At 34.3% G+C, this 57,671-nt stretch carries 47 protein-coding genes (1 of these 47 running past the window's edge); 37 read left to right on the top strand and 10 right to left on the bottom strand.

Translation table 11 applies throughout. The features are described 5' to 3' along the window. The 5 genes from OD917_RS18045 to OD917_RS18025 form a co-directional block, all read left to right on the top strand. Window positions 1-754: the 3' end of a glycine--tRNA ligase gene (locus OD917_RS18045; RefSeq protein WP_111377589.1), read on the top strand. The gene continues 788 nt to the left of window position 1, outside the view; 754 of the gene's 1,542 nt are visible here — the last part of the coding sequence; its start codon lies beyond the left edge, outside the window; the stop codon is at window positions 752-754. Between the two features lie 270 nt (window positions 755-1,024). Further along, window positions 1,025-1,843, top strand: a complete 819-nt coding sequence (locus tag OD917_RS18040; protein WP_263524823.1) for a LytR/AlgR family response regulator transcription factor — start codon at window positions 1,025-1,027, stop codon at window positions 1,841-1,843. Between the two features lie 176 nt (window positions 1,844-2,019). Further along, the gene (locus OD917_RS18035; RefSeq protein ID WP_111287408.1) at window positions 2,020-2,277 is read left to right on the top strand and encodes a hypothetical protein; all 258 of its coding nucleotides are present in this window, start codon (window positions 2,020-2,022) and stop codon (window positions 2,275-2,277) included. 90 nt (window positions 2,278-2,367) lie between these two features. Beyond that, a complete protein-coding gene (locus OD917_RS18030) occupies window positions 2,368-4,425 on the top strand; it encodes an ATP-binding protein (protein WP_263524822.1) in 2,058 nt (685 codons plus the stop codon). Further along, a complete protein-coding gene (locus OD917_RS18025) occupies window positions 4,415-5,113 on the top strand; it encodes a response regulator (protein WP_263524821.1) in 699 nt (232 codons plus the stop codon). Before OD917_RS18030 ends, OD917_RS18025 begins: the two co-directional genes overlap by 11 nt. Before the next feature lie 112 nt (window positions 5,114-5,225). Here OD917_RS18025 and thiL read toward each other — a convergent pair whose 3' ends face one another. Beyond that, the gene (thiL, locus tag OD917_RS18020; protein ID WP_263524820.1) at window positions 5,226-6,272 is read right to left on the bottom strand and encodes a thiamine-phosphate kinase; all 1,047 of its coding nucleotides are present in this window, start codon (window positions 6,270-6,272) and stop codon (window positions 5,226-5,228) included. Window positions 6,273-6,564: 292 nt separating this feature from the next. Here thiL and OD917_RS18015 point away from each other — a divergent pair, with 292 nt between their 5' ends. Beyond that, window positions 6,565-7,044, top strand: coding sequence for a DinB family protein (locus tag OD917_RS18015; protein ID WP_263524819.1), 480 nt, complete (start codon window positions 6,565-6,567; stop codon window positions 7,042-7,044). Between the two features lie 48 nt (window positions 7,045-7,092). Next, a complete protein-coding gene (locus OD917_RS18010) occupies window positions 7,093-7,590 on the top strand; it encodes a DinB family protein (RefSeq protein ID WP_263524818.1) in 498 nt (165 codons plus the stop codon). 39 nt (window positions 7,591-7,629) lie between these two features. Here OD917_RS18010 and OD917_RS18005 read toward each other — a convergent pair whose 3' ends face one another. Beyond that, the gene (locus OD917_RS18005) at window positions 7,630-8,592 is read right to left on the bottom strand and encodes a helix-turn-helix transcriptional regulator (protein ID WP_263524817.1); all 963 of its coding nucleotides are present in this window, start codon (window positions 8,590-8,592) and stop codon (window positions 7,630-7,632) included. Window positions 8,593-8,761: 169 nt separating this feature from the next. On the opposite strand from OD917_RS18005, the gene OD917_RS18000 reads away from it, so the two are divergent. From OD917_RS18000 to OD917_RS17990, 3 genes are read left to right on the top strand one after another with little or no spacing between them, the layout of a single operon-like run. Further along, the gene (locus OD917_RS18000) at window positions 8,762-9,505 is read left to right on the top strand and encodes a prolipoprotein diacylglyceryl transferase (RefSeq protein ID WP_263524816.1); all 744 of its coding nucleotides are present in this window, start codon (window positions 8,762-8,764) and stop codon (window positions 9,503-9,505) included. Beyond that, on the top strand, window positions 9,495-10,886 hold the full coding sequence (locus OD917_RS17995) for a radical SAM protein (RefSeq protein ID WP_263524815.1): 1,392 nt from the start codon (window positions 9,495-9,497) through the stop codon (window positions 10,884-10,886). The genes OD917_RS18000 and OD917_RS17995 overlap by 11 nt, the downstream gene beginning before the upstream one ends. A 5-nt stretch (window positions 10,887-10,891) precedes the next feature. After that, window positions 10,892-11,089 (top strand): hypothetical protein, encoded by a 198-nt coding sequence (locus OD917_RS17990; protein ID WP_263524814.1) that lies wholly within the window; start codon window positions 10,892-10,894, stop codon window positions 11,087-11,089. Between the two features lie 57 nt (window positions 11,090-11,146). Here the strand turns inward: OD917_RS17990 and OD917_RS17985 are convergent, their stop codons facing one another. From OD917_RS17985 to OD917_RS17970, 4 genes are all read right to left on the bottom strand, one after another. Then, a complete protein-coding gene (locus OD917_RS17985) occupies window positions 11,147-11,764 on the bottom strand; it encodes a porin family protein (protein WP_263524813.1) in 618 nt (205 codons plus the stop codon). 226 nt (window positions 11,765-11,990) lie between these two features. Further along, a complete protein-coding gene (lepA, locus tag OD917_RS17980; RefSeq protein WP_263524812.1) occupies window positions 11,991-13,787 on the bottom strand; it encodes a translation elongation factor 4 in 1,797 nt (598 codons plus the stop codon). 162 nt (window positions 13,788-13,949) lie between these two features. Continuing rightward, window positions 13,950-14,651: an NUDIX hydrolase gene (locus tag OD917_RS17975; protein ID WP_263524811.1), complete on the bottom strand. Its 702-nt coding sequence runs from the start codon at window positions 14,649-14,651 to the stop codon at window positions 13,950-13,952. Window positions 14,652-14,706: 55 nt separating this feature from the next. Continuing rightward, entirely contained in the window at window positions 14,707-15,423 is a 717-nt protein-coding gene (locus tag OD917_RS17970; protein WP_263524810.1) for an NUDIX hydrolase, read from the bottom strand. A gap of 580 nt (window positions 15,424-16,003) precedes the next feature. On the opposite strand from OD917_RS17970, the gene OD917_RS17965 reads away from it, so the two are divergent. From OD917_RS17965 to OD917_RS17910, 12 genes are all read left to right on the top strand, one after another. Next, complete coding sequence (locus OD917_RS17965; RefSeq protein ID WP_263524809.1) at window positions 16,004-19,093, top strand: SusC/RagA family TonB-linked outer membrane protein; 3,090 nt, start codon at window positions 16,004-16,006, stop codon at window positions 19,091-19,093. A gap of 12 nt (window positions 19,094-19,105) precedes the next feature. Continuing rightward, window positions 19,106-20,686 (top strand): RagB/SusD family nutrient uptake outer membrane protein, encoded by a 1,581-nt coding sequence (locus tag OD917_RS17960; RefSeq protein ID WP_263524808.1) that lies wholly within the window; start codon window positions 19,106-19,108, stop codon window positions 20,684-20,686. Window positions 20,687-20,703: 17 nt separating this feature from the next. Beyond that, window positions 20,704-21,564 (top strand): hypothetical protein, encoded by an 861-nt coding sequence (locus OD917_RS17955; protein WP_263524807.1) that lies wholly within the window; start codon window positions 20,704-20,706, stop codon window positions 21,562-21,564. A gap of 138 nt (window positions 21,565-21,702) precedes the next feature. Beyond that, window positions 21,703-24,189: a glycoside hydrolase family 2 TIM barrel-domain containing protein gene (locus OD917_RS17950; RefSeq protein ID WP_263524806.1), complete on the top strand. Its 2,487-nt coding sequence runs from the start codon at window positions 21,703-21,705 to the stop codon at window positions 24,187-24,189. 131 nt (window positions 24,190-24,320) lie between these two features. Continuing rightward, the gene (locus tag OD917_RS17945) at window positions 24,321-26,720 is read left to right on the top strand and encodes an alpha-xylosidase (protein ID WP_263524805.1); all 2,400 of its coding nucleotides are present in this window, start codon (window positions 24,321-24,323) and stop codon (window positions 26,718-26,720) included. A gap of 317 nt (window positions 26,721-27,037) precedes the next feature. Further along, complete coding sequence (locus OD917_RS17940) at window positions 27,038-29,044, top strand: glycoside hydrolase family 97 protein (RefSeq protein ID WP_263524804.1); 2,007 nt, start codon at window positions 27,038-27,040, stop codon at window positions 29,042-29,044. A gap of 141 nt (window positions 29,045-29,185) precedes the next feature. Continuing rightward, window positions 29,186-31,342 (top strand): glycoside hydrolase family 3 C-terminal domain-containing protein, encoded by a 2,157-nt coding sequence (locus OD917_RS17935; protein WP_263524803.1) that lies wholly within the window; start codon window positions 29,186-29,188, stop codon window positions 31,340-31,342. Between the two features lie 23 nt (window positions 31,343-31,365). Next, window positions 31,366-32,952 (top strand): GH39 family glycosyl hydrolase, encoded by a 1,587-nt coding sequence (locus OD917_RS17930; protein ID WP_263524802.1) that lies wholly within the window; start codon window positions 31,366-31,368, stop codon window positions 32,950-32,952. Window positions 32,953-33,051: 99 nt separating this feature from the next. Next, a complete protein-coding gene (locus OD917_RS17925; protein ID WP_263524801.1) occupies window positions 33,052-35,289 on the top strand; it encodes a glycoside hydrolase family 3 C-terminal domain-containing protein in 2,238 nt (745 codons plus the stop codon). Window positions 35,290-35,386: 97 nt separating this feature from the next. Continuing rightward, window positions 35,387-36,877: a cellulase family glycosylhydrolase gene (locus tag OD917_RS17920; protein ID WP_263524800.1), complete on the top strand. Its 1,491-nt coding sequence runs from the start codon at window positions 35,387-35,389 to the stop codon at window positions 36,875-36,877. Between the two features lie 114 nt (window positions 36,878-36,991). Continuing rightward, window positions 36,992-38,938, top strand: coding sequence for a sialate O-acetylesterase (locus OD917_RS17915; protein ID WP_263524799.1), 1,947 nt, complete (start codon window positions 36,992-36,994; stop codon window positions 38,936-38,938). A gap of 164 nt (window positions 38,939-39,102) precedes the next feature. Next, a complete protein-coding gene (locus OD917_RS17910; RefSeq protein WP_263524798.1) occupies window positions 39,103-41,517 on the top strand; it encodes a glycoside hydrolase family 95 protein in 2,415 nt (804 codons plus the stop codon). Between the two features lie 310 nt (window positions 41,518-41,827). Here the strand turns inward: OD917_RS17910 and OD917_RS17905 are convergent, their stop codons facing one another. After that, window positions 41,828-42,376 (bottom strand): CvpA family protein, encoded by a 549-nt coding sequence (locus tag OD917_RS17905; RefSeq protein WP_263524797.1) that lies wholly within the window; start codon window positions 42,374-42,376, stop codon window positions 41,828-41,830. 244 nt (window positions 42,377-42,620) lie between these two features. Between OD917_RS17905 and OD917_RS17900 the strand changes: the two genes are divergently transcribed. From OD917_RS17900 to OD917_RS17890, 3 genes are all read left to right on the top strand, one after another. Further along, on the top strand, window positions 42,621-42,977 hold the full coding sequence (locus OD917_RS17900; protein WP_263524796.1) for a hypothetical protein: 357 nt from the start codon (window positions 42,621-42,623) through the stop codon (window positions 42,975-42,977). Window positions 42,978-43,098: 121 nt separating this feature from the next. Continuing rightward, window positions 43,099-44,118: a phenylalanine--tRNA ligase subunit alpha gene (locus OD917_RS17895; RefSeq protein WP_263524795.1), complete on the top strand. Its 1,020-nt coding sequence runs from the start codon at window positions 43,099-43,101 to the stop codon at window positions 44,116-44,118. Between the two features lie 79 nt (window positions 44,119-44,197). Further along, complete coding sequence (locus tag OD917_RS17890) at window positions 44,198-44,605, top strand: hypothetical protein (RefSeq protein ID WP_263524794.1); 408 nt, start codon at window positions 44,198-44,200, stop codon at window positions 44,603-44,605. Window positions 44,606-44,758: 153 nt separating this feature from the next. Here OD917_RS17890 and OD917_RS17885 read toward each other — a convergent pair whose 3' ends face one another. From OD917_RS17885 to OD917_RS17875, 3 genes are all read right to left on the bottom strand, one after another. Beyond that, window positions 44,759-45,754, bottom strand: a complete 996-nt coding sequence (locus OD917_RS17885) for an NAD(P)H-dependent glycerol-3-phosphate dehydrogenase (protein WP_111287351.1) — start codon at window positions 45,752-45,754, stop codon at window positions 44,759-44,761. A 337-nt stretch (window positions 45,755-46,091) separates the two neighbouring features. Then, window positions 46,092-47,249 carry an iron-containing alcohol dehydrogenase gene (locus OD917_RS17880; protein ID WP_263524793.1) on the bottom strand — a complete coding sequence of 386 codons (1,158 nt, stop codon included), beginning with the start codon at window positions 47,247-47,249 and terminating at the stop codon, window positions 46,092-46,094. A 161-nt stretch (window positions 47,250-47,410) separates the two neighbouring features. Next, a complete protein-coding gene (locus OD917_RS17875; RefSeq protein WP_263524792.1) occupies window positions 47,411-48,172 on the bottom strand; it encodes a type 1 glutamine amidotransferase domain-containing protein in 762 nt (253 codons plus the stop codon). Window positions 48,173-48,257: 85 nt separating this feature from the next. Between OD917_RS17875 and OD917_RS17870 the strand changes: the two genes are divergently transcribed. The 12 genes from OD917_RS17870 (at window position 48,258) to OD917_RS17815 (ending at window position 57,600) form a co-directional block, all read left to right on the top strand. Beyond that, complete coding sequence (locus OD917_RS17870; RefSeq protein WP_263524791.1) at window positions 48,258-49,163, top strand: LysR family transcriptional regulator; 906 nt, start codon at window positions 48,258-48,260, stop codon at window positions 49,161-49,163. A gap of 104 nt (window positions 49,164-49,267) precedes the next feature. After that, on the top strand, window positions 49,268-49,624 hold the full coding sequence (locus OD917_RS17865) for a PKD domain-containing protein (protein WP_119793342.1): 357 nt from the start codon (window positions 49,268-49,270) through the stop codon (window positions 49,622-49,624). A 110-nt stretch (window positions 49,625-49,734) separates the two neighbouring features. After that, on the top strand, window positions 49,735-50,427 hold the full coding sequence (locus tag OD917_RS17860; RefSeq protein WP_263524790.1) for an NUDIX hydrolase: 693 nt from the start codon (window positions 49,735-49,737) through the stop codon (window positions 50,425-50,427). Between the two features lie 74 nt (window positions 50,428-50,501). Continuing rightward, complete coding sequence (prs, locus tag OD917_RS17855) at window positions 50,502-51,335, top strand: ribose-phosphate diphosphokinase (RefSeq protein ID WP_263524789.1); 834 nt, start codon at window positions 50,502-50,504, stop codon at window positions 51,333-51,335. A gap of 124 nt (window positions 51,336-51,459) precedes the next feature. After that, window positions 51,460-51,990, top strand: a complete 531-nt coding sequence (locus OD917_RS17850; protein WP_263524788.1) for an NADAR family protein — start codon at window positions 51,460-51,462, stop codon at window positions 51,988-51,990. Window positions 51,991-52,084: 94 nt separating this feature from the next. Further along, window positions 52,085-52,555, top strand: a complete 471-nt coding sequence (locus OD917_RS17845) for a macro domain-containing protein (RefSeq protein WP_263524787.1) — start codon at window positions 52,085-52,087, stop codon at window positions 52,553-52,555. A 14-nt stretch (window positions 52,556-52,569) separates the two neighbouring features. Next, window positions 52,570-53,118, top strand: a complete 549-nt coding sequence (locus tag OD917_RS17840) for an RNA 2'-phosphotransferase (RefSeq protein WP_263524786.1) — start codon at window positions 52,570-52,572, stop codon at window positions 53,116-53,118. A 19-nt stretch (window positions 53,119-53,137) separates the two neighbouring features. After that, on the top strand, window positions 53,138-53,977 hold the full coding sequence (locus OD917_RS17835) for an ADP-ribosylglycohydrolase family protein (RefSeq protein ID WP_263524785.1): 840 nt from the start codon (window positions 53,138-53,140) through the stop codon (window positions 53,975-53,977). A 2-nt stretch (window positions 53,978-53,979) separates the two neighbouring features. Continuing rightward, complete coding sequence (locus OD917_RS17830) at window positions 53,980-54,717, top strand: metallophosphoesterase family protein (protein ID WP_263524784.1); 738 nt, start codon at window positions 53,980-53,982, stop codon at window positions 54,715-54,717. After that, window positions 54,714-55,166 (top strand): nucleoside 2-deoxyribosyltransferase domain-containing protein, encoded by a 453-nt coding sequence (locus OD917_RS17825; protein WP_263524783.1) that lies wholly within the window; start codon window positions 54,714-54,716, stop codon window positions 55,164-55,166. The genes OD917_RS17830 and OD917_RS17825 overlap by 4 nt, the downstream gene beginning before the upstream one ends. Before the next feature lie 17 nt (window positions 55,167-55,183). Continuing rightward, window positions 55,184-56,119, top strand: coding sequence for an ADP-ribosylglycohydrolase family protein (locus tag OD917_RS17820; protein WP_263524782.1), 936 nt, complete (start codon window positions 55,184-55,186; stop codon window positions 56,117-56,119). An 11-nt stretch (window positions 56,120-56,130) separates the two neighbouring features. After that, window positions 56,131-57,600: a nicotinate phosphoribosyltransferase gene (locus OD917_RS17815; RefSeq protein ID WP_263524781.1), complete on the top strand. Its 1,470-nt coding sequence runs from the start codon at window positions 56,131-56,133 to the stop codon at window positions 57,598-57,600. Window positions 57,601-57,671 lie beyond the last annotated feature (71 nt).

The raw sequence follows: 57,671 nt of genomic DNA, 5'->3' as shown, positions 1-57,671 counted from the left end.
TGAGTTCGAACAAATGGAAATGCAATTTTTTGTGCGTCCAGGAGAAGAAATGAAATCATACGAATACTGGAAAGAAACTCGTCTAAAATGGCATTTATCTTTAGGATTAGGAAAAGAAAATTACCGTTTTCACGATCACGAAAAATTAGCTCACTACGCAAACGCAGCTGCTGATATCGAATTTAATTTCCCATTCGGATTTAAAGAGTTGGAAGGAATTCACTCTCGTACAGATTTCGATTTGAAAGCGCACGAAGAATATTCTGGAAGAAAATTACAATACTTTGATCCTGAATTAAACGAAAACTATGTTCCTTATGTAGTAGAAACTTCTGTAGGTCTAGATCGTATGTTCTTAGCAGTTTTCGCAACTTCATTAAAAGAAGAAACATTAGAAGACGGTTCTACAAGAACAGTTTTAAAATTGCCAGCAGTTTTAGCACCAACTAAAGCAGCGGTATTGCCATTGGTTAAAAAAGATGGTTTACCAGAAGTTTCAAGAAAAATCATTGAGGATTTGAAATGGGATTTCAATGTGGCTTATGATGAAAAAGATGCTGTAGGACGTCGTTACAGAAGACAAGATGCTTTAGGAACGCCTTTCTGTATTACAGTAGATCATCAAACACTTGAAGACGAAACAGTAACAATTCGTCATAGAGATACAATGAAACAAGATCGTGTAAAAATTGCTGAATTAAGAGGTATTATCGAAAACGAAGTTTCGATGAAAAACTGGTTAATGAAAATGTAATCTTTGCTACTTAAGATAAGGATCCCAAATTCCGTAAAGGAGTTTGGGATTTTTGATTTTAGAAAACACGCATTTTGTCGATGTTTTTTGCATTTCATCATTTTGTATCAACATTTCATTGTAATGTGTTAACAATGAAGTGATTAAAAATTATAAATCCGTATTTTTAAAATCGGATTAATACCGAAACCAATTTTTTTCACCCATAAGTCAAATTAAAATTATTTTTTGATTATGATTGCAAAGTGAGAAAAGCAACAAAACCAAAAATTGAAAAAGTATTCCTATATTATAATTGATGATGACGCTGAGAGTATTTTGAAAACCAAAACAACCGCTTCAGGTTTTTCAGAATTAGCTTTTGCAGCATCGGCTTCAAATTTTCAAGATGGTTTAAATTTGGTTTTAGAACACAAACCTGCTTTAATTTTTCTAGAAATTGAACCTAAAGATGTGTTAAGTCATTTATCATTGGCTTTTATCAGCGAACTGCATCGGTTTTTTCAAGAAATTCCAAAAATCATTATTACTACCAAACATAAAGAAAAGGCTTTCGATGCAATTCAATATGGCGTTTTTGATTATGTTTTAAAACCCGTTGCGCATATTGATCTTCTAAAAACGATTTTGAAGCTTAAAAAGACTCATTTAGAATCTAAAACCGCTCCATTTACAGAAGAGCCAACTTCTATTGTAATCGATAATGTAAACAATGTTACGATTCCTCAAAATATCGAAAAACCACTAACGATCTGTATAAAATCGTATGGAGATTATCGATATCTCAACGCTGAAGATATTTGCTATTTTCAAGCCGATAATAACTCGACAGATATTTATTTGAATACTGGTGAAATGATTACGGCATTTAAAACGTTAAAGCATTTTGAAAGTGTTTTGACTTATCCGTTTATTCGTATTCATAATAGTTATGTAATTAATCGGAATTATATTTCAAGAATTCATAGCGGAAACTCAATCTGTTACATTAAAAATTCCAGCAAAAAGATTCCTTTCTCTAAAACTTATAAGGCAAATGTCGAGCAGATTATTGCCGATTTTTCTACAGGAAATTACTTAGAAATCTAAAAACTAGACGTTTACACAAATTTGCTATCCATTGACTATCAATTGGGTATGATTTACCACAAACTCAATTTTTCGTATAAATTCTTTTCGACCTTGGTGTTAGTTTTACACTCTGATTCGCTAGCAAACAGCAATCATTCTCCAAAAATTTAAACAAACACTTAAAACCTCAGGTCATGAAAAAAACAGCTTTGACAATCGGATTATTTTCTCTAGTAGCAGTAGCAACTTCTTTTGCATCAACAGAAGTTCCAACTTATTTAGCAGCTAACGATTCTATTAAAATTTTACCAGTAGATGGAAAGGGCGGTCAGAAAACTAGTCAAGACGGAAGGAAATTGGATGTTTACGGGACAAGCAATGCTGATTTTAACGAAACTAAATCTTTTAATTCTGATAGACAATCATTTGGAAAAAATATTAAACTTGATTAAATAGTTTAAATAAAAAATATAAGCTGTCAATTCTGGCAGCTTTTTTTATGTCTTTTAGTTTTGTACTTTTGATTAAATTCAAAAGGACTATTGAAAAATAAATGCTTAATACTTACTTCAATTTTTATTCTTCTTTTTGGATGTTCCAAAAAAAAGAGCGTTGATGATAGTGATGCTGTTCAAACAGATAGTCTATCTACATACCTTTCGTTGGCAAATGATATTAACCTTTCTTATAACGAAAAACAGGTATATAATAAAAAAGCATTAGATATTATTATCGGCCAAAAAGATGATTCTCTTAATAAAGTAAATCTTTTTAAAATAGCCAATAGATATTATAACATGAGTGATTGGGATTCTTATAGAAATACTTCATATCTAATTTTAGATAGATCGGAAAAGAGTAAGGATTCAGTTAATTTAGCAAAAGCATATACTTATTTAGGAGATTATTATCTATTAAAGTCTGTCTCAGATAGTGCATATATGAATTATTATGCAGCTGAGAAGATTTATCTTCGTATTAATGATGAATTGAATCTTGCAAAAACGTATTCTAATAAAGCAAATCTTCAATATCAGGAAGGTGCTCTTTTCGAAAGTGAAGTTACAATTTTTAAGGCTTTAAAAATTTTAAAAAAACTAAAAAATGTAAGTAACCAATTATACGATTGTTATAATACTTTAGGAATACTTTATAATGATAGGGAAGAGTACAATAAAGCTTTAGAGTTTCATAATAAAGCACTGGAAATATTAAAAGATAAATCCATTCCTGCAGAACTACAATTAGAAGCAACTTCTCTTAATAATATTGGTTTTGTCTACTTAGGAATGAAAAATTATAGAAAAGCTAAGTATTATTTTCATGAAGGATTAATACAGGACAATTTGTATCATGGTGACACAAAGTTGTATGCAATGCTTTTAGATAATTTGGCTTATGCAAAACTAGGAATGCAAGAATCTGATGGGCTTCCTGAACAATTTTACCAAGCTCTAAAAATTAGAGACAGTCTAGGTTTAACCTCTGGTGTCATTTTGAACAAAATACATTTGTCCAAATATTTTGCATTTAAACAAGATTCAGTTAATGCTTTGAAATTTTCAAAAGAAGCAGTAGAATTGTCACGTTCTAGTGAATCTCCTTCAAGTTTATTGGAATCTTTAAAACAAATTGCCCAGGTTGATCCGAAAAATGCTTCAATATACTCTAAAGAGTATATTCAAATCAATGAGAAGCTTCAGAAAACAGAGCGTAAAATGGGAGAAAAATTCTCTCGAATCGAATATGAAACCAACGAAATAAAAGACCAAAATTCAAATCTTCAGGAAAAAAATAAAACTTTGGTTTATGTCTTTAGTATTTGTACATTGCTCGGATTGTTTTTTTATGTTTATAAAACGCAGCAGGCAAAAAACCGTGAACTGCTTTTTAAACAGGAACAGCAGATTGCAAATGAAAATATTTATAATTTGATGATTTCGCAGCAAAATGAAATTGAGCTTGCGAGAATAAAAGAAAAGAAAAAAGTTGCACAGGAATTACATGATGGAGTTCTAGGACGTATGTTTGGAATTAGAATTAGTTTGGATAGTTTAGATAAGGTTAATGAAGCAGAAGCAGCCGCTAAGAGAAAAAAATACCTTAATGAACTGAAAAATATTGAGCAAGACATTCGCGAAATTTCTCACGATTTAAATAGAGAAAAATCCGAATTAATTAATAATTTTGTTGCTATTTTAGGTAAACTATTTGAAGATCAACGAAATACATATAGTTCTAAACTAATTACGACTTTTGATCCTGATATAAAATGGGAATTGATAAGTAATACTTTGAAAATCAATTTGTATCGAATTATTCAGGAAGGACTTCAAAATTGTAATAAATATGCTAAAGCAGATATTATAAAAGTAGAACTTAGAAATGAAAATGAAATTTTGGTTCTAACTATAGAAGATGATGGAATTGGTTTTAATACCAAGAAAACCAAAAACGGAATAGGTTTACATAATATAGAATATCGAGCAACAGAAGGTAAGGGTACAGTTACCATAAAATCTGCCAAGGGTGAAGGAACAATTCTCACCGTAAAAATCCCAATAGATCCAAACCATAACCTGCATAATAATGACATTTGATTTAACATCTTCAGTTCCACAATTAGTTAAGAAGAATATCTTGATAGTAGATGATCATCCATTTATTATTGAAGGATATAAAAATGCCATAACACGTTATAATCCAAAACAATATGAATTTTTAATTTCGCAAGGACATGATTGTCGGTCTGGTTATGATATAATAGAAAGTGCTAACACACCTATGTTTGATATTGCTTTTTTAGACATCAGCATGCCGCCTTATGAAGAAAGAGAAATTTTTTCTGGTGAAGATTTGGCAAAATTGCTTTTGAAAAAAATGCCTTCTTGCAAGATTATTCTTTTGACGATGTATACTGAATTGTTGAAAATAAAAACGATTATTAGAACAATTCAGCCAAATGGTTTGATTATAAAAAACGACCTTACTTTTGATGAATTGCTTTTGGCTTTTGATAAAGTAATGAAAAACGAAAAATACTATAGCCAATCGGTTGTGAAAATGCTGAATCAATCCACTCACAATGCAATTGAAATTGATCAGTACGATAAACAGATTTTAATTCATTTATCTAAAGGATCTGCCATAGATGAAATGTTGCAAAATATTCCGATTTCTTTAAATGCAATAGAAAAACGAAAAAAGCATTTAAAGGAATTGCTAAAGATTAAAAACGATTCGGATGAAGATTTGATCAAAGAAGCAAAAAGTAAAGGGCTGTTTTAAAATTTTAGATTTTAGAAAAACTTAGCAATAAAAAATCCTATCAGGTTCTTGAAATCTGATAGGATTTTTAATTTATGCTGTTGCGCACTGCGACTGTGACTGAAAACTCAAACTATTCGGTCAAAGCGTCCCATCCGCGCGCTTTTAAGGCAATTTTTGTGTTGGCACGAGTTACAAGATGGATTCCTTCATTTTCTTCCGCCATATGTCCAATAACAGAGAAATTCGGATTTCCTTTTATTTTGTCAAAATCATTAATATCAATGGTAAACAAAAGTTCATAATCTTCACCGCCGTTTATGGCAACTGTTGTGCTGTCGATATTAAATTCTTCGCAAGTAGAAATAAACTGTGGATCTAATGGAAGTTTATCTTCATATAAATTACAGCCCACTTTAGATTGCTTGCAAATATGAATAATCTCAGAAGATAATCCGTCTGAAATATCAATCATTGCTGTTGGTTTAATATCCAATGCATGAAGCAAAGTACGAACATCTTTTCGAGCTTCAGGTTTCAATTGTCGTTCCACCAAATAAGTATAAGGATCTAAATCTGGCTGATTGTTTGGGTTAACTTGGAAAACTTGTTTTTCGCGTTCCAAAACCTGTAATCCCATATAAGCAGCTCCAAGATCTCCGGTTACAACTAATAAATCAGTTTGTTTGGCTCCGTTTCTGTAAACTATTTCATTTTCGTCAGCTTCTCCAATTGCAGTGATGCTAATAATTAAACCTTTTTGAGATGAGGTTGTGTCTCCGCCAATAACATCAACTTTATATTCTTTTGCTGCAAGGGTAATTCCTGCAAACAATTCTTCTAAAGCTTCAAGTGGAAAACGATTAGAAACCGCAACCGAAACTGTAATTTGAGTTGGTTTTGCATTCATTGCACAAATGTCAGAAACATTTACTACAACGGCTTTGTATCCTAAATGTTTCAATGGCATGTAAGCCAAATCAAAATGAACTCCTTCAATTAATAAATCGGTTGAAACGACTACTTTTTTGTCTTTAAAATCAAGAACAGCAGCATCGTCACCAATACTTTTTAGAGTGGATTCTTGAGTAACATCAAAGTTTTTGGTTAAATGGTCAATTAAACCGAATTCGCCCAATTGCGCTATACTAGTTCTCTGCTGATTTTTATCTTCTATCATTTCTGTTAAGTTCCAAAGTTATAAAGGTGCAAAGGTACAAAGGATTTTTTTAAAGATGCTTTCTTGAAGATGCTAAGATTCTAAGATACTAAGGTTCTAAGATACTAAGGTTCTAAGTTTTTTATCACCTGTTTATTCTGTAGAGATGCACTGCAGTGCGTCTACGCACAGTATTTCCGCCTCGATTAAAAGAAAATTAAAAATAAATAAAAATTATTTTTTGCTGCTGACAAACTGTTGTCACCGGCCCATTTTACTTTTGAAGTATTAAAAATATTTAAACTTTAAAACCATGAAAACATTAGAAGCACAAGTTATTACTTCAGAAGATTTATTGAAACATTGGCAAGGGCATAGAGCGCTTACACGTCGTTTAATTGAGATTTTCCCAGAGAAAGATTTCTTCGAATTTTCAATTGGCGGAATGAGACCTTTCTCAAAATTAGTGGATGAGCTTTTGGCTATTGCGGTTCCAGGTTTAAAAGGAATCGTAACGAAAGAAACTGCACCTTTTTCAGAGGGAACAGAAAAATTGATTTTTAAAGCACAATATCTTGAAAAATGGGACGAAGCTACAGTAGAAATTGATAAATATTGGCAGCAATTATCAGTCGAAGATTTTAGCGAGACCTTTAACCTTTTTGGGCAATATGAATTTCCTGTAATTCAGAACATCTTATATTTTATTGATAATGAAGTGCATCACCGTGGACAAGCTTATGTGTATTTAAGAGCTTTAAATATCGAACCGCCATTTTTCTGGGAAAGATAATTCGTAAATTTTTACTATCTTAATATCACATTCTAAAAATCAACTGCTATGAGTTTAAAAAAGATAATGTCCAATTTTGCAGATTACAATTTATGGGTAAACCAACAGTTTGTAAACTGGCTTTCGCCAAAAGCTGATGAATTGCTTAACGCAGAAGTGCAATCGAGTTTTCCAACCATCATGAAAACGCTAGACCATATCTGGTCTACAGAAGAATATTGGTTTTCTGTAATTTCTGAAAATGATATGGTAGAAAAGAAGCCTGAAAGCGAATTGTCAAAAGATGAAATATTTGAAGGATTGCTGAATTCATCTACAAGATTGAAACACCTTATCAATTCATTGTCGGAAGAAGATTTGATGAAAGAAGTTAAAATTACAAATCCGTGGTTTGAATGCGAATTGCCAGTTTCAGATTATCTGCTGCAAGTTATTAATCACGGAACGTATCACCGAGGACAGATTGTAACGATGGGAAGAAATATCGGAATTACAGATGCTTCCAACACCGATTACAATTTTTATAATGTGGTAAAACAGAAATAAATGAAGAACTCCTGTAGATAATTCTATCAGGAGTTTTTTCTATAAAAGCCTTTGCTTGTTGATTTCCAATAATTTCAGGACGTTGGTTTTTAATATTTCTGGTTCCAGAATCTCTGCATAATCTCCAAACATCAAAAACCATCTCGGAAAAGCGTTATTAATATCTCTTGACATAAAAGTCATTTCGATTTTTTCATCATCTACATCTTTTTGCGAAATAAAGCCATGATATTTTCTTTCGGTTGCTAAATATCTCGCTATTTTTCGGTCAATTAAAAGACGAACTTTTGTTGTTGGATGCGTTTCTGTTTTGGTTAAATAAGTTTCCAGAGCGTCATGTTCGATTGTAAAATCAACATCTGTTTTTTTAATTCCCTGAATTCTGTCGGTTCTAAACTGACGATAATCTTTTCGAAGATGACAATAACCCAGAAAATACCAATTATTATTGTCGTGAAAAACCCCCACAGGCTCCAAATTACGCTCCGTAGTTTCGTCTTTTTCAAAAGTTTTATACGTCAGAAGAATTTGTTTTTTCTCTGCAATTCCTTCAAAAAGAACGGCCAAAGTATTTGGCGAATTATCATTAAACATCGGTTCTGCATCTTGCATGACAATTCTCGATTCGATGTTCGAAAGATAATCCTTGTCATTACTTCTTAAAACAGATTTCAACTTGTACATCGCCGACGCGTAGTGCGTTCCCAATGAAGGATCGGTAAATTTTTGCATTAGTTTTTCGGCCGCAATAAAACTGCTCACTTCTTCGCGGGTAAACATTACAGGCGGAAGTCTATAACCATCCATCAATGCGTAACCAACTCCAGCTTCACTATAAATAGGGACTCCCGAAGCCTCAAGAGTTCTAATGTCTCTATAAATAGTCCTCAGACTGCACTCAAAACGATCGGCTAATTCTTGGGCTTTGACAATCTTTTTAGATTGCAATTGAATAAGAATAGCTACAATTCTGTCAAATCGTTTTGGAGTTTCGTCGAGCATTTTTCTTTTTTAGTTTCAAAGGTTAGAGGTTCAAAGTTACAAAGGTTTAATCTTTATAGAAATAAAAAAGCTGTTCCAAATTGAGACAGGTTTTAGTTTATAAGTCGAATGAATTTAAACATTTTTTTGCATCTTTACAGAATTATAGTATTAAATTTTAGAGTATAGAATGAAACTTCCTTTTGAGCCAGTTATTTTTGGTTATGAAATCAATATCCATTTAGTTTTAGAATATCTGGCGTTTTTCTTAGGATATCGATATTATGTTTTTTTGAGAAAAAGAACGAATGATACTATTGTTTCTTCCAACAGATTATCAATTATATTGGGAGCGGCAATTGGAGCTTTTTTGGGTTCTAGAATTATGGGATTTTTAGAAAATCCTGTTTTTCATCTTGATGCAAGATCAATTTTAGACCTTTTCAATGCGAAGACCATTATGGGAGGATTGTTTGGCGGACTTCTGGGCGTTGAAATTGTTAAGAAGATTATAGGTGAAAAAGAATCATCGGGTGATTTATTTACTTTTCCGATTATTCTAGGAATTTTTATCGGGAGAATTGGCTGTTTTTTATCTGGTACAAATGAATTTACCTATGGAAAAGAAACGACTTTTTTTATGGGAATGAATCTTGGAGATAATGTTATGAGGCATCCAATAGCCTTATACGAATTACTTTTTCTGATTATTTTGTTTTTTGCTTTGAAAAAATTGAAAACAAAAAATCTTAAAAACGGACTGTTATTTCAGTATTTTATGATTGCCTATTTCGCATTTCGCTTTTTTGTAGAATTTCTGAAACCCAATTATTTCTTGATTTTTGGAATAAGTTCGATTCAGATTTTATGTTTGATTTGTCTGCTCTATTATAACAAAACAATTTTAAATTTATTTGTAAAAAATGCCAGTTAGAAAATATACTTATTATGACTTTACATTAAGCCTTTGCCCAGAATGCTTAAAGAGAATTGATGCTAAAATTGTTTTTGAAGACGAGAATGTCTACATGCTTAAAAGATGTCCAGAGCATGGAAATTCGAAGGTTTTAATTGCCGATGATATTCAGTACTACAAGAATATCCGAAACTACAATAAACCATCTGAGATGCCGTATACTTTTAATACAAAAACACATTATGGCTGTCCGTACGATTGTGGTTTATGTCCAGATCATGAACAGCATTCTTGTCTTACAGTTGTTGAGGTTACAGATCGATGTAATTTGAGATGTCCGACTTGTTATGCTGGTTCATCGCCTAGTTATGGCAGACACAGAACTCTCGAAGAAGTAAAAGCAATGCTTGATACGGTTGTTAAAAACGAAAAAGAACCAGATGTGGTGCAGATTAGTGGAGGAGAACCAACTATACATCCTGAGTTTTTTGAAATTTTGGATTATGCGAAATCAATTCCGATAAAGCATTTAATGTTAAACACAAATGGAATTAAAATTGCAAAAGACAAAGAATTTGTTCAGCGATTAAAAAGCTATTCTCCAGACTTTGAAATATACCTTCAGTTTGATTCTTTTGAAGATAGCGTATTGCAGGAATTGCGTGGCGCCGATTTAAGCGAAATACGAAAACAAGCTTTAGAAAATCTAAATGAAGTTAATTTGTCTACAACTTTGGTTGTCACACTTCAAAAAGGATTAAACGATCATGAAATAGGAAAAATTATTGAGTTTGCCTTAAAGCAAAAATGCGTTCGTGGAGTTACATTTCAGCCCACTCAAATTGCAGGCCGATTGGAGAATTTTAACTTAGAAACCGATCGCATGACATTGACAGAAGTAAGAAGAAAAATTCTGGAACAAACGACTGTTTTTAATTCAGATGATTTGCTTCCTGTTCCTTGTAATCCTGACGCTTTAGTAATGGGTTATGCGTTGAAATTAGGAGACGAAGTTTTCCCGTTAACACGATATATTAATCCAAATGATTTATTGGATAATAGTAAAAACACTATTATTTATGAGCAGGATGAAGTGCTTCGAGGTAAAATGATAGATTTGTTTAGTACAGGAAATTCTGTAGAAGTAGCACAGGAAAATCTGAAATCTATATTGTGTTGTCTTCCTAATATTGATGCGCCAGAACTAGGTTATGACAACTTGTTTCGAATTATCATCATGCAGTTTATAGATGCCTATAATTTTGATGTGAGAGCAATAAAAAAATCATGCGTGCATATTGTCAATAAGGATAATAAAATAATTCCGTTTGAAACCATGAATTTATTTTATAGAGATGATAAAGTAAAAAGATTAGAAGAATTAAGAACTGAAATATAAAGAATATGACAGCACTAGAAGTAGGTAATTTAAATGGTTTGGTTGCGTTTTTTGTAGCGATTATGGTAGGGCCGCCAATTTTAATGGCAATTATTGGTTTTGCAATAAAGAAAAGCCATCCTAATGGAGCAAAAGTTTGTTTTATTATTGGAGCATTATACTTGCTTATTGGATTAGGAATATGCGGAACACTTATGTCTTAATAAAACCCCAAATAATTCTGTTTATTTGGGGTTTTATTAAGCTATATTGTAAGTGAGTTAGAATCTATACAAAACTCCAAATTGAGGCTGGTCGAAAATATTTTCAAATAAATTGATGTTTAATTGAAAAGTATCAGACGATGGACCATTTTCTGGAGAAACGCTGTTGTAAGCCAAAACATTTGCAAGGACAAAAGTAACGGCAATGTTTTTGGTTACAAAGTAATTCAAACCAACATTGATATCAGCTGTTAAGCTATTGTCTGTATCGCTGCCAACTTGCGGTATTTCGGTTTTGTTTCTTCCGTAACCTAAACCAAGTTCGGCATAAGTTTTAAAGCGTTTTTTATCTAATTCTAAGAAATAATAACGAGCAAAAGCCCCAATTCCAAAAACATTAGTTTTTACTTGAGTTGTTTCTACTTTGTTACTTGAGTAATTTAATTTAGCTCCAACAGCAAATTTATCATTTAGCAAATAGCCAAACTTTGGGCTAAAGCCATAATAGTCTGCGTCTCCGCCAGTACTAATTTTGATAGATCCTTCTAAAAACATATCACCTTTTTGAAAAGTGATGCCTTTTGCAGAATTCATTTCTGAATCAACTTGGTCTTGTTGAGCGTTTGCGAAACAGAATGTGAATAGTGCTAAAATAACAGAAAATTTGGTTTTCATAGTCTTGTAATGTTAAAGTTGTAAGATTAAAAATACATTTTCTGTGTTAAAAAGGCTTTCGATTTATTCGAATGAGTTAATATTGGATTTTTTGAGTTAATAATCTGTCATATTTGTAAGTTTTGACGTTGTAATTTTTAAAATCAAACAAATAAAAAACCCGACAACATAAGTCATCGGGTTTAGTCTATATTCTTGTTTCTTTCTTCTACTTTAGAAAGAAAACTTAGTCATTCAATTTCAAAACAGCCATAAATGCTTCTTGCGGAATCTCAACGTTTCCTACCTGACGCATACGTTTTTTACCTTTTTTCTGTTTTTCAAGAAGTTTACGCTTACGCGAAATATCTCCACCGTAACATTTTGCGGTAACGTCTTTACGAAGTGCTTTAATAGTTTCACGAGCGATAATTTTTGCTCCAATTGCAGCTTGAATCGGAATATCAAATTGCTGTCTTGGGATAAGTTCACGTAGTTTCTCGGTCATTTTTTTACCGATGTTGTAAGCGTTATCTTCGTGAATCAATGCAGAAAGTGCATCAACAGTTTGTGCATTCAAAAGAACGTCAAGCTTAACCAATTTTGAAGTTCTCATTCCAATAGGAGAGTAATCGAAAGAAGCATAACCTTTAGAAACTGTTTTCAGACGATCATAGAAATCGAATACAATTTCAGCCAAAGGCATATCAAAATTCAATTCAACACGCTCTGTTGTTAAATATGTTTGGTTGGTAATTAAACCGCGTTTTTCGATACATAAACTCATTACGTTTCCAACAAAGTCAGATTTTGTAATGATGGTAGCTTTAATAAAAGGCTCTTCAACTCTGTCCAATTTTGAAGGCTCTGGTAAATCTGAAGGGTTGTTTACAACGATTGGCGTTTCTGGATGTTTTTTAGTATAAGCTAAGTACGAAACGTTAGGAACCGTAGTAATTACAGTCATATCAAACTCACGCTCTAAACGCTCTTGGATAATTTCCATGTGAAGCATTCCTAAGAATCCGCAACGGAAACCAAATCCTAATGCCGCAGAACTTTCAGGAGTAAATACTAATGAAGCGTCATTTAACTGTAATTTTTCCATTGAAGAACGCAAATCTTCGTAATCTTCTGTATCAACAGGATAAATACCTGCGAATACCATTGGTTTTACATCCTCAAAACCAGCAACCATATTTGTTGTTGGAACTTTTGCATCTGTAATTGTATCACCCACTTTTACTTCACGAGCTTCTTTAATTCCAGAAATCAAATACCCAACATCTCCTGCTGAAACCACATTTTTAGGAACTTGATTTAATTTTAAAGTACCAATTTCGTCAGCAAAATATTCGTTATCAGTAGCCATAAATTTAATTTTCTGGCCTTTTTTGATTTCACCATTTACAACTCTGAAGATTACCTCAATTCCACGGAATGGATTGTATACTGAGTCAAAAATTAAAGCTTGCAATGGCTCTTCTGGATCACCTTTTGGAGCAGGAATTTTTTCGATAATGGCAGCAAGAATGTTCTCAACACCAAAACCAGTTTTTCCAGATGCGTGAATAATATCTTCTAATTTACATCCTAATAAATCGATAATATCATCACTAACTTCTTCTGGATTTGCACTTGGTAAATCTACTTTGTTTAAAACTGGAATAATTTCCAAGTCATTTTCAAGAGCTAAATATAAGTTTGAAATTGTTTGTGCTTGAATACTTTGAGCAGCATCAACAATCAAAAGTGCACCTTCGCAGGCAGCGATAGATCTCGAAACTTCGTATGAAAAGTCAACGTGTCCAGGAGTATCAATTAAGTTTAAGATATATTCTTCACCTTTGTATTTGTATTCCATCTGAATGGCGTGACTTTTTATGGTAATTCCACGCTCGCGCTCCAGATCCATGTTGTCAAGCAATTGTGCTTTTTCTTCACGAGCTGTAACGGTTTGTGTTGCGCCTAGTAATCTGTCCGCCAATGTACTTTTACCGTGGTCAATGTGTGCAATAATGCAAAAGTTACGTATCTTCTTCATTTTATATATCAGTTCTCTATAACGAGTTTTAGTATTTTTTGGGTGTAAAACTGCCTAAAGCAATTGCTTTAAAGCATGATATTAAGGCGCAAAGATAGCGCAAAGTTTTGGATTCTGGAATCTTGATGATCGATAGTTGATAGTAAAGAATTAAAATCAGGATTAAAATTCGAAATTAAATCCTTTTTCTGTTAATTTCTTATACATTTCAGGGTCAAATTTATAAAGTTTGGCCGCTCTGTGCGAAACATCTTTTTGCTTTTCGTCCAATGCTGTAAGTAGTTTCATGTGGAGTACTTTTCGTCTAAAATTAGATTTATCCAGTTCAATTCCTAAAATTTCTTCGTACAGATGCATTAACTGCAATAAAGTAAATTTTTCTGGAAGAAGGTTAAAACCTATTGGAGCCTGACGAACGCGGTTTCTTAATTGCGCTAAACTGAAATCTAGAATTTCGTTGTGGTCAAAAATCAGTTCTGGGATATCTTTTATTTTATACCATTTAGCTTCGATAACTCGTAAACTGGCTTTAATGTTATAATCTTCTCTATTAACTAAAGTGTAATAACCAATTGTTACAACTCGTCTTTCTAGAACACGTTTCGGATTTGTGAAGGCTTTTAGCTGTTCTAAATAAATATCTTCAAGTCCGGTAAGTTCTTGTAAAATACGCTGCGCCGCGTCATCTGCACTTTCGTCCAATTGAAGCCACCCGCCTAGAAGTCCCCATTTGCCTTTACTTTCGCCTTGAGCGTGCTGAACTAATAGAACTTCCAGACTTTCTTTGTTAAATCCGAAAAAAACACAGTCAATTGTGATTCCGTCTACGGCTGATTTTTGATGAGGAGTAGTTATTTCTGTCAATTTATTATAATGTTTCGAAATGCGAAAAGTTTTTTTAATTCATTTTAACCGAAAATCAGAATTCAAAATTGAATCCTTTTTCGGTTAGTTTTTTATAGATTTCTGGATCAAATTTATAAAGTTGCGCTGCTCTATGCGACACATCCTGCTGTTTTTCATCTAAAGCGGCCAAAAGTTTCATATGAAGAATTTTTCTTCTAAAGTTTGGTTTGTCCATTTCTATTCCTAAAATTTCTTCATACAGCTGCATTAGTTGCAATAAAGTGAATTTTTCAGGAAGCAGATTAAATCCAATTGGCGCTTGACGAACTCTGTTTTGCAGGTTTTTTAAACTGTAAGATAGAATTTCGTTGTGATCGTAAATCAGATCAGGAATGTTGTTGATTTTATACCATTTAGCATCAGATGCGGTAAAACCAGCTTTAATGTTATAGTCTTCTCTTTTTACCAGAGCATAATATCCAATTGTGATAACACGTCGCAGCGGAAAACGATCTGGATCTCCAAATGCTTTTAATTGTTCCAAATATATGTTGTCAAGACCTGTAAGCTCATTCAATAAACGATGAGCAGCAGCATCTGTACTTTCCTTTTTATAAATCCATCCCCCAGGAAGACCCCATTTTCCTTTGCTGATACCTTCACCGTGCTGTACTAAAAGCACTTCAAGACTGCCTTTGTCAAAACCAAAAATAACACAGTCAATTGTGATGGCATTCATCGCACTGTTTTCGTTTTTTGGAGCAGTTTTGTCATCTACATTTTCAACCATATTCGAGATAAATTTTGACAAATTAAATAAATAAAATGATTATTAGCCTTCTTAAAAGCTTTATATTTTTTTTAACGAAATAAAATTGTGAGAATCAGCTGTTTAAAAATTAGTAGAAAACGGCATTTGTTTTAAGTAATTCTTAAATGTCTGATTGTCAATTTTATAAAACGTTGATTTTTCTATATTTTTTATTTCGATTTCAATTCAGATTTTACAACATTGATAAAAATGAATTGGGATTTATTAGAATCGAAAAAAAATAACCCTAATATTTTGTTAATATAGAAAATTTGTTTTACACTTGTAGTCAAATTTACCATAAGATAAATTCAAATTGACTATAAGTTTAAAAAGGCGAAATTACAACTTAACTTAAACTTACCACAAATGTTTTTTTAAAAATTGATTTTCGAGTCGATTTTGATGTTCTAAACATCTTCTTGTAGTCAGACAAGTACTAAATGTTAGAAATGAGATTCAGGCCCTCATTTTTGGCATGACCTGCTTGGGAAGTTTTCCAGAGTTTCTCTTAGGGTAGAAATTACTAACTATAACTTAAACTTAATCAATTCTTATTATGAAAAGCAAAAATTGTATTAAAACAACAAAGCTTCCATTTTTAATGGCGGTGCTGCTTAGCGTATTTATGATGCAGTTTGGATTTGCACAAGAATCCAAAACTGTAAGTGGAACAATTACCTCTTCCGAAGACGGATTTGGAGTTCCGGGAGCAACTGTACAAGTACAGGGAACAAAATCGAGTACAGTTACCGATTTTGATGGAAAATATAAAGTTGAGGCTAAAACGGGAGATGTTTTAGTAATCACTTTTGTGGGTTTCAAAGCACAAAACATTACAGTTGGAACTCAAAAAACAGTGAATGTGGTTTTACATCCAGAAACTGCAGAACTTAAAGAAATTGTAGTAATCGGTTACGGTACTCAAAAGAAGAAAGTAAATACTGCGGCGACTTCTTTGGTGTCAGGAAAAGACATTCAGCAAGTAGCATCTCTTGATGTTGTAAATGCTTTACAAGGGCAGGCTTCTGGGGTTTCTGTAACTTCTTCTTCTGGTCAGCCTGGAGCGAATATGGTGGTAAATATTCGTGGTGCAGGTACAGCAGGAAACAGCGATCCTCTTTATGTGGTTGATGGTGTAGTGGTTGATAACGGAATTGGATACCTTGATCCGTCTGTTATTGAAAGGGTTGACGTTTTAAAAGATGCTTCGGCAGCTTCTATCTACGGAGCAAGAGCGGCAAATGGAGTTATCTTGGTTACAACTAAAAAAGGTAAAGATGGAAAAATGAATGTGTCTTTCAACTCTTATACAGGTTTTCAGCAAATTGCTAAAAAACTGGATCTGATGAATACTCAGGAATATACAACAATTATGAACGAAGCTCGTGTAAATTCTGGATATGCTCCATTATATACTAAAGCTCAAATTGCTTCATTTCCAAACCACGATTGGCAAGATGATTTGTTCAATGAAGGTGCAATGAAACAAAACCACTCTCTTTTGATTACTGGCGGTGACCAAAAATCTACAATTGCGACTGGTTTATCTTACTATGGACAAGAAGGTATGATTGGAGGATCTAATAATCAATCTCAATACGATCGTGTTACTTTTACAGTAAACTCTACTTCTGAAGTAATTAAAGATCATTTGAAAATTGGTGAAAACTTCACTTTATCAAACATCAAATCAAGCGGTGTTGCAGATGATGGTATTTATAGCAACGCAATTAGAAGCTTCTTAAATGCAGCTCCAATTGATCAGACTTACGATGAAAATGGAGATTTTGCTCATTCAATTATTTCTCAAGATATCAGCAACCCTGTTGGATCTTTATACTATAATAACTTCAACCAAACGAAAACAAATCGTTATGTAGGTAACATTTTTGCTGAATTAAAATTTGCAAAAAACTTTACTTTCAGAACAAGTTATGGTGTTGATATGACAGATAGTGACTATCGTTCTTTCAGACCAGTTTACTCTCTTTCTTCAAATGATAATAATACAGTTTCTAGCGTAACTCAAAGTTCAACAAAATCTGTAGGATGGATTTTTGAAAATACACTTCAATACAAATTTAACATTGCTGCTTCTCATAATTTTGATGTACTAGTAGGTACTTCTGCAAAACAGAATACTGCAGACTATATGGAAGGTCAAGGAAGAAACTTGATTTTTGATGATTTTGAACACGCTTATTTAGATAACGCAAAAGATCCAACATCAAATGTGGTAAAAGGAAATCGTAAAGATTATTCTATTCAATCTTATTTCGGACGTTTATTGTACGATTACAACAATAAGTACTTATTCTCTGCAACAGTTCGTCGTGACGGTTCATCAGAATTTGGTCCAGATAACAAATATGCTATTTTCCCATCGTTCTCTGCGGGATGGAATTTAGATAAAGAAGCTTTCTTTAAAGAAAACAAAGTTTTAAATACTTTCAAATTAAGAGCAAGCTGGGGACAAAATGGTAACGACCAATTTGGTAGAAGATTTGCATACTTGTCAACTGTAAACTCAACAGACAAAACATATCATTTTGGAACTGGTGACGAAACTTTATTAGTAGGTTCAAGCCCTGACCAATTAGCAAACCGTAACTTAAAATGGGAAACTTCTGAGCAGTTAGATTTAGGTTTTGATGCTACATTGTTCAATAACTTTACATTAACTTTCGATTACTACGACAAGAAAACTAAAGACTGGTTAGTATTGGCGTCTATCCCAACTTATGCTGGAGCAACTGCGCCTTACATTAATGGTGGAGACGTAAGCAACAAAGGTTTTGAAATTGGATTGGCTTACCGTACACATTTTGGAAAAGATTGGAATTTTGCCATCAATGCAAATCTTTCTCGCAACCAAAACGAAGTGTTAAGAATTGCTAACAACGAAGGAATTATTCACGGAGAAACAAACGTTTTATTCCAAGGTTTAGACGAGATGAACCGTGTTGAAGTTGGTAAACCAATGGGTTATTTCTACGGATTAAAAACAGACGGAATTTTTCAAAATGCTGCTGAAGTTGCAGCAGGTGTTCAGCCAAATGCACAGCCAGGAGACGTTCGTTTCGTAGATTTAAATGGTGACGGACAAATTGATGCTAACGATAAAACGCAAGTAGGTAATCCAAATCCAGATATTAACTACGGTATCAATTTAGAATTATCATACAAAGCTTTTGATTTCTCTATTAATACTTACGGTATCGCTGGAGGACAAAACGTATTTGGAGTTCACGACTACACTCGTGCTTACACAAACAACACAACAGACGTGTTGAACAGATGGACAACTGAAGGATCTTCGAACAGAGTTCCAAGGGTAACTTACGGAACAGATGCAAACGGGAATTACACTAAATTCTCTGATTTATATGTTCAAGATTCAGATTTCTTCAGAATTAAAAATGCTACAATTGGATGTGATTTAACGAAGCTTACAACAAAACTTAATTTCTTCACTAAATTCAGATTGTATGTTGCAGGAAATAACATTTACACATTCACTAAATACAAAGGAATGGATCCAGAAATTGGTTTTGGAAACGTAAATCAATCTTGGGCTAAAGGAATTGATGTTGGATACTATCCTCAGCCAAGAACCTACATGATGGGTCTAAATGTTAACTTTTAAATTTTGAAAACGATGAAAAGATATATAAAATTAATTGCTCTTTCAAGCGTACTTGTTTTAGGCGCTTGTTCGCAGGACTTTTTAGAAAACGAACCATACACAGATAAGGTAACTGAGAATTTTTATAAAACACCTTCTGATGCATTCGAAGGTCTTGTAGCGGTTTACGATGTTTTACAACGCGAGGCTTACGGCGGACCTTTATTGATTAGTGAACAAGCTTCTGATAACTGTTTCGGTGGTTATGGTATTGCTGACGGTCAAGCCGATATCGAATGGGATCGTTTCTTGTATGTTTCAGATAAAGACATGAACAAAGATGTTTGGTCTAACGCTTATTTAGGAATTTACAGAGCTAATATTTTATTAGAAAATTTAGACAATGTAAACTGGGGTTCTGATACGGCTTTGAAAACGCGTTACGAAGCTGAAGCACGTTTCTTAAGAGCGCACTTCCATTTTACAGCTGCTAAAATGTTTGGAGATATTATTCCGTTGGATCATACAGTTTCAACAACTGAATTTGAATTGCCAAGACAAGCTCCAGAAGTTACTTACGCTTTAATTGCAAGTGATTTAAAATTTGCTGCTGATAACTTAGGTAACGAAAATTATTCGCAAGCTGGAAATGCAAACTACGGGCGTATTACAAAATGGGCTGCAGAAGCTTACTTAGCTAGAACATTCTTGTTTTACACAGGAACTTACAATAAAACTGATTTAGCGGGTGTAGTAACAAAAGCTGAAGCAACGACTTATATTAATGATGTTGTAAACAACAGTGGTCACGCATTAGTTGCTGATTTTGCTAATCTTTGGTTAGCAGCTTCTCTTGAAAATTTTGCTGGAGAAGATAATACAGAAATGGTTTGGGCTGTTCGTTTTAATGGTTCTGGAAAAGGAAATTGGGATCTTCACGAAGGAAACCGTTTTCAAGTAAATATTGCGCCACGTGGAGGAGCAATCGGAAGATATGCAACTGGATGGGGTGGAGCAACTGTAAATCCTAAATTGGTAAGCTTGTATGAAACAGGCGATACTAGAAAAGCAGCTTCATTTATTGACTACGCTGGTGAAGGATTAAACTTTGATGCACAAGCTAGAGAGCAACGTCAGTACACTGGATATTCTTGGAAAAAATATTGTCCAATTACAAACGAAGCAGGAACAGCTGTTGTAGAAGCAAACGGAGGAAACTTCCAAATTGACAACTACCAAGATTACGCTATCATTCGTTACTCAGATGTTTTATTAATGGCAGCTGAATTGAATTTACAATCAAGCCCAGCTGTAGCTCAAGCAGATTTTGATAGAGTACGTGATCGTGCTTTTAAAAATACTTCTCATAGAATTACTGCAACTCAGGAGAATATCATGAAAGAGCGTCAATTAGAATTGGCGTTAGAAGGATTACGTTATTTTGATTTAATCAGACAAGGAATGACTACAATGAAATCTGCTATTGACAACAATACGGGAGATTCTCAATTTAATGTGACTTTCAGAACAGAGACTCAAGGTTGGTTCCCATTACCTCAATCTCAGATCATTCTTTCAAATGGTTCTATAACTCAAAATCCAGGTTGGAATTAATTTAAAACAAAATGACTATGAAACGTATATTATATATTTTATTAACTGCTGCAACGATAAGTTCAGGTTTGGTTTCTTGCGAGGCTATCGAAGATCGCGAAAGCCTTCCAGCAGTTACCTTGACACCAGAAACACTTGAATATTCTGTGACTCAAGACGCAACAAACAAAAATATTGTAATTCTTAAAAGCGAAGATCCTACTGTTATTCCATATTGGAAATATGTAGACGCTGCTGGAAATGAATTAGGACACTCAAATAAAAGTAGTGATCAAGTAACTTTACCTTTTGCCGGAAAATATACTATCTATTTCACGGCTTATACAAGAGGAGGTTCTGTAGAAGCGGCTCCAACTGTGGTTGATATAGCTGAAAATGATGATACTTACTTTAAAGATCCTAAATGGGAGATGTTGACGAATGGAGTTGACGGAAAAACATGGGTTTTAGATTTTGTTGATCCTATTGGCTGGGCTGGTTTAGACTATCCTTACAACCCTACAGGAAGCGATTATTGGAACTGGTTTCCAGATTACGCAAGTAATTCTTGGGTTATGCCAAATAAAAACTGGGGAGAAATGTATTTTGATTTAAATGGAAATTACAATACATCTGTTACTCAAACGGCGATTGCAAACAACAATCAAACAACTAAAACTGGAACATACACATTTGATATAGCAAATAATAAATTAGTTTTTAATGGTGGTGTCGAAATGCTTTACGGTGGAGACTATTATGGAGACTGCAGTAACTGGTATAGCGTAAAATTGGTTGAGATTACTAAAACATCTTTAAGATTGGCAGTAGTAAGAGATCAAAGTAGAACTGGTGAAGGAGTTTGTTTAATTGTATTCCATTACAAGCCAAAATCGTAAGTTAGTTAGTTTTGAAGTCTCAGTCCTAAAAACATTTTGTAATGTTCTTTAAGACTGAGACTTAAATTATTTTATTAAGAAATAAATGAAATCGATTTTTATTTCTATCTTCAAATTCCAAAAACAAAAAAAGTACCTATGCAAATTAAAAAAAACATAAAAAACATAAGTTTATGGGCAGTTGCAGCTGGAGTTTTTTTCTTGAATTCTTGTTCAAAAAAGGAGGATGCATTTATAAACCGAAAAGTTTCTTTTAATGCAGATTGGAGCTTTCATCTAAATGATAGTATTGTAGATAAAGATACTATTGGAACTTCAACAAAATGGAGAACTTTAGATGTTCCGCATGATTGGAGTATCGAAGGCAAATTTGATGAAAAAAGCCCTGCAGGTTATGGCGGAGGATCTCTTAACGGAGGTTTAGGCTGGTACAAAAAAACATTTAAAGTTGCTGCAGAAGACAGCACAAAAATTACTTCAATCACTTTTGACGGCGTTTACAGAAACAGCGAAGTTTGGATAAACGGACATTATTTAGGAAAACGTCCAAACGGATATATTGGTTTTCAATATGAAATTACGCCTTACTTAAACTACGGAGACAAAAACAACGAAATAATTGTTAAGGTTGACAATTCAAAACAACCCAATTCTCGTTGGTATTCGGGTTCAGGAATTTTCAGAAATGTCTGGATCGAAACCACAGACAAACTTCACGTTGGACAATGGGGAACATACATTACAACTCCAAAAGTTACGGCTGAAAAAGCTTCAGTAAGTATTGAAACTACAATTAAAAATCAATACAAAGAAGGTAAAAAAGCAAAAGTAACGACAACTATTTTTAAAGAAGACACCAAAGTAACATCGGTTACTCAAGATATAACAATCAACGCAAACGAAAATCAAACTCTGAATCAATCTGTAGAAGTTGAAAATCCCGAATTATGGTCAGATGAAAAACCGGAATTGTACACAGCAGTTACCGAAATTTCGCTTGACGATAAAATCATAGATCAATACAAAACCACTTTCGGAATCAGAGATTTTAAATTCGATTTGAACAAAGGTTTTATTTTGAATGGCAAACAAGTCAAAATAAAAGGAGTTTGTATGCATCACGATTTAGGTCCGTTAGGTTCTGCAATCAACACGCGTGCAATCGAACGCCAGTTAGAAATCCTGAAAGAAATGGGCGTAAATGGAATCAGAACTTCACACAATCCGCCTGCTCCAGAACTTTTAGAGCTTTGCGATAAAATGGGTTTCATCGTTATGGATGAAGCTTTCGATATGTGGAAACAAAATAAAACAAAATACGATTATGCTAACGATTGGGACAAATGGCACAAACAAGACTTAATTGATCAATTGCTTCGCGACCGTAATCATGCTAGTATTTTTATGTGGAGTATTGGTAATGAAATTCCAGAACAGTGGAACGAAACAGGTATTGAAATTGCAAAAGAATTAGCGGCAATTACACGTCAATATGATAAAACAAGACCAATTACTGCAGGAATGAATCCACCAGTAAATATGAATATTGATGCCGTGACTTTACAGTTTGAGAAAAAGAATGTTTCGATTAATCCGCTTGCTGGATCTGGAGTTTTAGATTTAATTGGATACAATTATGCGCACCAGACATTCGAACATCATTTAAAGAACTTCCCAAATACACCTTTTATCGCAACCGAAACAACTTCGGGCTTGCAGACAAGAGGTTATTATGATGCGGTTTCGGACACTATCAAAAAATGGCCCGTTAGTTGGGATAAAAAATTTGAAGGAGGAAATCCTGGAAATACCGTTTCAGCTTATGACCAAGTGCAGACACCTTGGGGCTCAACACATGAAGCAACTTGGAAAGTTATTAAAAAACACGATTTCTTGGCAGGAATGTACGTTTGGACAGGTTTCGATTATATTGGAGAACCAACGCCATACGAATGGCCTTCGGTAAGTTCGTATTTCGGAATTGTAGATTTAGCAGGTTTCCCGAAAGATGTTTATTATATGTACCAAAGTGAATGGACAGGTAAAACCGTTTTGCACATTTTTCCGCATTGGAACTGGAAAGCAGGACAAACTGTTGATGTTTGGGCTTATTACAACAAAGCCGATGAGGTTGAACTTTTCGTAAACGGAAAATCAGTTGGAAAAAGAAGCAAAAAAGGAGACGATTTACACGTAATGTGGAGAATTCCTTTTGAAGCAGGAACCTTAAAAGCAGTTTCTCGTAAAGATGGAAAAGTAGTTTTAGAAAAAGAAATCAAAACAGCTGGAAATCCTTCTCAATTAAAACTGACTGCCGACAGAAGTACCATCAAAGCAGACAAAAACGATTTGTCATTTATCACGGTTGATATTTTAGATGCCAATGGAACGATTGCACCAAATGCGAATAACGAAATTAATTTCTCTTTAAAAGGAAACGGAAAGATTGTAGGCGTTTGTAGCGGAGATCCGGTTAGCCACGAATCGTATAAAGGAAATAAACATACCGCTTTGGCTGGAAAATGTTTGGTTATTGTACAATCTGGAGATAAATCTGGAAGATTGGAATTAACAGCAAAAGCAAAGGGATTAAAACAATCCACAATTGTAATTACAACAGAATAATAAGTTATGATCTATCCTAACAGGTTTTCAAAACCTGTTAGGTATCAATAAATTTTTATTAAGATATAAATAAAACACCTGACAGGTTTCTAAAATCTGTTAGGATAAACTAACATCTAGATTATTAACCAATGAAAAACTCAAAACTAACCGCATTATTTTCTGCTCTTATGTTTGGATTTTTGGCAGTTCCAAATGCTAACGCTCAAATCCAAAATGCAGATGTGTTAAATGCTCCAATAGATATCAGTAAAGATTTTCAGAACTATCTGAATACTTTTTATTTTGCAGACGAACTAGCTTCTTTTGATCCTGCAACAGGAAAAGGAACCATTAAATATTTGAGATACAATTATAAAACACGTCAGGCTTTCAACAATATGATGATGAAACCAGATGTTGAAAAAGCAAACGAATTCCCAACAACAGAATATGCAGAATCTCCTGTTTTGCCATTCGAAATTCAATTTGTTTCAGATAGAACAGTTAGAATCAAAACGACTTCAGGACCACAATTTCATCCACAAAAAGAATCTCTAATGTTGGTTGATGGCGTTGCTCCAAATCATCCAGAATTATGGAAATATGCTAAAATCGAAGGCGGTCATAGTTACACCAGTAAACACGGAAAAGTGGAGATTTTGACAAAACCGTGGCACGTAAAAATCTACGATGAAAAAGGAAAACTACTGACAAGCACACTTCACGATACTGATTTTAAAAATACCTATACGCCAACACTTCCGTTTTCTTATGTTCGAAGAAACAGCGATTATTCAAGAAGTATGGGCGCGGCGTTCAGCTTAGAGCCAGACGAAAAAATATTTGGTTGCGGTGAGTCATTCACACAATTCAACAAACGCGGTTCAAAAGTAGTTTTATGGACGGATGACGCTAACGGAATCCAAAATGAAACCATGTATAAACCAATTCCGTTTTACATGAGCAGCCGCGGTTATGGAGTTTTCATGCACCATTCAACACCAATTACGGTTGACTTCGGAAAATATTTCTCAAGTGCTAACGAAATGTACATTGGAGACGACGAAGCCGATTTATTTTTCTTTATCGGAGAACCAAAAGACATTTTAGATCAATACACGAATTTGACAGGAAAAGCAGCCATGCCGCCACTTTGGTCTTTCGGTTTCTGGATGAGCAGAATCACTTATTTCTCTGAAAAAGAAGGAAGAGATGTTGCAAGAGATTTACGTAAATATAAAATTCCAACCGATGTTATTCACTTTGACACAGGCTGGTTTGATGTAGATTGGAGAAACAACTACGAGTTTGCAAAATCTCGTTTCCCAGATGCTACAAAAATGATGTCTGATTTAAAGAAAGACGGTTTCCAAGTTTGTCTTTGGCAATTGCCATATTTCACGCCAAAGAATACTTTGTTCCCTGAAATTATGGATAAAAACTTAGCGGTAAGAGACCGAAAAGGAAATCTTCCTTATGAAGATGCCGTTTTAGATTTCTCAAATCCAGAGACTATTTCTTGGTATCAAGGAAAATTGAAAAAGTTATTTGACGAAGGTGTAGCCGTTTTCAAAGTAGATTTTGGAGAAGCAGCACCACCAGACGGAATTTACCATTCTGGAAGAACAGGTTTCTATGAGCATAATTTATATCCATTACGCTACAATAAAGCGGTTGCAGAAATTACTCAGAAAGAAAAAGGATATACTTTAATCTGGGCAAGAAGTACTTGGGCAGGATCTCAGCGTTATCCTTTGCATTGGGGAGGAGATTCTGAAACTACAAACGGCGCAATGTCGGCAGAATTACGCGGCGGACTTTCATTAGGTCTTAGCGGATTCAGTTTTTGGAGTCATGATGTTGGAGGATTTGCAACTAAATCTCCAGAAAACATTTACAGAAGATGGACGCCATTCGGAATGTTTACTTCACACGTAAGAAGCCACGGAGAACCGCCTCGCGAACCTTGGTTATACAGCAAAGAATTCTTAGAAGGATTTAGAAAAGCTGATAATATGCGTTACGAATTGATGCCATATATCTATGCTCAGGCAAAAGAAAGTTCTCAAAAAGGATTACCAATGATGCGTGCTTTATTTGTTGAATATCCAAACGATCCGGGAGCTTGGTTGGTGGATAATGAATATTTATTTGGTTCAAGTATGTTGGTGGCACCGCTTTTTGAAGAAGTTGAAGAAAGAGACGTTTACCTTCCGGAAGGAACTTGGATTGATTATCAAACTAAAAAAGTATACCAATCAGGTTGGCATAAAATCAAAGCAGGTGAAGTGCCAATTGTAGTTTTGGTAAAAGAAGGAACGGCAATTCCGCACATCGGTTTAGCACAGTCTACAAAAGATATGGATTGGAGCAAATTGACATTGAAAGTGTATGCAAGCGATAAAACAACTTCGGCAACAGCCAAAGTATTTTTACCAGAAGGTGATGCAGTACAAGAAATAAAAGTGAACAAAAACGGAAACAATTTCGACGTAGCAGCAAATCCATTAAACGGAAAAACCACTTTTAAAACCGAGTGGATTAAATAAAAAAGTTAAACACAAATTACACGAATTACCACGAATTGAATTTGTGATAATTTGTGGAATTTGTGGTGAAAAAATAAAAATATTTAAACACATAGAAACATAGGTTTCATATTTGTGAATAAAGAAATTGGAAAGAAACTAGTTTCTAACACATAGAAAACTATGTGAATTTAAACAAGTGAAACGCCTTTTTTTAAAGACTCCAATGAGCTATGTTTCTATGTGTTAAAAAAATGCAACCACAAATTGCACAAATTATCACAAATTCAATTCGTGGAAATTAGTGAAATTCGTGGCAAAAAATAATTCCAAAAAACATGAAAAACTATCTAATTCTCCCAGCCGTATTGTTTTCAATAGCAGTTGGCTACAGTCAAAAAACGAAAAACGCTTACGAATTGGCATCGCCAAACGGACAAAATAAAATCAAATTTGAGCTTGTAAAAAACGCTCCAAAATATGCAGTTTCTCACGGAAAGACAGAAGTAATTTCTCCGTCAGATATGGGATTTGTATTAAAAGGAAACGAAGATTTAAGCACAAACTTTGAAATTAAAGGAGCTAAAACTTCTACGTTTGATGAAACTTGGGAACAAGTTTGGGGAGAAAAGAAAAACATCAGAAATCACTACAATCAATTGGTAGTTGATTTACAGCAAAAAACTGGAAACAAAAGAAAATTACAAATTCAATTTCGTGCTTTCGATGATGGAGTTGCTTTTAGATATGTTTATCCAAAACAAAATGTAAAAGACAGTATTTTCATTATGGATGAAAAAACAACTTTCAACTTAAAAGAAGACGGAAAAGCATGGTGGATTCCGGCAAATAGAGAAAACCGTGACGAATATCTTTTCAAAGATGCGCCGGTAAGTACTTTGGATACCGTTTTAACTCCATTAACAATCGAAAGCAAAAGTGGATTGGCTTTAAGTTTCCATGAAGCAAATCTGATCGATTTTGCAAGCATGACTTTGGTGAACAATAAAGGAACAGAATTAAAATCGGATCTAGTGCCTTGGCCTGACGGAGTAAAAGTTCGCGTAAAAGATACTTTCACTTCTTCTTGGAGAACACTTCAAATTGGAGAAAATCCAGGTGAATTGATCACTTCTTATTTGGTTTTAAACTTAAACGAACCAAACAAATTAAAGAATACAAACAGCTATTTCAAACCATACAAATATTTAGGAATTTGGTGGGGAATGCACATCGGGAAATATACTTTCTGGGAAAGCGACAAACAAGGTGCAACTACAAAACACGCTGAAGAATACATGGATTTTACAGCAAAAGAGGGTTTTCACCATTTATTGATCGAAGGTTGGAACAAAGGTTGGACACCAGGTTGGTATGAAAACCGTATGCACATGTTCAGCTTTACGAAAAGTGCTGACAATTTCGATTTAGAAAAAGTGGTTGAATATGGAAAGAAAAAGAATATCGAATTAATCGGTTACCACGAAACAGGTTCAAACTTGATCAACTATTTAAAAGAAGTTGATGAAGGTTTTGCTTTATACAAAAAATTAGGAATTCATACCGTAAAAATTGGTCACGTTGGTTCTAAACTGAACATGAAACAAATGCACTTTGGGCAGTTTGGAGTAAATTATTTCAGATACATTTTAGAAAAAGCGGCACAATACGATTTAGCCGTTTTATACCACGAATCAATTAAAGATACAGGAGAAAGAAGAACTTATCCAAACATGGTTTCGAGAGAAGCGGCTCGCGGACAAGAATATAACGCTTGGAGCGAAGGAAATCCACCAAACCATTTAAGCATTATTCCATTCACAAGATTACTTTCTGGACCAATGGATTTTACGCCTGGAATTTTTGATGTTGAGGTAAAACAAGGGTATCCAGGAAAAAGAATTCAAGGAACAGTTGGGCAGCAATTGGCATTGTATGTTACAATTTATTCTCCAATACAGATGTTGGCCGATCTTCCTGAAAATTACGAAGGAAAACCAGCTTTACAATTCTTAAAATATGTTCCGACTGATTGGGAAGACACTAAAATCTTAGAAGGAAAAATTGGCGAATACATCACAACAGCGAGAAAAGATAGAAACAGTGCTGATTGGTATTTGGGAACTTTGACCAATGAAAAACCAAGAAATGTTGAGGTTTCATTATCATTCTTAGATCCAAATGCGACTTACGAAGCACAGATTTATGTTGATGCTGAAGGAACAGATCAAAAACACAATCCGGAAGCAGTTGCAATTTCTAAGAAAACAGTAAAATCTACAGATTCTCTAAAATTGAATTTAGGCGGAGCTGGCGGTGGAGCAGTGAGATTTAAAAAATTGTAATTATTAATTTCTAAAACCCGACAAGTTTTCAAGACTTGTCGGGTTTGATAATGCAAAACAAGATTAAGTATCCTAACAGATTTTCAAAACCTGTTAGGTATTATAAAATATAACCCAAAAAATTAGTTCTTTTTCCAAAAAATGAAAAACAGTATTCTTTATATCTTTTTTCTTTTATCTGCTAATTTGATGTTATCACAGCAAAAGCAATATCCTTTTCAGAATCCTAATTTAGATACTGAAAAGCGTATTGATAATTTGCTGTCTTTGATGACGCTGGATGAAAAAGTTCAGGCTTTAAGTACAAATCCGTCAGTAAAAAGATTAGGTCTTATTGGTACAGGTCATGTAGAGGGATTACATGGATTGGCTTTGGGCGGACCAGGCGAATGGGGAGGTAAAAACAAGAAACCTTTAACAACAACCACTTTTCCTCAAGCGTATGGTTTAGGCGAAACTTGGGACGCTGAGCTTCTTCAAAAAGTAGCAAATGTAGAAGGTTATGAAACGCGTTATGCCCTACAAAAATACAATCGCGGCGGATTAGTCGTTCGCGCTCCAAATGCAGATATTGCTAGAGATCCGCGATGGGGACGTACCGAAGAAAGTTATGGAGAAGATGCCTTTTTTAACGGAACTATGACAGTTGCTTTTGTAAAAGGTTTGCAAGGAAATAACTCCAAATACTGGCAAACGGCTTCGTTGATGAAACATTTTTTGGCAAACAGCAATGAAGACGGAAGAACCTATACATCATCTGATTTTGATGAAAGACTTTGGAGAGAATATTATGCGCTTCCTTTCCAAATAGGAGTTGTTGAAGGAGGCTCACGTGCATATATGGCAGCGTATAACAAAGTAAATGGAATTCCTGCAATGGTGCATCCGATGCTTAAGAATATTACGCAGAAAGAATGGGGACAAAATGGTATTATTTGTACTGATGGAGGTGCTTTTAAACTGCTTCTTTCAGATCATAAATATTATGCAGATAAATATTTAGGTGCGGCGGCGGCAGTAAAAGCAGGAATTAATCAATTTTTGGATGAATATATAGATGGTATTTATGGCGCTCTTTCTAATGGATATTTGAAAGAAAAAGATCTTGATGAAGTTTTGCGTGGGAATTATCGAGTAATGATAAAACTTGGAATGCTTGATGCTTCAGAAGAAAATCCATATTCAAAAATCGGAAAAGATAAAGATACAATTGATCCTTGGAAAACAGAAGCGCACAAAAAAATCGCTTTGGAGGCAACTCAAAAATCTATTGTTTTATTGAAAAATGAAAATGGTTTTCTGCCTTTACAAAAAGAAAAAATAAAAACACTTGCCATAATTGGACCTCGTGCAGATGAAGTACTTTTGGATTGGTACAGCGGAACGCCTCCTTATGTTATTACACCTTTGGAAGGAATAAAAAATAAGTTGGGGAATAATATTGAAGTTTTATATGCAAAAAACAATATCGACGGAAAAGCAGCAGCAATCGCAAAAAAAGCAGATGTTGTAATTATGGTTGTTGGAAATCATCCTGTTTGTAATGCTGGTTGGGCAAATTGTCCTGTTCCAAGTGAAGGAAAAGAAGCTGTTGACCGCCAATCTCTAACTTTAGAACAAGAAGATTTGATTAAGGTAGTTTATCAGGCAAATCCGAAAACGGTGGTCGCATTAATCAGCAGTTTTCCTTATGCAATCAATTGGACTCAGGAAAATGTTCCAGCAATTGTGCATATGGCACAGAATAGTCAGGAAACAGGAACGGCGTTGGCAGATGTATTATTTGGAGATTATAATCCTGCGGGACGTTTAACGCAAACTTGGGTAAAAGATATTACCGATCTTCCAGAATTATTGGATTATAACATTCGAAACGGAAGAACATATATGTATTTCAAAAAGAAACCATTATATGCTTTTGGCCACGGATTAAGTTATACGACTTTCAAATACAATTCGATTGAAACGAGTTCTGAAACTATTTCGAAAAATGAAGAATTAAAAGTTACAGTTTCTGTCACAAATGCCGGAAATAAAGATGGCGATGAAGTAGTTCAGCTTTACGTAAAACAATTAGAATCTAAAGTAGAACGACCAGAAAAAGAATTGAAAGCGTTTAAGAGAGTTTTCTTTAAAGCTGGAGAAACCAAAAGTGTTGATTTGATTGTAAAAGCAAAAGATTTAGAATATTGGAATACAGCAAAGCAAGTATTCGAACTTGAAAAAAATACAATCGAAATTCAGGTAGGGAATTCTTCGGATAATATACTTCTGAAAAAGAAAATTTCAGCTAAATAATTGTAAAAGAATAAAATTTAAACATGAAAAAAAGCCTAGTAATACTATTCGTTTTTGTCGGTTTGGCGAGCTTTAAATCATTTGCACAAACAACAAAAGCCGGTTCTCAAAACAGAATTATAAAAGTAGATTTTAATAAAACTGCAGGAAAATTAAATACCATGTTCAAAGAATGCATCGGTGCGGGAAGAGCAAACGAAGGTCTTCGTGCAGATTGGCAACAGCAATTGGCATTGGTTAAAAAAGAATGTGATTTTAAATACATCCGTTTTCATGGTTTATTGACTGATGATATGGCAGTGTATCGTGAAGACGAAAAAGGAAATCCAGAATACAATTATCAATATGTAGACGTTTTGTTCGATTTTATTGTAAGTCTGAAAATGAAACCGTTTGTAGAATTAGGGTTTATGCCGAATGCTTTGGCAAGCGGAAAAGAAACTATTTTTTGGTGGAAAGGAAACGTAACGCCTCCAAAAGATTATAAAAAATGGGAAGATTTAGTTCGAAATTTAACCCAGCATTTCAAAGAACGTTACGGAGATGAAGAAGTAAAAACGTGGTATTTTGAAGTTTGGAACGAACCGAATTTATCGCCAGGATTTTGGAGCAGCACTCAGGCAGAATATTATAAATTATACGATTATGCCGTTCGCGGTGTAAAAGCGGTAAATCCTGCTTATAGAGTTGGCGGACCAGCAACAGCAGGTTCTGCATGGGTTGCTGAAACAATTGATTTTTGTGCCAAAAATAATCTGCCAATCGATTTTGTTTCGACACATACTTATGGAGTGAAACATGGATATCTAGATGAATTCGGAACTTCGGGAACGATTTTAAATCAGGACGAATGGAGTGTAAGCGGAGAAATTATCAATTCTAGAAAATTAATTAAGGAGTCAGCTAAACCGAATTTAGAATTACATTATACAGAATGGAGTTCATCTTACACACCTGCAGATCCAATTCACGACAGTTATCATTCGGCAGCGTATATTTTACAAAAATTAAAACAAGTTGGTAATGCTGCAAACTCAATGTCATATTGGGTTTTTACGGATATTTTTGAAGAAGCTGGGCCAAGATTCACCCCTTTTCACGGTGGTTTCGGATTATTGAATACGCAGGGAATTAAAAAGCCAGCTTATTTCTCTTATTATTTAATGAATAAATTGGGAGAAACAGAACTTCAAAATTCAGATAAAGCTTCTTGGACTTCGAAAAATGCAAAAGGTGATGTACAAGTTCTATTGTGGGATTTTACAAATACGCATCCAGGCGATAAAGAATTGAATCAAACGTATTACATAAAAGACCTTCCATCAAAAGAAAAAGGAAAAGTCAAAATTGAAGTTGACGGAATGCAGAAAGGAAAATACCTTTTGGAAATTTACAAAGTGGGTTATAAAGTAAATGACGCTTACGCGGATTATCTGGCGATGAATAAACCAAGTCAGTTAACACGTGAGCAAGTCAATTCGATAAAAGAAAAAAATAACGGCGCGCCAATTGCAACAGAAAAAATTACAATTGACGCACAAGGAATGTTCAGCAAGGAATTCAAAATCAATGAAAATGATGTTGTAATGCTGAATTTGATTAAACAATAATTTTAGATAAAACCACAAACATAAAAATAGTATTAACTGGATTTAAAGATGACGTGTGAGGAATCAAAGATCTTTAAATTCAAAAACACCTAACTATCTATGAAAAACAAAATGATATACCTTTCAGCAGCTTTGGTTTTTGCATTATTTACTTCTTGTAAAAATGATGCGCAGACTTTGGCTTCAAATTCGGAGCAGACCGAAGAATACGTTGGAAAAGAAATAGGTACAGAACATGATGCAGAAATCGACAAACTGATTTCGCAAATGACATTAGAAGAAAAAATCGGAATGCTTCACGGAAACAGCATGTTTGCAAATGCAGGTGTAAAACGTTTAGGAATTCCAGAATTAAAAATGGCCGATGGTCCGTTGGGAGTTCGTGAGGAAATTTCAAGAGACAATTGGGCTCCAGCAGGATGGACAAACGATTTTGCGACCTATTATCCTGCGGGAGGCGCTCTAGCAGCAACTTGGAATGCAGAGATGGCGCATACTTTCGGAACCAGTTTAGGAGAAGAACTACGTGCAAGAGATAAAGACATGTTACTTTCGCCAGCCATCAATATGGTGAGAACACCGCTTGGAGGAAGAACGTACGAATACATGTCGGAAGATCCATTTTTAAATAAAAAAATTGCTGTGCCTTTGGTTGTTGGTTTACAGGAGAAAGATGTAATGGCGTGTGTTAAACACTATGCAGCAAACAATCAGGAAACAAATCGTGATTTTGTCGATGTACAAATTGATGAGCGTACACTTCGCGAAATTTATCTTCCAGCTTTTGAGGCGACTGTAAAAGAAGGAAAAGCATACAGCATAATGGGCGCTTACAATAAATTCAGAGGCGAATATTTATGTGAAAACGATTATATGCTGAACAAAATCCTTCGTGACGAATGGGGATTTAAAGGCGTTGTAGTTTCAGACTGGGCTGCGGTGCATTCTACAGCAAAATCTTTGAAAAGCGGTTTAGATATTGAAATGGGAACTCCAAAACCTTTCAATGAATTTTTCTTGGCAGATAAATTAATTGCAGCCGTTAAATCTGGAGAAGTTTCAGAAAAAGAAATTGATCTTCACGTAAAACGTATTTTACGTGGTTTATTCCATATTAAAGCAATGGGCGGAGGTGAACGTGCAAAAGGAAGCATCGCAACCGAAGCACATTACCAAGACGCTTACAAAATTGCTGCTGAAGCAATTGTATTATTGAAAAACGAAAACAATGCATTGCCATTAAAATTAGACGGAGTTAAATCTATCGCGGTTATTGGAAACAACGCAACAAAGAAAAATGCGCTTGGCGGATTTGGAGCTGGTGTAAAAACAAAAAGAGAAGTTACGCCTCTGGAAGGTCTTAAAAACAGACTTCCTTCTTCAGTTAAAATCAATTATGCTGAAGGATATTTAGAGCGTTACGATAAAAAGAACAGAGGAAATTTAGGAAATATCACGGCTAATGGTCCAGTTACAATTGATGAACTAGATCCAGCAAAAGTTCAAGAAGCTGTTGATGCGGCTAAAAACTCAGATGTTGCGATCATTTTTGCAGGTTCTAACCGTGATTACGAAACAGAAGCTTCAGACCGTAGAGATTTACACTTGCCTTTCGGACAAGAAGAATTAATTAAAAAAGTAATTGAAGCTAATCCAAAAACAATTGTAGTTTTTGTTGCTGGTGCTCCGTTTGATATTAATGAAGTAAGCAAAAAATCTTCTGCTTTAGTTTGGAGCTGGTTCAACGGTTCTGAAGGTGGAAATGCTTTGGCTGATGTTATTTTAGGAAAAGTAAATCCGTCGGGAAAATTACCTTGGACAATGCCAGTTACTTTAAAAGATTCTCCGGCGCATGCCACAAACAGTTTCCCTGGAGACAAAACGGTAAATTATGCAGAAGGACTTTTGATCGGATACCGATGGTTTGATACTAAAAATGTTGCACCGTTATATCCTTTTGGTTACGGATTATCATACACTAATTTTGCTTTTGGGAATGCAAAAACTAATAAAACAGATTACGCTTTAACAGATGTGATTGAAGTTTCTTTAGAGGTTAAAAATGTGGGGAATGTTGATGGTAAAGAAGTAGTACAATTATATGCTTCAAAGTCTGATTCTAAAATTACACGTGCAGCACAAGAATTAAAAGGTTTCAAAAAAGTTGCTGTTAAAGCTGGAGGTTCAGAAAATGTAACCATTAAAGTTCCAGTAAAAGAATTGGCATATTATGATGTTGCTGCTAAAAAATGGACAGTTGAACCAGGGAAATATACTTTGAATATAGGAAACTCTTCAAGAGATTTAAAATTCAAAATTGATGTAACAATTAAATAAAACTTGTTACTGCTATAAAGTAACCAAACTCTCAACGCCAGCCCATAAAAAGCTGGCGTTGATTTTAAAAACTTACACTTAACTTAAACCAAACCAAATGAAAAAAACAATCAAGGATTATCTTTTATCTTTTATTCTCTGCTTTGCTTTTTTAGGAGTTTCAGCTTGCAGCTCAGATAAAGAAGAAAATCCGCCAGCTATAAAAACGCTTTCTTCTACTACAAGCAAAATTGATTTTGAAAGCAAAGAAAATACAATTGAAATAACGATTAATTCTAATGGTGTCACTTGGACTTTGAGTAATTCTGCTAGTTGGATAAAATTAAGTCAGACTACTGGAACATCGGGACAAACTGTGGTAAAAATTACTGCTTTAGAAAATACGACTACAGATCTTCGAAATGCAGTGATTACGTTAAGTGGAGGTGAACTTGCCTCAGAAGCAATTTCAGTTTCACAGGCAGCAGGAAGTTTATACCCAAGTTACAACACTAACCCAATTGCGGCTGATGCATCTGGAATGGGAAGTTCGGCGGTTGAATTGGCAGCAAAAATTAAATTAGGCTGGAATATTGGAAATACATTAGAAGCAACTGGAGGCGAAACCTCATGGGGAAATCCAAAAGTGACTAAAGCTTTAATTGATGCTGTAAAAGCAAACGGATTTAATGCAATTAGAATTCCGTGTTCTTGGAATCAGAATTTAGAAAATACTGCAACAGCAAAAATCAAAGTTGATTGGTTGAACCGAGTGAAAGAAGTGGTTCAATATTGCGTTGATAACGATATGTATGTTGTAGTAAACATTCACTGGGACGGCGGTTGGCTGGAAAACAATATTACTGAAGCTAAAAAAGACGAAAACAATGCGAAACAAAAAGCTTTTTGGGAACAAATCGCAACACATTTAAGAGGTTTCGACGAACATTTACTTTTCGCGAGCGCCAACGAACCTGCGGTTGAAGATGCTACGCAAATGGCAGTTTTAACTTCGTATCACCAAACTTTTATTGATGCAGTTCGTTCAACTGGAGGAAAAAATGCAACGCGTGTTTTGGTCGTTCAAGGTCCAACAACAGATATTGAAAAAACAAACAAATTAATGACTACATTGCCAGTAGATAAAGTAACGGGCAGAATGATGGTCGAAGTTCATTATTATTCTCCTTGGAATTTTGCTGGTTTAACCAAAGATGAAACTTGGGGTAAAATGTTCTATTATTGGGGTGCAGGATTTCATTCTACAACCGATACAGAACGAAATGCAACTTGGGGAGAAGAAGCCGATTTAGAGAAAAGCTTTAAATTAATGAAAACTCAATTTGTAGATAAAGGAATTCCCGTTTTATTGGGAGAATTTGGTGCAATCCGTAGAACAACTTTAACGGGAGATGCGCTTACATTACATTTAAATTCAAGAGCGTATTATTTAAAAACGGTCGTAAAAACAGCAAAAGCAAACGGATTATTACCTTTTTATTGGGATGAAGGAAGCGTAGGAAATAACGGTTTTGGAATTATAAATAGAAGCAATAATACCGTTTTCGATACACAAGCTTTAAACGCTTTAATAGACGGATTAAAGTGAAAAAATTAGTTTAAACCATATAAGTGATATAAGATATTTTAAGTTTTTACTTAGAGATGTGCTTAATTTTACTTATATCACTTATATGGTTCAAAAAATATTTAAATTAAAAAAATGAAAAAGAGTGTAATATTTATTTTTCTGTTAATTAGCGTTTTAGCTAATGCTAATGTGAGAATGCCTTTAATATTCTCTGACGGAATGGTTTTGCAAAGAGACAAACAAATTCCGATTTGGGGTTTTGCTGACGCGAATGAAAATGTAGAAATTCATTTCAACAAACAAATCAAGAAAACAACAGCCGATAAAAATGGAAAATGGACGGTAAATTTAAATGCTGAAAAAGCAGGCGGACCATTCGAATTGATCGTAATCGGAAAAAATAAAATTACGATCAAAAATGTTTTGGTTGGAGAAGTTTGGATTTGCAGCGGACAATCGAACATGGAATTTCAGGTTTTCAAAACTATGAATTCTGAAAAAGAAATCAACAGTGCAGATTTTCCAATGATTCGTCATTTTGGTGTTGCGCAAGATTTAAGCGGAACTCCAAAAGAAGATTTAAAGCAAGGAAAATGGGAAGTAGCCAACAAAGAAAATGTAGGCAACTTTACAGCAGTTGGATATTATTTCGCTAGAAAACTATATTCAGAATTAAAAATTCCAATCGGAATCATTAATACTTCTTGGGGCGGAACGAATGTAGAAACTTGGACAAGCCGTGAAGCATTCGAAAAAAGCGACGAATTTAAATCGATGATTGCAAATGTTCCAACGGTTGACATTAATGCCATTTTTGAAACCTATAAAAAATCGGTTTTAGACAATTTGAAAAAAGTGCAAGGATTTGATGTTTCAATGGAAAACGAAGAGCAATTCAAAAACGCAAATTTTCAGGATAAAAACTGGCCGGAAATAAAAATACCTTCACTTTGGGAAAACCAACAAATCGGAAACATTGACGGAATTGTCTGGATGAGAAAAACTATTGTTTTAACAGCAGAACAAGCCAAAAAAGAAGCCGTGTTACATTTAGCAAAAGTTGATGACGAAGACAAAACGTATGTAAATGGTGTTGAAGTTGGAACTAACAATCTTTGGGACGCTAAAAGAGTTTACAAAATTCCAGCCAATGTCTTAAAAGAAGGAATAAATGTAATCGCGGTAAGAATTACAGATTACAGTGGCGGCGGTGGAATCTACGGAGATCCAGAAGATCTTAAAATTGATTTTAAAGATTCAAATTTACCGCTTGAAGGACTTTGGAAATTCAACGTTATCAAAGTAAGAATTGAAGTTTCGCCAAACAGTTATCCGTCATTATTGTACAATGCCATGGTAAATCCTTTGGTTCCTTATGCTATTCAAGGTGCTTTATGGTATCAGGGCGAGGCGAATGTTTGGAGAGCAGCAGAATACAAAAAATCATTTCCGTTGATGATCAACGATTGGAGAACGAAATTCAAACAAGGAAATTTCCCTTTTTATTTCGTTCAGTTGTCGACTTTTGATGAATTTGGTGGAAATAGCCAAAAAGGAAGCCGTTGGGCAGAACTTCGCGAAGCACAATCTGAAACTTTAAAACTGCCAAACACTGGAATGGCTGTTACAACAGATATCGGAAACGCAAAAGACATTCACCCAACCAACAAACAAGACATTGGTTTGCGCTTGGCAGCGATTGCAATGAACAATATTTACGGCAAAAAACAAGTTCATAGCGGACCAACTTATAAATCTCAAGAAATAAAAGGAAACCAAATTATCCTAACTTTCGATAACATCGGCAAAGGATTATCGACGCCAAATAATGATGAATTAAAAGGCTTCGAAATTGCTGGTTCAGACAAAGTTTTTCATTCCGCGAAAGCGATAATCAAAGACAACAAAATAATTGTTTCAAGCGACAAAGTTCAAAATCCCGTAGCAGTGCATTACGGCTGGGCAGATGACGATACGGCTATTAATCTTTTCAACAAAGAAAAATTTCCAGCGTCACCATTTAGAACTGATAATTGGGAAATGATTACGGCGAATGAGAAATATAGTGTAAGTAAATAATTTTTGAGCGTGACCGCATCCCGATAAGTGGGCAATCTCATTGAAGTTTTTTATCCTAACAGGTTTTCAAAACCTGTTAGGTATCAAATAGATTTTTATTAGTTTTAGATATTCAATATATACCTAACAGGTTTTGAAAACCTGTTAGGATAAGATAACCAAATATGATTAGAAAAACATTTTTCATCTTACTTCTCACCTCTTGTTACACAAACATTTCGGCACAATCCAAAAATGTTTTATGGTATAAACAACCCGCAGAATTCTTTGAGGAAAGCTTAGTTTTAGGAAACGGAAAAATGGGAGCAACCGTTTTTGGAGGAGCCAATTCGGATAAAATTTATCTGAATGACATTACGCTTTGGTCAGGCGAACCCGTGAATGCGAATATGAGTCCGGAAGCTTATAAAAACATTCCCGCAATTCGTGAAGCTTTACAAAAAGAAAACTACAAACTGGCCGAAGAACTCAATAAAAAAGTTCAGGGAAAAAATTCCGAATCGTATGCGCCTTTAGGAACATTGGAAATCAATAATTCTGAAAAAGGAAAAGCAGTAAATTACCGTCGTGAATTGGATCTTTCGAATGCCATTTCTAAAGTAAGTTACGAAATGGCGGGGATAAAATATACGCGAGAATATTTCGTATCGGCTCTAGATAAAGTTATGATTATCAAATTAACAGCCGATCAAAAAGGGGCTTTAAATTTTGATATTAATTTAAAAAGTCTTTTGCAGTCAAATGTTGAAGTGCGAAATAATATTTTGGTATTAAGAGGTTCTGCACCAATTCATGAGAATGCAGGATATAGCGTTCCCCAAAAATATCTGAGTTTAAAAGATAGAGGAACAAGATTTACAGGTTTAGTACAAATCAAAAAAACCGACGGGAAAATCACGAGTTCAAGAGAATCATTGACTTTAACAGATGCAACCGAAGCAATTATTTTTGTTTCTGTCGCAACAAGTTTTAACGGTTTTGACAAAAATCCAGCATCAGAAGGTTTAGATGATGTTTCAATTGCTTTGCAAAATCTGAATAACGCCTACGCAAAACCATTCGATAAATTAAAAGAATCTCACATTGCCGATTATCAAAAATTTTTCAATCGTGTTACTTTAGATTTAGGAAAAACAACCGCTCCAGATTTACCGACAGACGAGCGTTTATTGCGTTATGCTGACGGAAAAGAAGATAAGAACCTAGAAATTCTATATTTCAATTTTGGACGCTATTTATTAATAAGTTCGTCAAGAACTTTAGGCGTTCCTGCCAATTTACAAGGACTTTGGAATCCGCATTTAAGCCCGCCTTGGAGCAGTAATTATACGATGAATATCAACTTGGAAGAAAATTATTGGCTGGCAGAAAACACCAATCTTTCAGAAATGCATTCCTCACTTTTGAGCTTCATTAAAAATCTTTCGGTAACAGGAAAAGTTACAGCCAAAACTTTTTACGGAGTAGATAAAGGCTGGGCTGCGGCGCACAATTCGGACATTTGGGCAATGACCAATCCGGTTGGACAATTTGGAAAAGAAGATCCAATGTGGGCGTGCTGGCCAATGGCACAAGCATGGTTGAGCACACACATCTGGGAACATTATACTTTTACGCAAGATTTAGCTTATTTAAAAAAAGAAGGTTATCCTTTAATGAAAGGTGCTGCCGAATTTTGTTTAGGATGGCTTGTAACCGATAAAAATGGAAATTTAATTACTTCGCCATCGACTTCGCCAGAAAATCAATATAAATTGTCAGATGGTTTTGTTGGTGCAACATTATACGGAGGAACTGCCGATTTAGCTATGATCCGCGAATGTTTTGATAAAACAATTAAAGCTTCAAAAGTATTAAATACAGATGCTGATTTCAGAAAAAAACTGGAAACAGCACTTTCAAAATTGTATCCATATCAAATTGGTAAAAAAGGAAATCTTCAAGAATGGTATTTTGATTGGGAAGATAATGACCCAAAACACCGTCATCAATCACATTTATTTGGACTTTTCCCTGGTGATCATATTACGCCATTAAAAACGCCCGATTTAGCGGAAGCTTCAAAGAAAACATTAGAAATAAAAGGAGACGAAACCACAGGATGGTCAAAAGGCTGGAGAATCAATCTTTGGGCAAGACTTTGGGACGGAAATCGTGCTTATAAAATGTATCGTGAATTATTACGCTACGTAGACCCTGACGGAAAGAAAACAGAAAAGCCAAGAAGAGGAGGAGGAACGTATCCGAATTTATTCGATGCCCATCCACCATTTCAAATTGATGGGAATTTTGGAGGCGCAGCAGCTGTTGCTGAAATGTTGGTTCAATCTGATGAAAACGAAACCCGATTACTTCCAGCTTTACCAGACGCTTGGTCAGAAGGTTCTGTAAAAGGAATTTGCGCCAGAGGTGGTTTTGAAATTGAAATGAATTGGAACGATAAAATCGTTCAGCAAATAACAATTTCTTCTAAAATTGGAGGGAAGACAACTTTGATTTATGGTGACAATAAACGAGAAGTTGAATTGAAAAAGGGAGAAAAAAAGATTCTGCAACTTTGGATTAAAGAGAAAAAATAAATTATTTAAACGCGACAAGTTTTTGAAACCTGTTGGGTTTCTTTTTTATGCAAGCTTCGGAGAAGCGAAATATTTATAGAATAAAATAGATATTTACAATATAAAGCTCCAGCGGAGCGACATATAAATTATTTACAATTCAAATATTTCGCTCCGTTGGAGCTCTTTACATTCGGACGGTTTAATTTCTATAAATATATCGCCTCGCCGAGGCTTTCTAATTAAATAAACCCGACAGGTTTTTGAAACCTGTCGGGTTTATTTATTTGTAAATGAGAGGCTTCAACTTCATTCAGTCTAACAAAATGAATTATTCCTTGTTTGTAGTTTGTTCTTTTTCTTCTGGTTTTTCAGAATGTTCTTTTTTAAAAGTTTCGTACCATTTTTCAATCGACGGATAAACAAAAGCAGCCACTTTTTTCACTGGATTATAAAAAATAGATTTATCCAAAGTTTCTTGTTTGGCAAAAGTATTGTTGAAATTTATTTTTTCGAACAAAGCGATAAAAATACTTAAAATCAGAATGGTTTTTAAAACCCTGAAAAATCCACCTCCAAGTTTATTCATCCAACCTAACATAGCAAAATCCGCAATTCCGGTTAAAATTTTGGCTAAGAAATAAACGCCAATGACAACTAGAATAAAAGTTAAGATAAAAGCCGTTATTTGAATATTGGTAGGATTCCAAGAAACATGTTTTGAAATCATTTCGGTCATTAATGAAGAAAATTTAATCGCAAGATAAATTCCTAATAGCAAAGAAATGAAAGAAGCAACTTCTACAAAAAGTCCGTTTTTAATGCCTTTATATAAACTATAACACAAAAGTGCACCTACGATAATATCAAAAAAACTCATGTTTTGGTTTGGTGTTTAATGAGGCGCAAAGATAGGTTTTTTTGAGGTTCAAAGATTCAGAGTGGCGAAGGTTCGGAGGTTTTTTGTAGCACTCTTTTGGTATACGTTTATTTTTTTAGGTGCAATGTATTGAACTATGTATCTTTGCAAATCAAAATTTAGAATATAGATTGCGATTCTGCCCCCTTCAGAATAGATTTTTAAATCAGCAATCTAAAATCTACAATCAAAAATCATAAATTAAATGTCTAGAGATACACAATTAAAAGAGCGATGGGAAAAGCTCGTAGATATGCTTTCCAATCAGTTTTCGCAAGGCGAAGATTTAGATTTGGATGCCATAATTTACCTAATCGGAGTTCAGGAATATGGAAAAGTGCACCGTCAATATAAAAAAGACGAAAAACTGAATTTAATGCACATTGCAATTTGCAGATTGTTAGAACCATACGGATTTTACGAATTCGAATATTTCGACGATGAAGGTTGGCCTCATTACAAAGTAAAAGAAAATTTACCGCCGTTAAAAGCAGGTGAACAATCGGTTTTAATGAAAGAAGCGATTGTAAATTATTTTTTAGAACGAAAACTTATTGAGTAAATTTTAGTCTCAGTCTCAGTGACAGTTAGCATAATTATTGGGTTGAAAACTTAAAACTGCAACTGTGACTAAAGACTTTCAACTAAAAATACTAAATTTGTATTCTCAGAACTGAATGAAAATGATAGATAAGATAAAACAACATATAGAGGAAGCCAAAGCCTTTAATGAAAAAAACAAAGAATCTTTAGAACAATTTCGTATTAAATATTTGGGTAGTAAAGGTTTGTTGAAAGAACTTTTTACTGAATTTAAAAATATTCCAAACGACCAGAAAAAAGACTTTGGACAAGTTATAAATACTTTAAAAGCCGTTGCTGAAGAGAAAGTAAGAGTTATTCAGGAAGAACTTGAAAGCAAAGAAGAATCTAAAGGCATTTTTGGTGATTTAACACGTTCAGCAGAACCAGTAATTATTGGTTCTCGCCATCCTATTTCTATCGTTAAAAATCAGATTATAGATATTTTTGCTAATATCGGATTCAACGTATCTGAAGGTCCAGAAATCGAAGACGACTGGCATAACTTTACGGCATTGAATTTACCAGAATATCACCCAGCGCGTGATATGCAGGATACATTTTTCATTCAGACAAATCCAGATGTTTTATTGCGTACGCATACATCGTCGGTTCAGGTTCGTTATATGGAAAATCATAAACCGCCAATCCGTACGATTTCTCCGGGACGTGTTTTCCGTAACGAAGCAATTTCATCTCGTTCGCACTGTATTTTCCATCAAGTGGAAGGATTGTACATTGACAAAGATGTTTCTTTCGCTGATTTGAAGCAGACATTACTTTATTTCACAAAAGAAATGTTCGGAAAATCTAAGATTCGTCTTCGTCCGTCATATTTCCCATTTACAGAGCCAAGTGCTGAAATTGATATTTATTGGGGACTAAAAACAGAAACTGATTACAGAATCACAAAAGGAACAGGCTGGTTAGAAATTGGAGGCTGCGGAATGGTAGATCCAAATGTTCTTAAAAACTGCGATATCAATCCAGATGAATACAACGGATTTGCTTTCGGAATGGGAGTAGAGCGTATTGCAATGCTTTTATACCAAATTGGAGATATTAGAATGTTTTATGAAAACGATGTTCGTTTCTTAGAGCAGTTTAAAGCAAATATTTAAAAATAAAGTTATTAGTAAATAGTGATTAGTGAGAAGCTTTCTTTCTAATCACTATTTACTTTTTACTAATTGCTATATTATGAAAAAAGATATAATAATTCCAGAAGTAGAAAACGTATTTCTTGCCGCAGTGCAGGAATGGAGCGACGATTTTATGAAAAAAGTGTGGTACGCTTATTTAGTTAATGACAGCGATTTTAATTTAGACAGCGTTATGGTAGTTTCAAAAGCTTTTGGAACTATTGACGGCGAAATGAAAAAAACATCAATTCTGCGTCATGCTTTTGTTGAGGTTCCATCTGTTTCTGTTGTAAAAATAGAATTGGTAGAAAAAAGCCTTTTAGTGCTAAATAATGAGTTTATGGTAACTTTCTTCATCGGAAATACTTTGTACGACAAGAAGTTCATTTTTAAAGCCAATTCGCTTGACGAAAATAAAACGGAAGAAGTGCCAATTTTGTTTGTTGAAGGGATTATGGTGAAGTAGAGTTTTAAAGAAGCAAGAAGCAAGAGAAAAGACTATATTAAGACTAAAATAGAATAAAGAAGAAAGAGCCAAGACTGAAATTCAGTTTGGCTCTTTTTTTATTTTTAAGATAAGTCTTGCTTCTTGCCTCTTTCTTCTTTTCACTCTAAAAATCTAATCCAAAGACTCAGTCAATTTCTTGAAAACCGTTTTAGCATCTTTTCCTTCGTAAAGAACAGCATAAACAGCATCGATAATTGGCGTTTTGGCACCGTAGCCTTGATTTAGTTTATAAGCACTTTTTGTTGCATAATAACCTTCGGCAACCATACTCATTTCCATCATGGCACTTTTTACGGTATAACCTTTTCCGATCATATTTCCGAACATTCTATTTCTAGAGAAAACTGAATATCCTGTAACTAACAAATCGCCTAGATAAGCCGAATCATTGATATTACGTTTCATTTTATGCACTTTTCTGATGAATTTCTTCATTTCGCGAATTGCATTACTCATTAAAACAGATTGGAAGTTGTCGCCATAACCTAAACCATGTGCAATTCCGGCAGCAATAGAGTAAATGTTTTTTAGCATTGCCGCATATTCAGTTCCGATAATATCATCTGAAATTTTGGCTTTAATATAATTTCCAGAAAGTGTTTTAGCCACAGTTTTAGCTTTATCAGGATCACCGCAAGCAATTGTCAAATAAGAAAGTCTTTCTAAAGCAACTTCTTCTGCGTGGCACGGACCTGTAATTACTCCAATATTGTAATATGGAATGTCGTATTGAATATGGAAATGTTCGCCAACAATTAAACTAGTTTCAGGAACAATTCCTTTAATAGCAGAAAAAATTATTTTATCTGATAAAGAAACCGTCATGTTTTTTAATTCAGCATCTAAGAAAGCAGATGGAATTGCAAAAATGATATAATCTGCATATTCTATCGCTTCATTTATATTGTTGGTTAATTTGAGTTTTTTGGTGTCAAATTCAACAGAACTTAAGTAGTTCGGATTGTGTTTGAATTTCTCGATATGCTCGATAGCGGCATCATTGCGCATGTACCACGAAATTTCAGAAAGATTTACACATAACATTTTTGCAATTGCCGTTGCCCAGCTTCCTCCACCAATCACTGCAAATTTTAAATTTTCGCTCATTATTTTAATAATTTAAAACAAAAGTACTTAATAATGTGCTAATAAAGCAAAATCTGATTTAAGAAATTTTGAAAAGCCACTTTAATAGTAATGAGTTTCAAGAAGTTTAAGTTTAAAAATATTTTTTTAAAACTGCACAATAAAATAAATCGCTATACGTTATAACAATTTATAAATTAGAATTTTAATGAATTTAGAAAAAATTGAGTTAGTTAGTTTTGTTTTAGTATTTTGAAAAGGCGTTCCTAAACTTGTTAAGAACGCCTTTTTTAGTTTTCAGTCGCAGTCGCAGTTTTCAGTGATTTGCAAAACTGAAAACTGGCACTGAATACTGTGACTAGTATGAAAGCTCCACAATTGATCTTACTTTGTCTAAAGTCACTAATTGATTTTCTCCTAAACCTTTCCAGCCTCTCTCTTCAAAACGATTTACGATAAAATCGGCTGTGTTAGAATAATCTTCTGTGTATTGAGAAAGTTTAGTGTCCATTCCCATTTTATGGAAAAATTCAACAGTTTTGTTGATCGCTTCTTTTGCCACTTCTTCGTCAGAACCATTTAAGTTAAAGATTCTTCTTCCGTATTGCGCTAATTTTTCCTTTTTAGTTTCAAACATTACATGGTATAAACTTGGACCAATAATCGCCAAAGTTCTTGCATGATCAATTTCGTAAAGTGCTGTCAATTCGTGACCAATCATATGAGTGGCCCAGTCACTTGGAACACCTTTTTGGATTAATCCGTTTAAAGCCATTGTACAGCTCCACATAAAATTAGAAGCCAAAGTATAATCGGTTGGATTTTCTACAATTCCAGGGCCAACTTCAATTAAAGTCTGAAGAACACCTTCGGCAATCCTGTCTTGAAGAAAAGCATCAGTAGGATACGTTAAATATTGTTCCATAACGTGTGTGTAAGCATCTACAACACCATTTTCGATTTGTCTTTTTGGTAAAGACGAAATTACTGTTGGATCACAGATTGAAAATTGTGGAAATAATGCGCTTCCGCCAGAAGATAATTTTTCCTGAGTAGCTTCAATCGTTACTACATATCCAGAATTCATTTCGCTTCCCGTTGCTGGAAGAGTCAAAACAGTTCCAAATGGCATTGCATTTTCTTTAATCAAAATACGTTTCTGCAAAATGTCAATCGGATTTCCTTCAAAATGAACAGCGCCCGAAATAAATTTCACGCCATCAATTACAGATCCGCCGCCAACTGCCAAAATAAAATCTATTTTTTCTGCTTTGATCACATCAACCGCTTTCATTAAAGTTTCAAATCTCGGATTTGGCTCAATTCCGCCAAATTCTACAATTTCAAAACCTTTAAGGTTGTTGATTACTTGATCGTAAATTCCGTTTTTAAAGATACTTCCGCCTCCATAAGCCAAAAGCACTTTTGCGTCTTTTGGAACTAAAGTCGAAAGTTTTTCAATTTGTCCTTTTCCGAAAACTAAGTTTGTCGGATTGTATAATTCAAAGTTTAGCATTTTTTTGAGTTTCTAAGATGCTAAGATTCTAAGGGACTAAGTTTTTCTAACCAGTATTCTCAGAATAATAGCATCGGGTTGATTTATTATTAATAAAAGTCAAGTTGTTAAAATCCTAGAATCTCAGTAACTTAGTACCGATAGCTATCGGGATAATATCTTTACTTTAATTCCTGTAATAATTTCCCCGCCACCAATTTAGACGAAGCTGGGTTTTGTCCTGTAATTAAAAGTCCGTCTTGAACTGCGTACGGTTGCCAGTTTGGACCTTTAGAAAAAATTCCTCCGTTTGATGCCAAAGCGTCTTCCAATAAAAACGGAACTACTTTAGTTAATCCAACAGCTTCTTCTTCCTCATTTGTAAAACTAGTTATTTTTTTGCCTTTTACTAAATATTCCCCTTTTACTTTTACGTTTTTCAAAACTGCAGGCGCGTGACAAACAAAAGCTACAGGTTTATTGTGCGTGTAAAAAGATTCGATTAAAGCGATTGAACTTTTATCTTCAACTAAATCCCAAAGCGGACCGTGACCTCCCGGATAAAATACAGCGTCGTAATCTTTTTGGTTAACTGTAGAAAGTTTCAAAGTGTTTTTTAGTTTTTCCTGTAAAACTTTATCGGCATCAAAACGTTTTGTGTCTTCAGTAGCCGAAGCTGGATCGGCACTTTTTGGATCAATTGGCGGCTGACCTCCAAGCGGAGATGCAATTGCAATTTCTACTCCTTGATCTAATAACTCGTAATATGGTGCAGCAAATTCTTCTGACCAGAATCCTGTTTTTTCTCCCGTGTTGCCCAGTTTATCATTGCTGGTAACAACAAATAATACCTTTTTCATACTCTTTTTGTTTGATTTTTGAGCTTCAGCAGAAATGCTTACAGCTGTAAATGCAGTTATTGCGAAAAGTGCTATTTTTTTCATAATTTTAAATTTTGAACAAATTTACGGCTAAAGTGATATCAGTAAAAATAAAATAAACTATGTTTGTTATAAATAAATTTATAACATGGTAAATCTAGAATGGTACAGAACTTTTAAGGCAGTTTACAAAAACGGTAATTTTTCAGTGGCTGCGAAGGAATTATTTATGAGTCAGCCTGCGGTTAGTCAGCAGATTTCAATGCTTGAGGCACACGTGGGAAATAAATTGTTTAATCGGAAATCGAAAGGAGTTGAACCGACCGAATACGCTAAGTTACTGAATAATTTGATTATAGATGCACTTGATAGACTCGAAAGTGTCGAAACCAGTTTCAGAGCAAAAGCAGAAGATGCTAATCGCTTAATTTCTGTTGGAATCTCTAAACATCTTTTTGAATGCGTTGGAAATATTTTAATTTCAAAATTTGATTTAATTGATTTTACTTTCGCAGAAAATGATGAACTCTTCGCACTGGTTGATGCTAAAAAATTAGATTTTGCCATTACTACAAAACGATTTGACACATTTGATACGACTTACGAGGTTGTTGGAAAAATCAAATTGATATTAGTTGCTCCAACTTCTTTGGATATAACTGAATTCCGTCAGAAATTAAAATCGGATAATTTTACTGAAATAGAACAGTGGCTTAATGCACAAAAATGGTACAGCCACGATGCGAGAATTCCACATATAAAGTTGTTCTGGCTTCACGCTTTCAATAAAAAAAGACCTTCAATGGTTCCAAATTACATTATTCCTTCAGAGTCAGAAATGCTTCGTCTTTTAGGTAAAAATGAAGGAGTGGCTGCTACATGGAATTGTAACGCGAGAGAATTTATTAAAAAGAATAAACTGCAATTGTTATGGAATAGTTTTCACGTACCAGAAGAGTTTGTGTATTTATTAGCTCCAAAAAATAATAACGTAAAGTCATTTTTTGATATTATCGAGAAAGAACTAAAGTTATTTTTTGGTAATAGACTATAGAAATATCTAAATGTGAAATAGATGAAAATTCTTGCATTTCAGTTTGATAATGTCTTTTAAAAAGGATATTTTTGATATATATAAACCACTAAAAATTTCCGATTATGAAAAAGATTGCGGCTATTTTGATGTTTTCGATGGTGTTTTTTGGAATCAATTCTTGCAGTAAACACGATGATGAAGTAATTATTGATTGTCTTGCAGAATCACTTTACGTGAAAATGCATAATTCTACTGATGCCACTAATCCTAAATTGATGAATTACTCAGTGACATATGACGGAACCGGAACTTTGGTTTCTGTAAAATGGACATTTGGAGACGGGACGACAGGAACTGGTGCGGTGGTAACACATACTTATGCTGCGGCTGGAACGTATGAAGCTAAAGCTGAAGTTACAGTTAAAAAAGATGGTCAAGAATGTACATCTGTGCCTAAAAGAACTGTTACAGTAAATTAGAAAAGAAATTAAGAGATCATATTTGAGAGCCAATTTTATAATTTAAGCTTTTGCATTAGATTATAAAATTGGCTCTCATTCGTTATATTTGTTTGATATGATTTAGGATTATGGAAAAATTGCAAAATATTAGAATTGCCGTAGATGCAATTGTTTTCGGATATAAAAACAACGGTTTATATGCATTATTGATCGAACAGCAGTTTGGCACTTCAGAGAAATACTGGGCTTTGCCAGGAGGTTTGGTTCAGAATGATGAATCTTTGAGCGATGCTGTTATTCGCGAGTTGCACGAAGAAACCAATGTACAGCTCACTTTTATGGAACAATTGTACACTTTTGGAGATGATATCTACAGAGATTCTAGAAATCGTGTTATTTCAGTAGCGTATTACGCTTTAGTAGATGCGTCGAATTTAGAAATTAAAGCAGATACAGATGCCGAAAGAGTGCAATGGTTTAAAATAGATGAAATTCCGCCTTTAGCCTTTGACCATAATTTAATCTTAAAAAAAGGAATAGAAAGGCTTAAAGCCAAATTGACATATGAGCCAATTGGTTTCGATTTGCTTCCAGAAGAATTCTTGTTTTCAGATCTTGAAAACCTTTACTGCACCATTTTAGAAAAAGAAATCGACCGTCGAAATTTCAGAAAAAAAATACTGAGCTACGGTATTTTAGAAGAAACTGAAAAATTTTCACCTATTAAAACAGGTCGTCCGGCAAAACTTTTTAAGTTTAACAAGTTGAAATATAACGAGTTAATTCAAAATGGATTTCACTTCGAAATAAAGTTTGCGTAATTTTTACACAAAATAAATTGTTTATCTAAAAATAAATTCTACATTTGCGTATAATTAACGCAAACTAAAAAGCTATGATACTAAATCTCGACCCAAAATTCGCTCCATTTCAAAATCAGGAAGAAATCAAATTTCAAAGTTTTACATTTTCTGGAGGTGAGCCACACATTAAAATTGCGCCAGATTTTGATGTTAACAGAAAAGTAACTGTTACACATAGATTGAATTCATTCAATGATTTAGGTTTATTGTGCGTTACGGTTGATGCGTTGCGCAGAATGGATGTTAAGATTATCGATCTTTTTATTCCGTATTTTCCAGCGGCAAGACAAGATCGTGTTATGATTCCTGGCGAACCATTATCTGTAAAAGTGTATGCAGATATTATTAATGGAATGCAATTGAACAAAGTTTTTGTTTTTGATGCGCATTCAGAAGTTACTCCAGCTTTGTTGAATAATAGTACAGTGATTCCGAACTATACTTTTATCAAAGAAGTTTTAGAAAATATCGGAAATAATGTAAAACTGATTTCTCCAGATGGCGGGGCTTTGAAAAAGATCTACAAAGTTTCTGAGTTTTTAGGCGGAGTTGAAGTGGTAGAATGCAGCAAAAGCCGCGATGTAAAAACTGGAAAACTATCTGGTTTTAAAGTGTATGAAGATGATTTACAAGGAATGGATTGTTTAATTGTAGATGACATTTGCGATGGAGGAGGAACTTTCGTAGGATTAGCTGAAGAATTAAAAAAGAAAAATGCCGGAAAATTATATTTAGCCGTAAGCCACGGAATCTTTAATAAAGGTTTTGAAGTTTTAAACTGCTTCGACGGAATTTTTACAACAAACTCTTTTAAAGATTTTGAAGGTGAAAGCGTTAAGGTAATTGGATTGGATCAATTAGTTTAAATGTTTCAAGTTTCAGGTTTCAAGTTCTCTGTGTAACGTAAATCTGAAACGAAAAAAATGCTAACTGTTTCAAGTTGAGCGAAAAACCTGAAACTTTAAACTTTAAACAAAAAACACTAACAAAATGAAATACAATATAGATAACATAGCTCCAGAAAGTAAGTTTTTATTTTTCTGGGGACATCAGCCAAGCAAAGACGGAACGGTTACTAAAACTTGCTTTAGCCAATGGTGGTTAAGTTCTTTTGAAGTTGCTGGTGTGACTTACAAAACAGCCGAACATTGGATGATGGCAAAAAAGGCTGAATTGTTTAAGGATCAGGAAATTTTAGAAAAAATCGTACAATGCAATTCACCTGCCGAAGCCAAAAAATTAGGCCGTAAAGTGAGAAATTACGATGACAAAATCTGGTTGGAAAACCGATTTGAAATTGTAAAACAAGGAAACTTTCACAAATTCAGTCAAAATACAGATTTGAAAACGTTTCTGTTAAACACAAATGATAGAGTCATTGTTGAGGCAAGCCCCGTAGATCCGATTTGGGGAATCGGAATGGCAAGCGATCATACAGACGCTTTAAATCCTAAAAAGTGGAAAGGTTTGAATCTTTTAGGTTTTGCTTTGATGGAGGTTAGGGATGAATTGAAATCCTAAAGATGTTCCATTAGGAACATTTGGTCGGTAGAAAAAAATATCGATTAATCGAATTCACGTTCCGTAGGAACGTTTGATTAAAATAAATATAAAAATGAAAGACATTCAATATTTAAAAGGTGATGCAACATCGCCTGAAGGATCAGAAAATAAGATAATTGTTCACGTTTGTAATGATATTGGCGGATGGGGAAAAGGGTTTGTAATGGCAATTTCAAAAAAATGGAAAACACCAGAAAAGCAATATCGTGAATGGTTTAAATCTAAAAATGATTTTGAATTAGGGAAAGTGCAGTTTGTTCAGGTTGAAGAAGATTTATGGGTGGCAAATTTAATTGGTCAGCATAAAATCAATAAAGATGAAAACGGTGGTGCTCCAATTCGATATAACGCTATCGAAGAAGGGTTAAAAACTGTTTCTGATTTCGCAAAAACAAACAATGCATCCGTTCATATGCCTAGAATTGGATGCGGATTAGCTGGAGGAAAATGGGAAATGATTGAACCTATCATTCTTGAAAATCTTTCTAGCAACAATGTAGAGGTTGTAGTGTATGACTTCTAAAAAATATATTACTTATGAATGAAAATATAGCAAAGAGCGTCAGCAAGTTTTTAAGCCTGGTGCTCAGACATTCGCCAGAAAAAATCGGATTAAAATTAGATGAAAATGGTTGGGCAGATGTCAATGAATTAATAGAAAAATGTACTAAAAAAGGAAATCGTCTCGACGCCGAACTTTTAGATTATGTAGTAGAAAATAATGATAAAAAGCGTTTTGCTTACAATGAAGATAAAACCAAAATCCGTGCAAGTCAGGGACATTCGATTTCGGTTGAATTAAATTTAGCAGAAACAGAACCTTCAGAATATCTGTATCACGGAACCGTTGGGAAATTCATGGAAAACATTCAAAAAGAAGGTTTGAAAAAAATGAGTCGTCAGCATGTGCATCTTTCTAAAGACAAAGAAACTGCAACCAAAGTAGGAAGCAGAAGAGGAGTTCCGCAAATTTTAACCGTTAGAAGTGGCGCCATGCATAGAGACGGATTCAAATTTTATTTGTCTGAAAACAATGTTTGGTTGACAGATGAAGTTCCGCCAAAGTATATCGAATTTAAATCTTAAATAATCAAACACAACAATCATGATTTTAGAAGCAGCAATAGGCGATGCATACGGTGCGGGTTTTGAATTTAGGGATTTAGATTTTATTTCTAAAAACAACAATCTGACTCAGTATGATAAACACGGAATGTATACAGAGATTTACAAAAAATATACTGATGATACTCAAATGGCAATTGCGATTTCGGAATTGCTGCTTGAAGATGATAATTGGAACGAAATAAAAGTAGCAGATAAGTTTGTTGAAGTATTTCACAGAGATAAAAGACGTGGTTATTCAGATCGAGTTTACAATGCTTTGGATGCCAGTAAAAATGGTTCAGATTTTATCAAAATAATTGATAATGGTAGCAACGGAAATGGCTCTGCAATGAGAGCATATTCAATTGGACATTTAAAAGACATCAAACAAATAATTGAGTTCTGTGAGATTCAGGCAAAAACTTCTCATAATACGGTTGAAGGAATAAGCTGTGCGAAACGCATTGCTTTGGCAGTTCATTATTTTAAGTATAATCTTGGTGATGGATCTACTTTGATAGATTTTTTGAACGAGACTTTAAAAGAGAATGAAAATTATCGAATTACTTCTCCAATTGATATGCATGGATATCCAACAACACAAGCTGTAATTAAAATGGTCTCTGAAGCGGTTTCTATGAATGATTGCCTAAAAACAGGAATTGGTTATGGTGGAGACACTGATACAGTTGCAGCATTGTCTATGGCAATTTTAAGTCAGAAACAGAATTGTGAGAAGACATTACCATCGTTTCTATATGAAGAATTGGAAAATGATAAATTCGGAAAAGATTTTCTCATAAAACTGGATTTAGCACTGAATAACAAGTTTAGTTAATCATGAAAAGAACCTTAGTTTTTGGAGATATTCACGGCGGATTAAAAGCTTTAATTCAGTTATTGGAAAGGACAGATTATTCAGAAAACGATAGATTTATTTTTTTGGGAGATTATGTTGATGGCTGGAGCGAATCTAAACAGCTGATTGATTTTCTTATTGAATTATCCCAAAAACAGGAATGTGTTTTTATAAAAGGAAATCATGATGCTTGGTGTCAGGAATGGTTACAAAATGATATTATAAATGATATTTGGTTTTTGCATGGAGGAAAATCGACAATAGAAAGTTATAAGGAAATTGATTCTTCCGATAAAGAAAAGCATCTCGAATTCTTCAACAGAATGAAAGATTACTATGTAGACGAAAACAACAATTTGTTCATCCACGCTGGTTTTTCATCTATGCATGGTCCAGAAAAAGAACATTACAAAACCAATTATTCGTGGGACAGAACGCTTTGGGAAATGGCTTTGACAATGGATAAAAGAATTCAAAAAGATTCACTTTCATATCCAAAACGATTATTGCTTTTTAATGAAATTTATATCGGTCACACACCAACACTTCATTATGATGTCGAAATTCCGATGCAAGGATGCAATGTTTGGAATATTGATACTGGAGCAGGTTTTTATGGAAAATTAACTTGTCTGGATATTGAAACCAAAGTCTTTTGGCAAAGTGATATCGTACAGACATTTTATCTAAATGAAAAAGGAAGAAATAAACAGTCATGAAGAAAATTTATAAAGCACCAGAAGCAATTCCCTTGAAAATTGATTTAAAAACCATTTTCTTAGCAGGTTCTATAGAGATGGATAAAGCGGTTGATTGGCAGAAAAAATGCGAAGAATTGCTGCAAGATCAATATGTTGTTTTTAATCCAAGAAGAAATGAATGGGATAGCAGCTGGTCACAAACCATAGAAAATATTCATTTTAAGGAACAGGTAAATTGGGAACTTGATGCACTTGAAAAAGCAGATATTGTTATCATGTATTTTGCAGAAAATACAATGTCGCCAATATCGTTGCTAGAGTTTGGACTTTATGCGCAATCGAATAAAATGAAAGTAGTTGTTGAAGAGAATTTCTGGCGAAAAGGAAACATTGATATTGTTTGCGAAAGATATGGAGTGGAGCAGTTTAAAACTTTAGATGAATTAATTCAAAATTTGCTTGACTAGTAAAAAGGGAAGAAATCATGAAAAATAAAATAGAATCAGGTTTATTTGGATTGGCAGTTGGAGATGCATTAGGTGTTCCAGTCGAATTTAGATTTAGAGCTTATTTAAAACAAAATCCAGTTACTGAAATGTTTGGTTTTGGAACACATCATCAGCCAATCGGAACTTGGAGTGATGATAGCTCACTTGCTTTTTGTCTGGCAGAAAGTTTATGTTTTGGGTATGATTTAACTGATATCGCTAAGAATTTTGTGAAATGGTATTCCGCAGATTTGTGGACACCTCATGGAAAAGTTTTTGATATTGGAATAGCAACTACTCATGCGATTCACAATATAGCGAAAGGACATCAGCCAGATTTATGCGGAGGATTTTCTGAAAGCGATAACGGAAATGGATCCTTAATGCGTATTTTGCCATTGGTTTTTTATCTTCAGAAAGAGAAAGATATTGAAGTTATTTATAAAAAAGTAAAAGAAGTTTCATCAGTAACACACGCACATTTCAGATCGGTATTTGCCTGTTTTATTTATGTTGTGTATTGTTTGGAGATTCTAAAAGATAAAGATAAATTCGAAGCTTATAAAGAAATGCAAAATGTTGTTGCAAAATTTCTAGAAATCAAAGAATTTAATCCGATTGAAATTGGATTGTTTGAAAGGATTTTGAAAAATGATATTTCTGCATATCCAGAAAACGAAATTCATTCTTCGGGTTATGTTCTGCATAGTTTAGAAGCGAGCTTTTGGTGTTTTTTAAATTCTAATACTTACGAAGAAACGGTTTTAAAAGCAGTTAATTTAGGTGAAGACACCGATACAACAGGCGCAATTGCAGGAGGATTAGCAGGAATTTATTACGGAATTGAAAGTATGCCACAAAAATGGATTGACAATTTGGTCAGATCTAATGATATTAAAGATTTAGCAAAACGATTATCACAAAAAATATAAATAGAAAATATATGAACCCACTATTATTAACCGACGGTTACAAAGTTGACCACAGAAGACAATATCCAGACGGAACAACATTAGTATATTCTAACTGGACTCCTCGTAAATCTAGATTAGAAGAAGTTGATGAAGTCGTGTTCTTCGGATTACAATATTTCATCAAAAAATATATTATTCATGACTTTGAAGAGTATTTCTTTAAAAAATCAAAAGAAGAAGTTGTTGCAAAGTACGCTCGCAGAATCAATAATTATTTGGGTGAAAACCAAGTTGGAACTAAACATATTGAAGATTTACATGATTTAGGATACATTCCAATGGTTTTTAAAGCATTGCCAGAAGGTGCAAGCGTTCCGTTGAGAGTTCCAATGTTTACGATGTACAATACCATTCCAGAGTTTTTCTGGCTGACGAATTATTTCGAAACTTTGCTTTCTGCAGTGATCTGGCTTCCTTGCAACTCTGCTACAATTGCAAAAGAGTATAGAAAAGTTTTAGATAAATATGCAGATCTGACTTCATCTGTTCCAGAATTTGTAGACTGGCAGGCTCACGATTTCTCAATGAGAGGAATGGGCGGAATTGAAGCAGCTTTGACTTCAGCATCAGGACACTTGTTGAGTTTCACAGGTTCTGATACTATTCCGGCGATTGATTTCTTAGAAGAATATTACAAAGCGAATTCAGATCAGGAGTTGGTTGCGGGTTCAGTAGCTGCGACAGAGCATTCTGTAATGTGTATGGGAACGACAGAAGGCGAGTATGAAACTTTCAAAAGATTAATAACAGAAGTGTATCCAAAAGGAATTGTTTCTATCGTTTCTGACACTTGGGATTTATGGAAAGTTTTAACTGATTATTTGCCAAGATTGAGAGAAGATATTGTTTCAAGAGAAGGCAAAGTAGTAATTCGTCCTGATAGCGGTGATCCGGTTGATATTATCTGCGGAAATTCGAATGGAAAAACAGAACAAGAGAAAAAAGGAGTTATCGAATTGCTTTGGGACGTTTTTGGCGGTACAACAAATGCTAAAGGATTCAAAGAATTAGTTCCGCAAATTGGAGCGATTTATGGTGATAGTATTACAGTAGCAAGAGCGACTCAAATCTGCGAGAGATTAAAAGAAAAAGGATTTGCTTCTACAAATGTTGTTCTAGGAATTGGATCTTTCACGTATCAATATAATACCAGAGATACTTTCGGATTTGCAATGAAAGCAACTTACGGAGAAGTAAACGGAGAAGGAAGAGCGATCTTCAAAGATCCGATTACAGATGACGGAACCAAAAAATCTGCTAAAGGATTAATGAAAATTGATTTGATCGACGGCAAGTACCATTTAACGGATAATGTTTCTTGGGAAGAGGAAAAGGAAGGCGAACTGAAAGAAGTTTTTAGAGACGGAAAACTTTTAGTTGATCAATCACTGAGCGAAATCAGAACAAGAGTAAAAAGTGAAGTGAGTATCGAAGCTTAATTATAAAACGAAAGCCTGAATTTTAAATTCAGGCTTTTTTTATGATTTGAGTTTTTTGCGTTCTATTTGTC

Source organism: Flavobacterium sp. SH_e (genome assembly GCF_025717045.1).
In the GTDB taxonomy this organism is placed as follows: domain Bacteria; phylum Bacteroidota; class Bacteroidia; order Flavobacteriales; family Flavobacteriaceae; genus Flavobacterium.
The sequence above is the reverse complement of the archived record's forward strand: the minus strand, read 5'-3'. Positions and strand labels throughout refer to the sequence as shown.

Bases quoted from the DNA above. Each gene is read 5' to 3' on its own strand.
- OD917_RS17880 (WP_263524793.1), bottom strand. From the start codon at position 47,249: ATGCTAAACTTTGAATTATACAATCCGACAAACTTAGTTTTCGGAAAA.
- prs (WP_263524789.1), top strand. From the start codon at position 50,502: ATGATACTAAATCTCGACCCAAAATTCGCTCCATTTCAAAATCAGGAA.
- OD917_RS17945 (WP_263524805.1), top strand. From the start codon at position 24,321: ATGAAAAACTCAAAACTAACCGCATTATTTTCTGCTCTTATGTTTGGA.
- OD917_RS17895 (WP_263524795.1), top strand. From the start codon at position 43,099: ATGATAGATAAGATAAAACAACATATAGAGGAAGCCAAAGCCTTTAAT.
- OD917_RS17815 (WP_263524781.1), top strand. From the start codon at position 56,131: ATGAACCCACTATTATTAACCGACGGTTACAAAGTTGACCACAGAAGA.
- OD917_RS17950 (WP_263524806.1), top strand. From the start codon at position 21,703: ATGCAAATTAAAAAAAACATAAAAAACATAAGTTTATGGGCAGTTGCA.
- OD917_RS17970 (WP_263524810.1), bottom strand. From the start codon at position 15,423: ATGGTTGAAAATGTAGATGACAAAACTGCTCCAAAAAACGAAAACAGT.
- OD917_RS17905 (WP_263524797.1), bottom strand. From the start codon at position 42,376: ATGAGTTTTTTTGATATTATCGTAGGTGCACTTTTGTGTTATAGTTTA.
- OD917_RS17875 (WP_263524792.1), bottom strand. From the start codon at position 48,172: ATGAAAAAAATAGCACTTTTCGCAATAACTGCATTTACAGCTGTAAGC.
- lepA (WP_263524812.1), bottom strand. From the start codon at position 13,787: ATGAAGAAGATACGTAACTTTTGCATTATTGCACACATTGACCACGGT.
- OD917_RS17920 (WP_263524800.1), top strand. From the start codon at position 35,387: ATGAAAAAAACAATCAAGGATTATCTTTTATCTTTTATTCTCTGCTTT.
- OD917_RS17885 (WP_111287351.1), bottom strand. From the start codon at position 45,754: ATGAGCGAAAATTTAAAATTTGCAGTGATTGGTGGAGGAAGCTGGGCA.
- OD917_RS17995 (WP_263524815.1), top strand. From the start codon at position 9,495: ATGCCAGTTAGAAAATATACTTATTATGACTTTACATTAAGCCTTTGC.
- OD917_RS17935 (WP_263524803.1), top strand. From the start codon at position 29,186: ATGAAAAACAGTATTCTTTATATCTTTTTTCTTTTATCTGCTAATTTG.
- OD917_RS17835 (WP_263524785.1), top strand. From the start codon at position 53,138: ATGATTTTAGAAGCAGCAATAGGCGATGCATACGGTGCGGGTTTTGAA.
- OD917_RS17850 (WP_263524788.1), top strand. From the start codon at position 51,460: ATGAAATACAATATAGATAACATAGCTCCAGAAAGTAAGTTTTTATTT.
- OD917_RS18010 (WP_263524818.1), top strand. From the start codon at position 7,093: ATGAGTTTAAAAAAGATAATGTCCAATTTTGCAGATTACAATTTATGG.
- OD917_RS17845 (WP_263524787.1), top strand. From the start codon at position 52,085: ATGAAAGACATTCAATATTTAAAAGGTGATGCAACATCGCCTGAAGGA.
- OD917_RS17915 (WP_263524799.1), top strand. From the start codon at position 36,992: ATGAAAAAGAGTGTAATATTTATTTTTCTGTTAATTAGCGTTTTAGCT.
- OD917_RS17865 (WP_119793342.1), top strand. From the start codon at position 49,268: ATGAAAAAGATTGCGGCTATTTTGATGTTTTCGATGGTGTTTTTTGGA.
- OD917_RS18015 (WP_263524819.1), top strand. From the start codon at position 6,565: ATGAAAACATTAGAAGCACAAGTTATTACTTCAGAAGATTTATTGAAA.
- OD917_RS17990 (WP_263524814.1), top strand. From the start codon at position 10,892: ATGACAGCACTAGAAGTAGGTAATTTAAATGGTTTGGTTGCGTTTTTT.
- OD917_RS17900 (WP_263524796.1), top strand. From the start codon at position 42,621: ATGTCTAGAGATACACAATTAAAAGAGCGATGGGAAAAGCTCGTAGAT.
- OD917_RS17955 (WP_263524807.1), top strand. From the start codon at position 20,704: ATGAAACGTATATTATATATTTTATTAACTGCTGCAACGATAAGTTCA.
- OD917_RS17825 (WP_263524783.1), top strand. From the start codon at position 54,714: ATGAAGAAAATTTATAAAGCACCAGAAGCAATTCCCTTGAAAATTGAT.
- OD917_RS17940 (WP_263524804.1), top strand. From the start codon at position 27,038: ATGAAAAACTATCTAATTCTCCCAGCCGTATTGTTTTCAATAGCAGTT.
- OD917_RS17820 (WP_263524782.1), top strand. From the start codon at position 55,184: ATGAAAAATAAAATAGAATCAGGTTTATTTGGATTGGCAGTTGGAGAT.
- OD917_RS17860 (WP_263524790.1), top strand. From the start codon at position 49,735: ATGGAAAAATTGCAAAATATTAGAATTGCCGTAGATGCAATTGTTTTC.
- OD917_RS18025 (WP_263524821.1), top strand. From the start codon at position 4,415: ATGACATTTGATTTAACATCTTCAGTTCCACAATTAGTTAAGAAGAAT.
- OD917_RS17985 (WP_263524813.1), bottom strand. From the start codon at position 11,764: ATGAAAACCAAATTTTCTGTTATTTTAGCACTATTCACATTCTGTTTC.
- OD917_RS17925 (WP_263524801.1), top strand. From the start codon at position 33,052: ATGAAAAACAAAATGATATACCTTTCAGCAGCTTTGGTTTTTGCATTA.
- OD917_RS17960 (WP_263524808.1), top strand. From the start codon at position 19,106: ATGAAAAGATATATAAAATTAATTGCTCTTTCAAGCGTACTTGTTTTA.
- OD917_RS17870 (WP_263524791.1), top strand. From the start codon at position 48,258: ATGGTAAATCTAGAATGGTACAGAACTTTTAAGGCAGTTTACAAAAAC.
- OD917_RS18005 (WP_263524817.1), bottom strand. From the start codon at position 8,592: ATGCTCGACGAAACTCCAAAACGATTTGACAGAATTGTAGCTATTCTT.
- OD917_RS17890 (WP_263524794.1), top strand. From the start codon at position 44,198: ATGAAAAAAGATATAATAATTCCAGAAGTAGAAAACGTATTTCTTGCC.
- OD917_RS17910 (WP_263524798.1), top strand. From the start codon at position 39,103: ATGATTAGAAAAACATTTTTCATCTTACTTCTCACCTCTTGTTACACA.
- OD917_RS18000 (WP_263524816.1), top strand. From the start codon at position 8,762: ATGAAACTTCCTTTTGAGCCAGTTATTTTTGGTTATGAAATCAATATC.
- OD917_RS17840 (WP_263524786.1), top strand. From the start codon at position 52,570: ATGAATGAAAATATAGCAAAGAGCGTCAGCAAGTTTTTAAGCCTGGTG.
- OD917_RS17930 (WP_263524802.1), top strand. From the start codon at position 31,366: ATGAAAAAAAGCCTAGTAATACTATTCGTTTTTGTCGGTTTGGCGAGC.
- OD917_RS17830 (WP_263524784.1), top strand. From the start codon at position 53,980: ATGAAAAGAACCTTAGTTTTTGGAGATATTCACGGCGGATTAAAAGCT.
- OD917_RS17965 (WP_263524809.1), top strand. From the start codon at position 16,004: ATGAAAAGCAAAAATTGTATTAAAACAACAAAGCTTCCATTTTTAATG.
- OD917_RS18035 (WP_111287408.1), top strand. From the start codon at position 2,020: ATGAAAAAAACAGCTTTGACAATCGGATTATTTTCTCTAGTAGCAGTA.
- thiL (WP_263524820.1), bottom strand. From the start codon at position 6,272: ATGATAGAAGATAAAAATCAGCAGAGAACTAGTATAGCGCAATTGGGC.